The sequence below is a fragment of the Marinomonas sp. PE14-40 genome (assembly GCF_051623805.1).
Classification (GTDB): Bacteria; Pseudomonadota; Gammaproteobacteria; order Pseudomonadales; family Marinomonadaceae; genus Marinomonas.
In genome coordinates this window covers 1,381,926-1,439,596 of record NZ_CP130700.1, presented here as the reverse complement: position 1 = coordinate 1,439,596, position 57,671 = coordinate 1,381,926, and the positions used below count along the sequence as shown (strand labels likewise).

The 57,671-nt window shown below is 40.1% G+C and carries 41 protein-coding genes (2 of these 41 cut by a window edge); 29 read left to right on the top strand and 12 right to left on the bottom strand.

Annotated elements, in window-relative coordinates; all coding sequences use genetic code 11:
• The 4 genes from Q0A08_RS06540 to pgm all read left to right on the top strand — a co-directional run.
• A protein-coding gene (locus Q0A08_RS06540; RefSeq protein ID WP_438465668.1) for a (2,3-dihydroxybenzoyl)adenylate synthase crosses the window boundary here: on the top strand, positions 1–1,163 show its 3' portion. 457 nt of this gene lie to the left of the window's left edge; 1,163 of the gene's 1,620 nt are visible here — the last part of the coding sequence; its start codon lies beyond the left edge, outside the window; the stop codon is at positions 1,161–1,163.
• Positions 1,164–1,234: 71 nt separating this feature from the next.
• The gene (dhbA, locus tag Q0A08_RS06535) at positions 1,235–1,999 is read left to right on the top strand and encodes a 2,3-dihydro-2,3-dihydroxybenzoate dehydrogenase (protein ID WP_438465667.1); all 765 of its coding nucleotides are present in this window, start codon (positions 1,235–1,237) and stop codon (positions 1,997–1,999) included.
• An 8-nt stretch (positions 2,000–2,007) separates the two neighbouring features.
• The gene (locus Q0A08_RS06530; RefSeq protein WP_438467610.1) at positions 2,008–2,793 is read left to right on the top strand and encodes a 4'-phosphopantetheinyl transferase family protein; all 786 of its coding nucleotides are present in this window, start codon (positions 2,008–2,010) and stop codon (positions 2,791–2,793) included.
• A 79-nt stretch (positions 2,794–2,872) separates the two neighbouring features.
• Positions 2,873–4,510: a phosphoglucomutase (alpha-D-glucose-1,6-bisphosphate-dependent) gene (gene pgm, locus Q0A08_RS06525; protein WP_438465666.1), complete on the top strand. Its 1,638-nt coding sequence runs from the start codon at positions 2,873–2,875 to the stop codon at positions 4,508–4,510.
• A 43-nt stretch (positions 4,511–4,553) separates the two neighbouring features.
• Here the strand turns inward: pgm and Q0A08_RS06520 are convergent, their stop codons facing one another.
• The 3 genes from Q0A08_RS06520 to ydiJ all read right to left on the bottom strand — a co-directional run bounded on the left by Q0A08_RS06520 (position 4,554) and on the right by ydiJ (position 10,328).
• On the bottom strand, positions 4,554–6,167 hold the full coding sequence (locus Q0A08_RS06520; protein ID WP_438465665.1) for a methyl-accepting chemotaxis protein: 1,614 nt from the start codon (positions 6,165–6,167) through the stop codon (positions 4,554–4,556).
• A 270-nt stretch (positions 6,168–6,437) separates the two neighbouring features.
• Positions 6,438–7,178 carry a spermidine synthase gene (locus Q0A08_RS06515; protein WP_438465664.1) on the bottom strand — a complete coding sequence of 247 codons (741 nt, stop codon included), beginning with the start codon at positions 7,176–7,178 and terminating at the stop codon, positions 6,438–6,440.
• A 63-nt stretch (positions 7,179–7,241) separates the two neighbouring features.
• Positions 7,242–10,328 (bottom strand): D-2-hydroxyglutarate dehydrogenase YdiJ, encoded by a 3,087-nt coding sequence (gene ydiJ / locus Q0A08_RS06510; RefSeq protein WP_438465663.1) that lies wholly within the window; start codon positions 10,326–10,328, stop codon positions 7,242–7,244.
• A 235-nt stretch (positions 10,329–10,563) separates the two neighbouring features.
• Here ydiJ and Q0A08_RS06505 point away from each other — a divergent pair, with 235 nt between their 5' ends.
• From Q0A08_RS06505 to Q0A08_RS06435, 15 genes are all read left to right on the top strand, one after another.
• Complete coding sequence (locus Q0A08_RS06505; RefSeq protein WP_438465662.1) at positions 10,564–11,478, top strand: 1-aminocyclopropane-1-carboxylate deaminase/D-cysteine desulfhydrase; 915 nt, start codon at positions 10,564–10,566, stop codon at positions 11,476–11,478.
• 140 nt (positions 11,479–11,618) lie between these two features.
• Positions 11,619–12,500, top strand: coding sequence for an NAD(+) kinase (locus Q0A08_RS06500; RefSeq protein WP_438465661.1), 882 nt, complete (start codon positions 11,619–11,621; stop codon positions 12,498–12,500).
• A 49-nt stretch (positions 12,501–12,549) separates the two neighbouring features.
• The gene (locus tag Q0A08_RS06495; RefSeq protein WP_438465660.1) at positions 12,550–13,425 is read left to right on the top strand and encodes a rhomboid family intramembrane serine protease; all 876 of its coding nucleotides are present in this window, start codon (positions 12,550–12,552) and stop codon (positions 13,423–13,425) included.
• A 28-nt stretch (positions 13,426–13,453) separates the two neighbouring features.
• Entirely contained in the window at positions 13,454–13,747 is a 294-nt protein-coding gene (locus Q0A08_RS06490; protein WP_438465659.1) for a YeaC family protein, read from the top strand.
• Entirely contained in the window at positions 13,744–14,571 is an 828-nt protein-coding gene (locus Q0A08_RS06485; protein WP_438465658.1) for a DUF2797 domain-containing protein, read from the top strand. Before Q0A08_RS06490 ends, Q0A08_RS06485 begins: the two co-directional genes overlap by 4 nt.
• Before the next feature lie 25 nt (positions 14,572–14,596).
• Positions 14,597–17,230: an aminopeptidase N gene (gene pepN, locus Q0A08_RS06480; protein WP_438465657.1), complete on the top strand. Its 2,634-nt coding sequence runs from the start codon at positions 14,597–14,599 to the stop codon at positions 17,228–17,230.
• 581 nt (positions 17,231–17,811) lie between these two features.
• Positions 17,812–20,289, top strand: coding sequence for a putative bifunctional diguanylate cyclase/phosphodiesterase (locus Q0A08_RS06475; RefSeq protein WP_438465656.1), 2,478 nt, complete (start codon positions 17,812–17,814; stop codon positions 20,287–20,289).
• 118 nt (positions 20,290–20,407) lie between these two features.
• Positions 20,408–22,327, top strand: coding sequence for a hypothetical protein (locus Q0A08_RS06470; protein WP_438465655.1), 1,920 nt, complete (start codon positions 20,408–20,410; stop codon positions 22,325–22,327).
• A gap of 231 nt (positions 22,328–22,558) precedes the next feature.
• The gene (gene metH / locus Q0A08_RS06465; protein ID WP_438465654.1) at positions 22,559–26,296 is read left to right on the top strand and encodes a methionine synthase; all 3,738 of its coding nucleotides are present in this window, start codon (positions 22,559–22,561) and stop codon (positions 26,294–26,296) included.
• A 2-nt stretch (positions 26,297–26,298) separates the two neighbouring features.
• A complete protein-coding gene (locus tag Q0A08_RS06460; protein ID WP_438465653.1) occupies positions 26,299–26,781 on the top strand; it encodes an SRPBCC family protein in 483 nt (160 codons plus the stop codon).
• Positions 26,782–26,863: 82 nt separating this feature from the next.
• Entirely contained in the window at positions 26,864–27,472 is a 609-nt protein-coding gene (cobO, locus tag Q0A08_RS06455; protein WP_438465652.1) for a cob(I)yrinic acid a,c-diamide adenosyltransferase, read from the top strand.
• 301 nt (positions 27,473–27,773) lie between these two features.
• Positions 27,774–29,912 (top strand): type VI secretion system Vgr family protein, encoded by a 2,139-nt coding sequence (locus Q0A08_RS06450; RefSeq protein WP_438465651.1) that lies wholly within the window; start codon positions 27,774–27,776, stop codon positions 29,910–29,912.
• Positions 29,909–30,724 carry a DUF4123 domain-containing protein gene (locus Q0A08_RS06445; protein WP_438465650.1) on the top strand — a complete coding sequence of 272 codons (816 nt, stop codon included), beginning with the start codon at positions 29,909–29,911 and terminating at the stop codon, positions 30,722–30,724. Before Q0A08_RS06450 ends, Q0A08_RS06445 begins: the two co-directional genes overlap by 4 nt.
• Positions 30,721–34,350, top strand: coding sequence for a toxin VasX (locus tag Q0A08_RS06440; RefSeq protein ID WP_438465649.1), 3,630 nt, complete (start codon positions 30,721–30,723; stop codon positions 34,348–34,350). Before Q0A08_RS06445 ends, Q0A08_RS06440 begins: the two co-directional genes overlap by 4 nt.
• Positions 34,351–34,409: 59 nt before the next feature.
• A complete protein-coding gene (locus tag Q0A08_RS06435; RefSeq protein ID WP_438465648.1) occupies positions 34,410–35,411 on the top strand; it encodes a hypothetical protein in 1,002 nt (333 codons plus the stop codon).
• 153 nt (positions 35,412–35,564) lie between these two features.
• Here Q0A08_RS06435 and Q0A08_RS06430 read toward each other — a convergent pair whose 3' ends face one another.
• The 6 genes from Q0A08_RS06430 to Q0A08_RS06405 all read right to left on the bottom strand — a co-directional run bounded on the left by Q0A08_RS06430 (position 35,565) and on the right by Q0A08_RS06405 (position 41,904).
• Positions 35,565–36,794 carry a M24 family metallopeptidase gene (locus Q0A08_RS06430; RefSeq protein ID WP_438465647.1) on the bottom strand — a complete coding sequence of 410 codons (1,230 nt, stop codon included), beginning with the start codon at positions 36,792–36,794 and terminating at the stop codon, positions 35,565–35,567.
• Positions 36,795–36,844: 50 nt separating this feature from the next.
• Positions 36,845–38,191, bottom strand: a complete 1,347-nt coding sequence (locus tag Q0A08_RS06425) for a TRAP transporter large permease (RefSeq protein WP_438465646.1) — start codon at positions 38,189–38,191, stop codon at positions 36,845–36,847.
• A 56-nt stretch (positions 38,192–38,247) separates the two neighbouring features.
• Positions 38,248–38,763 (bottom strand): TRAP transporter small permease, encoded by a 516-nt coding sequence (locus Q0A08_RS06420; RefSeq protein WP_438465645.1) that lies wholly within the window; start codon positions 38,761–38,763, stop codon positions 38,248–38,250.
• An 89-nt stretch (positions 38,764–38,852) separates the two neighbouring features.
• Entirely contained in the window at positions 38,853–39,890 is a 1,038-nt protein-coding gene (locus tag Q0A08_RS06415; protein WP_438465644.1) for a TRAP transporter substrate-binding protein, read from the bottom strand.
• A 57-nt stretch (positions 39,891–39,947) separates the two neighbouring features.
• Positions 39,948–41,108 (bottom strand): M20 aminoacylase family protein, encoded by a 1,161-nt coding sequence (locus tag Q0A08_RS06410; RefSeq protein ID WP_438465643.1) that lies wholly within the window; start codon positions 41,106–41,108, stop codon positions 39,948–39,950.
• Between the two features lie 37 nt (positions 41,109–41,145).
• The gene (locus Q0A08_RS06405) at positions 41,146–41,904 is read right to left on the bottom strand and encodes a maleate cis-trans isomerase family protein (RefSeq protein WP_438465642.1); all 759 of its coding nucleotides are present in this window, start codon (positions 41,902–41,904) and stop codon (positions 41,146–41,148) included.
• Between the two features lie 275 nt (positions 41,905–42,179).
• Here Q0A08_RS06405 and Q0A08_RS06400 point away from each other — a divergent pair, with 275 nt between their 5' ends.
• The 9 genes from Q0A08_RS06400 to Q0A08_RS06360 all read left to right on the top strand — a co-directional run bounded on the left by Q0A08_RS06400 (position 42,180) and on the right by Q0A08_RS06360 (position 53,037).
• Complete coding sequence (locus Q0A08_RS06400) at positions 42,180–42,662, top strand: Lrp/AsnC family transcriptional regulator (RefSeq protein WP_438465641.1); 483 nt, start codon at positions 42,180–42,182, stop codon at positions 42,660–42,662.
• Between the two features lie 407 nt (positions 42,663–43,069).
• Entirely contained in the window at positions 43,070–44,167 is a 1,098-nt protein-coding gene (locus Q0A08_RS06395) for a malate dehydrogenase (RefSeq protein WP_046019723.1), read from the top strand.
• A gap of 264 nt (positions 44,168–44,431) precedes the next feature.
• The gene (locus tag Q0A08_RS06390) at positions 44,432–45,412 is read left to right on the top strand and encodes a malate dehydrogenase (protein WP_438465640.1); all 981 of its coding nucleotides are present in this window, start codon (positions 44,432–44,434) and stop codon (positions 45,410–45,412) included.
• Between the two features lie 325 nt (positions 45,413–45,737).
• Complete coding sequence (locus tag Q0A08_RS06385) at positions 45,738–47,771, top strand: type VI secretion system Vgr family protein (protein WP_438465639.1); 2,034 nt, start codon at positions 45,738–45,740, stop codon at positions 47,769–47,771.
• Positions 47,771–48,700 (top strand): DUF4123 domain-containing protein, encoded by a 930-nt coding sequence (locus Q0A08_RS06380; RefSeq protein WP_438465638.1) that lies wholly within the window; start codon positions 47,771–47,773, stop codon positions 48,698–48,700. Before Q0A08_RS06385 ends, Q0A08_RS06380 begins: the two co-directional genes overlap by 1 nt.
• Positions 48,688–50,664 (top strand): phospholipase effector Tle1 domain-containing protein, encoded by a 1,977-nt coding sequence (locus tag Q0A08_RS06375; protein ID WP_438465637.1) that lies wholly within the window; start codon positions 48,688–48,690, stop codon positions 50,662–50,664. The genes Q0A08_RS06380 and Q0A08_RS06375 overlap by 13 nt, the downstream gene beginning before the upstream one ends.
• Positions 50,661–51,338, top strand: a complete 678-nt coding sequence (locus Q0A08_RS06370; protein ID WP_438465636.1) for a DUF2931 family protein — start codon at positions 50,661–50,663, stop codon at positions 51,336–51,338. The genes Q0A08_RS06375 and Q0A08_RS06370 overlap by 4 nt, the downstream gene beginning before the upstream one ends.
• Before the next feature lie 126 nt (positions 51,339–51,464).
• A complete protein-coding gene (locus Q0A08_RS06365) occupies positions 51,465–52,376 on the top strand; it encodes a phosphatidate cytidylyltransferase (RefSeq protein ID WP_438465635.1) in 912 nt (303 codons plus the stop codon).
• Position 52,377: 1 nt separating this feature from the next.
• Complete coding sequence (locus Q0A08_RS06360) at positions 52,378–53,037, top strand: lysophospholipid acyltransferase family protein (RefSeq protein WP_438465634.1); 660 nt, start codon at positions 52,378–52,380, stop codon at positions 53,035–53,037.
• Between the two features lie 69 nt (positions 53,038–53,106).
• Here the strand turns inward: Q0A08_RS06360 and Q0A08_RS06355 are convergent, their stop codons facing one another.
• Genes Q0A08_RS06355 through Q0A08_RS06345 form a run of 3 tightly spaced genes read right to left on the bottom strand, consistent with a single transcriptional unit; the run spans position 53,107 to position 56,792 of the window.
• Complete coding sequence (locus Q0A08_RS06355; RefSeq protein ID WP_438465633.1) at positions 53,107–54,426, bottom strand: dual specificity protein phosphatase family protein; 1,320 nt, start codon at positions 54,424–54,426, stop codon at positions 53,107–53,109.
• Complete coding sequence (locus Q0A08_RS06350) at positions 54,420–56,141, bottom strand: bifunctional alpha/beta hydrolase/class I SAM-dependent methyltransferase (protein ID WP_438465632.1); 1,722 nt, start codon at positions 56,139–56,141, stop codon at positions 54,420–54,422. The genes Q0A08_RS06355 and Q0A08_RS06350 overlap by 7 nt, the downstream gene beginning before the upstream one ends.
• Before the next feature lie 54 nt (positions 56,142–56,195).
• Positions 56,196–56,792, bottom strand: a complete 597-nt coding sequence (locus Q0A08_RS06345; RefSeq protein WP_438465631.1) for a CDP-alcohol phosphatidyltransferase family protein — start codon at positions 56,790–56,792, stop codon at positions 56,196–56,198.
• Between the two features lie 676 nt (positions 56,793–57,468).
• Here Q0A08_RS06345 and Q0A08_RS06340 point away from each other — a divergent pair.
• Positions 57,469–57,671, top strand: partial view of a type VI secretion system Vgr family protein gene (locus Q0A08_RS06340; protein WP_438465630.1) — the 5' portion only. Its footprint extends 1,645 nt past the window's final position; 203 of the gene's 1,848 nt are visible here — the first part of the coding sequence; its start codon is at positions 57,469–57,471; the stop codon falls past the right edge of the window.

Genomic DNA, 57,671 nt, shown 5'->3' with positions numbered 1-57,671 from the left:
CTGTCTTGTCTTTGAAAGCCTGTGACTATGCCGTTTCTATACAAGATATTCTTTACACTAGAGACATGAAGGTAATTGATAACCCGAGTTTTGATCAGGCCTCTGGTGCTGATGAAGTGGCCTTTTTTCAGCTATCGAGTGGCAGTACAGGCATCTCAAAACTCATTCCCAGAACCCATAACGATTATCTTTATAGTGTTAGGAAAAGTGTTGAAGTATGTGGGCTAGACCAAAATACGCGCTATTTGTGTGCTTTGCCTATTCAACATAACTTTCCAATGAGTTCACCGGGTGCTTTAGGTGTATTTTATGCTGGTGCGACTTTGATTATCGCGCAATCTTCTGAGCCTCTGCATTGCTTTGAGCTAATCAGCAAGCATCAAGTGAATATGACTGCACTAGTGCCACCAGCGGTTGGTTTATGGCTGGATGCAGCGCCTGAGCATCAAGCTAAATTAAAAAGCTTAAAGCTCCTTCAAGTAGGTGGGGCAAGTTTTGCAGAAGCGCAAGCGAGATCGGTGCCGCAAGTTTTAGGTTGTCAATTACAACAGGTCTTTGGAATGGCAGAAGGTCTGGTGAATTATACGCGTTTGGATGAAGAGCTAAATTACACCACGCAAGGCAGACCTATGAGTGAAGCTGATGAGGTAAGGGTGGTCAACCAAGCTTGCCAAGAAGTGCCTATTGGCCAAACTGGCATGTTACTAACCCGTGGTCCATATACTTTTAGAGGGTATTTCAATAGTCCTGAATATAACCAAAGTTCCTTTGATGCTGAGGGCTTTTATTGCTCTGGTGATCTAGTGCAACAGGATGCACTAGGAAATATCAAAGTAGTGGGAAGAGTGAATGAGCAAATTAAAAGAGGCCATAAAACCCTTGCGATACATGAGGTAGAGAATCTTTTGTTGAGACATGAGGCTATCTCTCAGGCGGCATTAGTGGCTGTGCCTGATGCTGAATTAGGCGAAAAAAGCTGTGCTTTTCTCGTATTGAAAAATCCTGATATTCAGCCTTTGGTTTTTCGTAAACACCTTGTGTCTTTGGGGATAGGGAAAGAAAGTTTGCCTGATGAGATTCAGTTTCTTTCAAGTATGCCATTAACAGCGGTAGGCAAAATTGATAAGCAGGTGTTAAAAACTCAAGCACTAAAAGCGATTTAATTTATTGTTAGATTAAATGATATACAAGATTGAGCTGAGTCGAACAGGCTTAGTGTGAATAGAAGGCTGATATGAATTTTAAAGGTAAAACGGTTTGGGTAACGGGAGCTGCTCAAGGTGTTGGCTTATGCATTGCACAAATGCTGCATGAGCAAGGTGCTAAGGTTATTGCCTTGGATAAGGCTTTTCATGGTGTACGTAAAAGCGATTTTGATCAGGATTATGGATTTGTTATTCAAGCGTTAGATATCAGTGATGCTGAGGCGGTTAGTACAGTCGTTTCGTCCTTACTTAAAAACCATGATATTGATGTTTTAATTAATGCGGCGGGTATTTTACGTTTGGGTGAAACCAATGAAATCTCCCAGCAAGATTGGCAAGCCTGTTTTGATGTGAATGTGTCTGGTGTTTTTTATCTCATGCAGGCGTTAATGCCAGAATTTAAGGCACAAAAATCAGGCGCTATTGTCAATATTGCCTCAAATGCTGGCCATGTTCCTCGTAAAGGTATGCTGGCATACAGCGCTTCTAAAGCTGCGTTGATTAGTTTAAGCCATAATTTTGCGTTAGAACTGGCTCCTTATTCAGTGCGCTGTAACTGTGTCTCACCTGGCTCTACTGATACACCTATGTTGCAAGCCATGCTTAAAGGTAAAGCGGCATATGCTGCTACCATTTTAGGGCAAGCTGATCGTTTTAAACTTGGTATTCCTTTGAATAAAATAGCGCAAGTTGAAGAGGTGGCGAATACGGCACTTTTCTTGGCGTCTGATTTAGCGTCTCATATTACCATGCAAGATATCGTAGTGGATGGCGGCGCAACGTTAGGGGCTTAACGGTGGGAATGTTAACAAAGCGCTTGCCTGCTAAATTGTTTTGGCCAAAATTTGATAAAACTTGGCCTCTTAAGCGAGGTGAAGAGCCTAGGAAAAAAATTGCATTTGCAGCAACTAATTTTAGTGTCGAACGTTTTCAGAAAGCTTATCAAGGCAAGAATTCATTCTCTTATTTTGATATTCCTACAAGCTGCCTCAATCAACAAATGAACCAAAAACGACAGGCAGAATATATTGCAGGTCGTTTGTGTGCTCACCAATTGTTATTTGATTTTGCTGTGAATCATGCGCATTTAGAGAATGATGATAAGAAAATGCCTGTTTGGCCAAAAGGGATAATAGGCAGTGTTGCTCATTGTTATCCCTATGCGGTTGTCATGATTGCTAAAAGTAAAGACTATCAATCTATCGGTGTCAGTATCGTTTCAAGGACTGAATCAAGAACCGAATTTTCACTTAGTTCAAATGCGGCTTATGGTGTACTGACTCAGGCTGAGATATTAAGGTTTGCAACTCATCTTGATGAAATCACTTTGGCACTGATCTGTTCAATTAAAAAAAGCTTTATAAAAGCCACCTCACCTTTGATTTTAAGTTATTTATATTTTGATGATGTCAATGTAGTCGCAATTGATTGGATACAAGGGAATGCTGAGTTGGTAATAGAGAGGGATTTAGGCGGCCAATGGAGAAAAGGGCAGAGTTTCATGGCTCAGTTTGATTTTTATCATTCTAAAGTCATTTCTATGCTGGCATTGCCAAGGCAGTTGGGCTTTGAGCTTATGTTTCCTTAAATTAAGTTTTTTTTAAGTGATTGAATCTGAAATAAATATAAGCGACCATAAGTTTAGATTCTTCATTTTAGAGGTAAATATGGCAATTCACCCTCAAGCAGGACAGCTTGCACCCTTTGATCAACTCGTAAATATCCCCGCATTGATGACGGCATATTTCTGCAAAAAGCCTGATATTCAGTTAAATGCAGATGAAAAAGTCGTTTTTGGCACCTCAGGGCATCGAGGCTCAGCTTTTAATGCAAGCTTTAATGAAGACCATATTTTAACTATTTGCCAAGCCATTGCTGAACATAGACAAACTCAGAATATTACTGGTCCACTTTATTTAGGTAAAGATACACATGCCTTATCCGATGCAGCCTTTCAAACCGCATTAGAAGTGCTGACGGCCAATGGTGTCAGAGTGAGAGTGCAGTCAAATAGCTACACACCAACACCTGTTATCTCCCATGCAATCCTTACTCATAATCAGGCTCAGCAAGATGTTGCAGATGGTATTGTCATTACGCCTTCACATAACCCACCTGAAGATGGGGGCATTAAATATAATCCACCTAAAGGTGGTCCTGCTGATACGGATATTACGAATAAAATTGCTACACGAGCTAATGAGCTTTTAAGCCTTGGTTTAGAAGGAGTTAAACGCCTAAGAGGTAAGGCTTTAAGCCAGTCTGACCTAATCGAAGAGTTTGATTATATAGATCACTATGTTTCTGACCTTGATAAAGTGATTGATATGAAGGCGATTGCTCAAGCTGGCATACGTATTGGTGTCGATCCTATGGGTGGCTCAGGCATACAATTTTGGCAACCTATTGCAGATAGGTATGGTTTAAATATCGAAATCGTAAATCCAAATGTAGATGCCTGTTTTGGCTTTATGCCCTTAGATAAAGATGGGCGTATTCGTATGGATTGTTCGTCGCCTTATGCCATGAATAACTTACTCAATATGAAAGATGATTTTGACATTGCTGTGGGTAATGATCCTGATTTTGATCGTCACGGTATTGTGTGTGCTTCATCTGGCTTAATGAATCCGAATGCTTATCTTGCGGTAGCCATTGAATATCTTGCCAATAATAGACCTCATTGGCCAGCAGATACCTTGTTTGGTAAAACTTTGGTATCCAGTGGCATGATTGATCGTGTTGTTGAAGGGTTGGGTCGTACTTTGTGTGAAGTACCAGTTGGCTTTAAATGGTACGTTGATGGACTTTACTCCGGAGCTATGGGGTTTGGAGGAGAAGAGAGTGCGGGCGCCTCTTTCTTGCGTCATGATGGCAGTGTTTGGACGACGGATAAGGATGGATTCATTCTTGCGTTACTGGCTGCTGAGATGCTCGCTGTCACAGGTAAGGACCCTTACCAGCTAAGCCAAGAACAAGTTGCGAAATATGGAACGCCTTTTTATAAGCGTATTGATGTGCCTTGTTCTGGCCAGGCGAAAGCAATACTTGCTAACCTAAGTGCGGAATCCGTAAAGGGTGATACTTTGGCGGGTGATAATATCAGTCGTGTATTGACTAAAGCGCCAGGGAATCAAGCTGCCATTGGTGGACTAAAAGTTGAAACAGCTAATGGTTGGTTTGCAGCAAGACCATCTGGTACTGAAAATATTTATAAGATTTATTTAGAAAGTTTCGTTTCTGAGACTCACTTAAGTGAGTTAGAGGAAGGTGCTAAAAACTTGGTTGATGAAGCGTTAGCCTAGAATTTAAAAGGGAGCTAATAGCTCCCTTTTTTATTAAAGTAACTTAACGTTTAAACCAACCTGATAGATCGTTGAAGTCATCAACCACATGCATAATCTGATTGCTTGCCTGAGTGGCTTGAGTAACCTGTTCTGCATTGTCGGTTATCTTATGGTTAATTTCACCTATGAGCTGTTCAACTTGTTGAGATGACGCTTGTTGGGTTTGCATTGCTGAACTGACCAGGCTATTTAATTGGTTAATTTCGGCAATTGAGTCAACGGCAATGGTGAGCTTCTCACTGGCTTTGTTTACGGTCTCTTGAATGTGGTTACTTTGATCTTTACCACCTTGAATGGCTTTAACGGCTTCATTTGTTCCGGTAGTAACGTTTAAAAGTACTTTCTGGATTTCTTCTGTGGAGACATGGGTTTTCTGGGCTAAGTTTCTAACTTCATCCGCTACAACAGCAAAGCCTCTGCCTTGTTCTCCAGCACGTGCTGCTTCTATTGCTGCGTTCAAAGCAAGTAGATTGGTTTGTTCTGCAATACCTTGAATAACTTCTAAAACAGAGTTTACCTGTTCTGTTTGGCTTGCAAGAGATGCGATCGCAGAGGACGCTGAATCAATATCACCCACCAGTTTGTCAATACCACTTAGTGTTAGATGCATAGCATTTTTACTTTCAATGGCAATTTTTTGGCTATGGTCACTGGCTTGAGCTGTTTGTTCAACTTGTCTTACTGAATCGTCTGCTTGCGTGTTCATTTCTGAAATAGCGGTCTGAGCTTGATGGCTTTGCTGAGTTTGAGTGCCAGAGTTTTCTGTGAGGTTCTCTGCAACATTGTGCAGGTTTTGAGAGCTGTCAGTAAGGGAAACTGTTGAAGACTGCAACTTGTCTGATAGGGTAGATAAGAAGTCTTTTAAATTTTGAGTCGCTTTCCCTAGATCACCTAACTCATCTTTACGAGTCAGATTTAAATCTGCAATGATCTTACCTTGAGCTAACTCAGAAACATTATTAATCAACAATAAAAGAGGGTTAATAATTAATTTGTTAATCAAACTTGATGCCATGAAAGTAATCGCAATCAAGACAATAATTAAGGTGGCAAGTGACCACAAAATGTTGCTTTTCACATTACTAGAAACAGAGCCACGTTTAGATTTACTGATTTCTGCTAAGTTACTAGATAGAGACTCAACTTGTGCAGAAGGCTTCCTATCTATGCCTGAAACGGCTTTATCACCTGTTTTAATATCAAAGTTTGCTGCGATAAATGCATTATAACCTTGCTGGTATTTCTCGCCCATTTGAATGTGATTAGACTTAAAATCCTGAGCAATACTAAGTTGCTCTGGGTAGTTACCAAGGTAGGATATTAAATCAGATGAAATACTCTGAACTTTTTCTTCCTGAGCTTTGAATTTACCCCAATATTTCTTCAACTGCTTAGGGTCTTTGCCTCGAATTAAAACGTTTTTCCATTCTTGTACTTGTCGTTTGAACTCAATGTTTAAGGTGAGGGCTGTTCTTTCAGCATTTAACTCAGTGGTGAATATTTGATCGTAACTATTAAAACCACGATTTATATTGGCTATAGCAACAAGCGCAACTAGTAATGCAGCTGCAATAGCAATCGAAATGATACTAAGAAGCTTTTTGGATAATGACATGTGTGTTTCTCATAAGGATAAAAGGTATGTAATTAAGTCTTAGATGTTTCATAGTGATATATCCTTATTTTTCACAATATAAAATCTTACTTAATGCTACTTTACATGATATAAGTCTATGGAAATTTCATGTAAAAACAGTTAGGCAGATGTAATGATATGTAGTTTGGTGTAAGTGTTTTTCTTGAAATGCGCAGAAAGTATGTAGACCTCATTCTTAGAATGAGAATAAGGCCATATATATTAACAACTAACGATAAAAACTCATTTTCAAACTTCCGCTAATCTGTTTAACCATTTGCTTAGTTGGAAGTCTAAGTCTGAGGAAAGCTTTAAGGCGTCTTGTTTAAGTGCTTTGGCTGTCTGATAGTTTATTCGTTTCCCTGCCAGAATAACCCAGTTACCACTGCTAGTATTCATGCTTCTAATATCAATGAAATAGTTACGAAGTAGCTCAATTAAGTTGGTGTAGTCATGGTCTCCTTCCCAGCAGTTTATAACTAGCCAGCCTTCACTTTTTAACTGTTTGTCGCAGTTTTCAATAAAGTTCTCAGCAATCACAGCTTTGTCCATGCCTGTTTCTAAATAGAGATCAGTAAAGAGCAAATCAACTTTTTTGTCTTGTGTTTTAGCTATGTAGGAAGTTGCGTCTTGTTCAACTATTTGTAGCCGTTTAGAGCGAGGTAAATGAAAGTATTTTTCAGCAATTTTAATCACTTCTGGGCGCAATTCGACAGCGGTCAATTTGATGCCTGGCACTGTGTCTAATAAGGCTCTGATAAGACAGCCTCCACCTAAACCAAGTACAGTCGCACGTTTGGGTTTGCAGAATAATAAACTCAGCATCATGGCTTGAGTATATTCGTGTTGCAAAACATTGGGCTTGGAAAGGCTGATGCGACTTTGTTCATCGCCTTTAGCAAATGAAAGCAAACGATATTGGCCATCTTCATGAACGGTGATTTGACCAAGCTCATCTTGAGATTGATATATAACTTGAGAGTTATGCATGGATATTTGCTTCTAAGGAAAACACCCGCATGCTTTGCGGGTGTTTTGTTTTTGGGATAAAAGTTAAGCCTGAGCGGCTTCTTTTAAATGTTTAAGTAAGGCTTGTAATGGGTGGAGTACGGCTTTTTGATCAAAACGTTTCACCTGACTGCGACAAGAGTAACCTGTTGCTACAATACGGTCTTGCAAGGCTTCATCATTTACCTTGTCTTTCCAAGAAAGCTCATAAATGTCTTTTGAGGTTTGTAGGTTTGCTGTTTCATGACCATAAGTCCCAGCCATGCCACAACAGCCCACATTTTCAACCTTTAAACTAAGACCTACTAGTGAGAACACTTTAACCCAATCTTGGATAGAGCCTGCCGCATTAGTTTTTTCGGTACAATGAGCTAACAAATGATAGGTTTCATCTTCTAGGGCAAAGGGCTGGGTTGATAGGTGATCTTTTTTGCCAACTAACCATTCTTGCAATAGGTTAACGGTTGGAATCTCACGCTTATCACCAATCACTTTAGGGTATTCGGAGCGGAAGCTTAAGGTCATGGATGGATCAACCCCTACAAATGGAATCTTGTAAGCCGCTAACTCTTCTAACATGTCTAGGTTTTTATTCGCTGCTTTCTCAAATGCCTTAAAAAAACCATGTACATGCAAGGGTTTACCATTTGGTTTGTAAGGCGCTAAGAAGGCTTGAAAACCAAGGCGCGTCAATAACTCCATGGTGTCTAATACCAGCTGAGTTTCAAAATAACTCGTAAAAGCATCCTGTACTATGATGACGGCTTTATGTCTTTCATATGGGTTGATTGCATCAAGTGCCATAGGTGTCGCAAAGCGAATACCACGCTTGTTCATTTCTTTCTTGATGTTAAGTTTAGAAAGCGTTGGACTATCTGTGATGCCTAAATAGTTAGCGCTGAAGCGGTTGATCCAAGCTTGTTCCATCATCCAATTATAAGGCTGAGGGAATTTAGCTAAAGTCGGCATAATGTATTCCATTGAACCAACCACATAATCTTTTACGGGGCGCAAATAGCGTGAGTAATAGATCTCTAGGAATTTAGCTCTAAACTCAGGCACGTCGACTTTAATAGGGCATTGGCCTACACAAGACTTACAAGCAAGGCAGCCCATCATGGATTCATGCACTTCGTTGGAAAAGTCATAGTCACCACGACGCTTTTTCAAAGTGTTGTTCAGGCGCGGGAAGAAACTAGCGGCAAAACTGGTTTCTTTTATTTTGTCGCTGATTGCCTGAGTGTCGACACCTTGTTCGCTCATGCCACGTAGCCATTCACGCATCAAAGAGGCACGACCTTTTGGTGAGTGGATACGCTCACGCGTCCCTTTGTAAGAAGGGCACATGGCATCGTTTGGATCAAAGTTATAACAAGCACCATTACCATTACAGTACATGCCAGCTTGGAATTGATCACGGTTAACCAGAGGGATTTGACGATCGAACTGACCCCTCATTGGCACTTCATCAATTTTTAATAGTTCAACGCCAAGCTCGAATGGAGTTGCAATTTTGCCTGGGTTTAGCTGGTTGTGTGGGTCAAAAGCACCTTTTACCTGCTGAATCACAGGGTAAAGCTCACCAAAGAATTCGGTCGCGTATTCAGAACGAACCCCCTTACCGTGTTCACCCCATAACAGTCCGTCATATTTCTGCGTGAGGGCAACCACTTTATCTGTGATATCACGAATCAAGCTTTCGTTCTTTTCATCTTTCATGTCGATAGCAGGACGTACATGTAAAACTCCGGCATCAACATGGCCGAACATGCCGTAGCTGAGATCATGGGCGTCGAGTACCGCACGAAACTCCATAATGAAGTCAGCTAGGTTTTCAGGCGGTACCGCCGTATCTTCTACAAAGGGAATCGGACGACCTTCACCTTTGGCATTACCCAAAAGGCCAACTGACTTTTTACGCATTGCCCAGATTTTTTTCACATTTTCATGGCCTTGGGCCAAGGTGTAGCCCAGTATCTTGCAGTTAGGCTTAGCAAGTGCCGCATCTAATAAATCAGTCAGTACCTTAATGCGATTATCTACTTCTGTTTGGTCGTTGCCTGTGTACTCAACTAAGTTTACACCCTGAAGCTCTTTACCTGCATTATCCCCACTTTCATCAGGGAAGAATTCAGCAACCGAATGCCAAATGATGTCGTCTTTGGCAAGGCCAAGTACACGGGAGTCAACCGTTTCAATCGAGGTTGGGGCCGCGTTTAGCAGCTCTTTGGCGTGGCGTAACGAACCTTCAAAGCTGTCATAACGAATGTTGACTAAGGTCGCGAAGGTAGGAATCTTAAGTAGATTAACTTTAGCTTCTACAATAAAGCCTAAGGTACCTTCTGAGCCACAAAGCACAGAGTTTAGGTTGAAAGCTTTGTTTTCATCGCGTATGTGAGCTAAGTCGTAACCCGTAAGGCAACGGTTTAATTCAGGGAAAACTTCATCGATTATAGCTTGGTTGTGATTAAAGGCATCATCAACCACACGATGAATATGGCCCGCATAATCTTCACGCAGCTTTTCTTCAGCCAGCTTCTCATCAGAGATAGGACCAGAACTAAGAAGCGTGCCATCAAGTAACACGGTATCAAGCGATAAAACATGATCACGGGTTTTACCGTACATGACAGAGCCCTGACCGCTGGCATCCGTGTTTATCATGCCTCCTATGGTCGCGCGGTTACTGGTGGAGAGTTCTGGCGCAAAGAAAAGTCCATGATCTTTAATTGCCGCGTTTAGCTGATCTTTTACAACGCCGGTTTGGACTCTGGCCCAGCCTTCTTCAGCGTTAATTTCAAGCACCTGATTCATGTGCTTAGATAAATCCACAATCAAACCATCGGTCAGCGATTGGCCATTAGTGCCCGTGCCGCCGCCTCGTGGGCTTAATACAATGGATTGAAACTCTTCGAGGTGTGCAAGGCGGGTCAATAGTTGGATGTCAGCTACTGATTTTGGATAAATAACACCTTGAGGTAAGACTTGATAAATAGAGTTGTCCGTGGCGAGTACAACTCGGTTGGCGTAGTCAGGGTTAGTATCACCACTAAATCCATCGGCGTTTAAACGCTCGATAAAACTTAAATAGAGGGATTGGGTTGGGGTGATATCTGACAGCTTAGGGATCATGTTTTTTGTCTCTACTGGAATGGCGAGGAGATTTTAACAAATAAAGGGTCGTTTTGGGGAATATCTAAAATGAAAAAAAATATTGAACCTATCATTTTTATGCATGTCAGATATTTTAATGTTTGAGCTTGCTCAGATTTATAGATTCCTTAGTATGTTATTATTAGCCTCGTTTTTAACGAGGCTTTTTTTTGCCTCGATTTTGCTCAATGACCCCAAGTGACATGGAACCCGCATGATACACCCTTTAATCCTTACTCTTGAGAACACGCTTCTAAATGAGAAAAATATTCGAATTGCTATCTATCGAGGTGATTTAGAGCATGAAAAGGCCCCTGGTAATAAATGGCATAAGTTAAAGTTTAATCTAGAAGCGGCAAAAGTGCAGGGTGCGAAGCAGCTAATCAGTTTTGGTGGGCCTTATTCAAATCATCTTCATGCTTTAGGGAATATTGCTTTGTCGTTTGATATCACACCAATAGCAATTGTTCGAGGCGAATTACAACCTAAGCTGACACCAACATTAAGGGACTTTGTCAAAGCTGGTGGTGTTTTGTGGCCGAGTAAGCGTATTGACTATAAAGCGGGTATGGACTCTGAATTTGTTGCTAATCTTAAAAACTACTACCCAGATGCTTATTGGGTGCCAGAAGGTGGTTCTAACTCACTGGGTGTGCAAGGGTGTTGTGACTGGGCGCAGGAAATTGATGCTCAAACTAAAACGTTAGGTGAGTTTAATACTTGGGTTGTCAGTGCTGGAACGGGAGCAACCAGTGCAGGCTTTTTAGCCTACGAAAAAATAGAAAAAAATAATTCGCCTGACATATTGGTGTTTCCTGCTTTAAAAGGAGGAGAAGGGTTGTTAAATGATATTCGAAGATTTGCTTTAACCCAGAATCCTAATACTGATATTGAGCGCTTAAAAATCATCGGCGATTACCATCATGGTGGTTACGCTAAGCTACCACAGGGTTTGAAAGACTATATTGAAAAGCTGCACTCATTGAACCCAGGGCTTCAATTGGATCCGGTTTATACGGCTAAAGTGGTATACGGTCTTGAACAAGAAATAGTCAAAGGGAACTTAGATAATAAAAACTTGTTGCTTATTCATACAGGCGGCTTGCAAGGTTGGAGTGGATATCAATAATATCTGACAAAAATGGCTAAGCTTTTAGTGTTATTTTGTATGACGTGGTAAAGTTCGCAGCAAATTTATTGTCATCTGTTTAAAAAGAACAGTGATTTTATCCTTTTGTTTTTAGTATTGATTATCAAAGAGTGGCGTACATGAGTCAGTTTGCAAGGGTAGGCATTATTGCCAGACTGGATAACCCCAAAGTATTAGAAACGGTAAAGAAACTACTGGATTACTTAAGCAAGAAAGGTATACAGCCTGTTCTTGAAGAAAACCTAAGTGCTATGTTACCTGGTGTTAAGGTTGATATTGCACCCATTAAAGAGTTAGGCGATAACTGTGACCTAGCGATGGTAGTCGGTGGTGATGGTAGTTTTTTAGGTGCTGCACGCGCTATTTGCAACTATGATATTCCTGTCCTTGGTATCAACCGAGGTACTTTAGGTTTTTTAACTGACATTTCCCCGACGGCTTTAAAAGAAGAACTTGACCCTATTTTTGCGGGTGAGTACTTTGAAGAAAAGCGCTTCATGATAGATGCTAAAATTACCCGCAATAATAAGCCTAGCGGTGAAGGTAATGCTCTAAACGATATTGTTTTGCACCCAGGTAAATCAGCAAGAATGATACGTTTCGATATGTTTATTGATGATCAGTTTGTCATGAACCAAAAGTCAGATGGTCTTATTGTTGCAACACCAACGGGTTCAACGGCCTATGCTTTATCGGCAGGTGGCCCTATCATGTTGCCAAAATTGGATGCGATTGTATTAGTGCCTATGCACCCTCATACATTAAGTAATCGTCCGATTGTGATTGATGCCAACGCTAAGATAAGAATTGTTGTATGTGACTCAAACTTAACGTATCCAAGTGTGAGTTGTGACGGTCAGCTTCATATTACGGCGGCACCAGGAGATGAAATTCATATCGCTCGTAAAGAAGGTGGTATTAGATTGATACATCCTAAAAACCACGACTTTTACGATGTTTGTCGCAGCAAGTTAGGCTGGCAAACGGGTTATACTTCTTAATCAAGCAAGGACTCAGCGTTTTTATACTAGGTACGCACCGTTTTTTAACATGATTTTTGTTTATCAATTTACGTTAGAACAAGACCCAGCTGCTTTAAGTAAGACCTTATGGCAGCAGAGTATTCCTCATAGGATCATACATAAAGATGGTGCTGATCAGCTTTGGCTACTTGATGAACGTCATGTGCTTATGGTCCAGCAAATTCTTAATATGTACCTTGGTGAACCAGACAAATTAGCGCAAATTCCACCGGCACCTAAAAAAGCTTCGAGCTTCAATCTTGCGCAAGCGAGTAAATTAATTAGCCTTTACCCTGTTAACGCTGGACTGGTTTTGATCAGTATTCTCGTAGCTTTCTTAACTGGGTTAGGTAGTCAATATTCCGCATTGTCTTGGTTTAGTTTTTTGCCTATTCAGGTCAGTGGCAACTATCTCACCACAACGCACTTTTCTTATGTGATTGAAAACCATCAGTACTGGCGTCTTATTACTCCGATTTTTATCCATTTCTCCATGATTCATATTGCGTTTAATTTACTGTGGGTATGGGATATAGGCCGTAAAATTGAAAAAGTGATTGGCTCGGTATTTTATTTGTTATTGGTTTTGATTACGGCATTAGCAAGTAATTATTTACAATACCTAGATACTGAATCTCCTTTATTTGGTGGCATGTCTGGTGTGGTATACGCCATTATTGGTTTTGCATGGTTAGCACCAAAGTTAATACCCAATTGCCCTGATTTAATCTCAAAGCCTATTATGATCTTTTTATTGCTTTGGCTAGCGCTAGGTTATACCAGCTTTTTTGAACAAATAGGCATAGGAAAAATTGCAAATACAGCCCATTTAATTGGCTTAGTGTGCGGTCTTGTTTGTGCTTATCTATATCACCTTTATGCGATTCGCCAGAAAAGACGTTGATTCGCCGAGTTGAAACAAAGAGAAAACTATGAATTTTAAAGAAATGATCGACAACATGTCGCCAGAAGTTTACGAAAGCATCAAACTCGCGGTGGAGTTAGGCAAATGGCCTAATGGTGTTCGTTTAACTGATGAGCAAAAAGAACTTTGTTTACAGGCTGTTATTACTTATGACTACAGTAATAAAGGTGAAGACGAACGTGTTGGTTTTATTGACCGTAATGCGCATCTTGGGTGTTCTTCAAAGAAAGACACGTTAGAACATGAGACGGTGAAATGGGTTGATCAGCCATTTTCAGAAAAAGAGTCTAAAAAGTCATGATTTCAGGCAGCATTAGAAAAATGACAAGTCAGGTATCAAGTGATGGCAAGGTTAGTTATCAATTGAATCTTGCTGATACCAGCATCAATATGAATGACTTGCTGGGGCAAAAAGTTAGCTTAAACTTCGACGGCAGTATCCAGTGTGTTAATTGCTCCAGAACCACTAAAAAGTCATTTAGTCAGGGGTTTTGCTACCCATGTTTTAAAAAATTAGCAGCGTGCGATACTTGCATAATGAGCCCTGAGAAATGTCATTTTCATCTAGGTACTTGCCGTGAACCAGAATGGGCCGAAAAGTACTGTATGCAGAGTCATTATGTTTATCTAGCCAACTCATCAGGTTTAAAGGTTGGTATTACCCGTGGTGATCAATTGCCAACGCGTTGGATTGATCAGGGAGCAACGCAAGGGCGAGCAATCTTTAGTGTGCAAAACCGCCGACTGTCAGGCTTAGTTGAAACACTTTTTAAGCAAGAAGTTGCTGATAAAACTAACTGGCGTAACATGCTTAAAGGTAATGCTGACGATCTAGATCTAGAGTTCGAACAAGAGAGATTAATCTCCTTGCTAGGTGAGGGTTTAGATAGCCTACAGTACGAATTTGGCATACAGTCAATTACTGATTTATCAGAAGAAAACTTTACCCATAAGTTTGAATACCCTGTTTTAAGTTTTCCAACAAAAGTGGTGAGTATTAATGCTGAGAAAACCCCTTTAGTTGAAGGCACATTGTTAGGCATAAAAGGTCAATATTGGTTACTGGATACTGGGGTAATTAATATACGTAAATATACTGGCTATCAGGTTACATTTAGCCATTAGCATCAGCGCATAGGAAATAATAATTATGAAAGAAGCTCAGCCTGCGGCGATTCACTTAAAAGACTATAAAGTCCCTCCATTTCTCATTGATAAAACAGAGCTTATATTTGACCTTGATGACTCTGTCAGCATAGTAACGTCGCATTTACATATGCGTCGTAACCCAGCATCTAAAGAGGGCAATGCTCCTTTAATTCTAGATGGTGGTGAAGATGTGAAACTGGTTGCTATTGCGATTGATGATTATCAGTTACCCGAAGCTGAATACCGTTTAAAAGATAAACAGCTGATCATTACAGCAACACCTGATAAATTTATTTTAACCTGCGAAACCCTAATTGAGCCGCAAAACAATACACGTCTTGAAGGCTTGTATCGTTCTTCTTCAATGTTTTGCACCCAGTGTGAAGCAGAAGGTTTTAGACATATTACTTATTACCTTGATCGTCCAGATGTGATGTCTGTGTTTACAACGCGTATTGAAGCAGATGCTGATAAGTATCCGACAATGCTTGCCAATGGTAATCAGATTGAAGAAGGCGAGACAGAAGAAGGTAAACGATTTGTTGTTTGGCATGACCCTTTCCCAAAGCCTGCTTATTTGTTCGCCCTAGTTGCTGGTAATCTTGAAAAAATCCAAGACACTTTTACCACTATGACAGGTAAAGAAGTTGCTTTAGAGATCTTCACTGAAAGCCATAATATCGATAAAGTCGATTATGCAATGGACTCGCTAAAACGATCTATGAAGTGGGACGAAGAAGTTTACGGCCGTGAATACGATCTTGATATATTTATGGTTGTCGCTGTCGATGATTTCAACATGGGCGCAATGGAAAACAAAGGCCTAAATATTTTTAACTCATCTTGCTTGTTGGCTACGCCAGAAACGACGACAGATGATGGTTTTTTACGTGTAGAAGCCGTTGTTGCCCATGAGTACTTCCATAATTGGTCAGGCAACCGTGTTACTTGTCGTGACTGGTTCCAGTTAAGTCTGAAAGAAGGCTTTACGGTATTCCGTGATCAAATGTTCTCAGCAGATATGAACTCTCCAACGGTTAAACGTGTTGAAGATGTCTCTTTTTTACGTACTGCTCAGTTTGCAGAGGATGCGGGTCCAATGGCACATCCAGTGCGCCCAGCATCATTTATCGAGATATCAAATTTCTATACTCTGACAATTTATGAGAAAGGTGCTGAAATAGTTCGCATGATTCATACCTTGTTAGGAGAAGAGTCATTCCGTAAAGGCTCAGACCTTTATTTTGAGCGTCATGATGGGCAAGCGGTTACTTGTGATGACTTTGTTAAAGCAATGGAAGATGCCAGCGGTGTTGACCTTAAGCAGTTTAGTCGTTGGTATTCACAAGCAGGAACGCCGGTTCTCACTGTGACCTCAGAATATAATGAAGCAGAAACAAGTTTAACTTTACATGTTGAGCAAATGACCCCTGCAACACCTGGTCAACCGACAAAGCTTGCTTTGCACATGCCTATCAGAATGGGGCTTGTTGGAAAAGATGGTCAAGAGTTAACGACTCAGTTCCAGGGGGTTGCCGCTAAAGAGCATGTATTGCATTTAAATCAATTAAAACAGAGTTTTGAATTTAAAGGCGTTTCTCAAGCTGCTGTTCCTTCACTGCTAAGAGGCTTTTCTGCTCCGGTTAAATTAAAACAAGATCTAGAAGCGCAAGACTTGTTATTGCTGCTTTCAAGTGACACAGATGGATTTAATCGCTGGAGTGCTGCTCAACAATTGGCGGTAAATGAACTATCTACTTTGATTGAACAGGTAAAAGCAGGTGAAGACCTTGTGATTGAATCAAACTTGATTGAAGGCTTTGCCAGCATTTTGATGGATGAAAACCTAGATCCAGCCATGGTTGCCTTGATTCTGACTTTACCAAGTGCCTCTTACTTAGCAGAGCTTGCTGAAAGCATTGATCCTAAAGCTATTGCTAAAGCGCGTAAGTTCTTGAAGCAAATGATTGCCAGCAAACTGACCTCAGAATTGTCTGTGTGTTATGAGCGTAACAAGATTGTTGGTGCCTATTTGCCAAATTCTGAGCAAATGGCGAAACGTCAGCTTAAAAATGTAGTCTTGAGTTATTGGGCTGATAGTCAGGATAAGCAAGTTGTTCCAGTGATTGCTGAACAATGCTTATCTTCAGACAATATGACCGATGAGTTTGCAGCGCTTTCTATCTCTGTGAATAGTGAGCATCCTGATGCTCAAAGTTTATTGGCAGGATTCTATGAAAAGTGGTCAAGTGAGTCGTTAGTTGTTAATAAATGGCTGATGTTGAGTGCTTCTCAAGAAGGGGAAGGTAGCCTTGATAGAATCAAAGCACTAATGGAACATGACGCTTTTGACCTTAAAAACCCAAACAAAGTCAGATCTTTGTTGGGTGGTTTAACGCAAAATGTACCTTGTTTCCACAACGAAGATGGTAGTGGTTATGCTTTTTTAGCAAATTTAATTATTGAATTAGATAAGCGTAATCCACAGCTTGCATCAAGGCTTTGTACGCCGTTAACACGCTGGCGTAAAATGGAATCTGGCTTATCGGGTCTGATGAAATCTGAGTTAGAAAGAGTGCAAGCGCAAGAACTTTCTAAAGACGTTTATGAAGTTATTTCCAAATCTTTAGCTTGAACTTATTGTTTTGCTTAAGTTATTAAATCACTTTAACGAACTGATGTTTTAGATTATTTTTAAAAACCTAAGTGTGCTGACACTTAGGTTTTTTTTTACTTTTTATGGAGATAGCTTCATATTTTTGCAATATGACGCTTTTAACCTTGATTTAAATTTCGAGTCTGACATGCTGAAAGTTGAACTGAATGGGTTTATAAGGAAACTGCGAATAAGTCTTCCCGTTTTAGTGTGTGGGTAAAGGCATTTAGATTTATGGTGAAGTGCGCAACTTAATCGTTATTCTATTGATAAGTGCTTCAACATAAAGGTAGGGCTTTTAGGCTACTCCCTGCGGGTTTTGCAGGAAAAGTGTTAATCTGCGTTGTCCCTTCTAGAAAGGTGCCTACATTACTTCAAAGAGACGCCTTGATTAGCCTTTTTTTCTGATAAGACTGATTAGACTGAGAAGAGGTGGCTTGTTCGTAGCTTCCTAAGTCACTTGATGAATTTCGTTTAACTGGAGGTAATTAAACAAGTAACTATAATCTTATCTAAATACCTGCAACATATTCTCTTGATAAGTGCTTGTTTTTTATTTTATGAATAATAAATTTTTAACTGGTTTATCCTTTAAGTTGACTCGGTCAACGGTATCCATTGCCTTTATTCTTGGCTTATTAGTTAGTTTACTTCAGCTGTATAGTGATTTTGATAATCAAGCTAAGTTAATAGATGACAAGGTAGAAGAGATCTTCTCAATTACAGCGCCTGCGGCTCAGCGTGCTGTGCATCAACTTGACCCCGGTCTTGCCTCAGAGTTAGTGAATGGCTTGTCTCACTTCGATTTTTTGAATCAGGTTAAATTAGTTGATGATCGAAAAAACATACTGGCTTCTTTTGTACGCCAACCAGTGCAATCCAATACCTATTGGCTATCGAATTTATTTGGCTATTCCACAGAAACACACCTTTTTGATCTAATAAATGACTCTCAGGTAAGTGAAGGTGAGCTGATTCTTGAAGTGAATGGTGATGCTGCCATGGCGCCATTTTTCCAGCGTGCTTGGTATGTGCTTGTCTCAGGTGTGTTAAGAAACTTATTACTTGGCCTTATGTTGGCTGTTGTTTTTCAGAATATCTTAGCGATTCCTTTAATGAAGCTAAGAGATCAATTGATGAAGATAGACCCTAAGCAACCTGCTGGGTATCGTCTTGAGCATATGCGTCACCATGACAGTGGTGAGATATCTGATATTGTCGATACAACCAATTCATTATTGAATCAATTAGAGATAAACCAGAGCGCTTTAAGAGAGAACCGTGACCAATTAAAAGCGTTAATCGATGTTAACCCGAACATAGTGATGGCGTTGGATCGTGATTTAACTGTGTTGTTTGCTAACAATTCAGCAAACTTGTTTTACGGTGTCAAAACCGAACAAATCTTAGGCGCCAACTTTTTAGATCTACATCGTGGTGTTAACTCCCAAGAAGCGGATAGATTTGCTCATGAATTAATTCAAGTTATTCATAACCTCGAAGAGTCTTACGAAGTCGAGCGTGAACTCACAGATGGCATGGCACGTAAGCGTGTATTGCAAATTAGCTATACCGCCATAGTGTATGAAGGGCATGCCAGTCTCTTGCTAGTCGCAAGTGATATGACAGAAAAAATAACCCGAGAAAAACAACTGATTCAAGTCGCCTATCAGGATCAACTAACAGGTTTGCCTAATAGAGAGCTTTTCTTAGATCGCTTGGGAATGGCCATCACTTATACTGCAAGTCATAAGCAGTTTGGTGCACTCTTATATATAGATTTAGATGAATTTAGATTGATAAATGATTCTAAAGGTCACTCAGTGGGTGATTCCATTATATTGGCCTTATCAGATAGGTTGGCCTCAAAGATAAATAGCAGTAACACTTTAGCCCGTATTGGTGGCGATGAGTTTTGTATTATTTTAAGTGGTGTTGATGAGGACAAAGAAACGGCTATTAATAAGATAGTCAGCACTGCTGAGCTTATTCTGTGTGATATCAGGCAACCCTTAAATATTAAAGGGAATGAATTCCGTATTACGGCCAGTATAGGTGTCGTTATCTTCTCGGAAGAAGATTCAGATGCCGAAGAGCTGTTTAAGTTTGGTGATACTGCTATGTATAACGCCAAATCAGCCGGTCGAAATCGTATCTCTATGTTTAAGATGGAGATGACGCAAGAAGTCGCCAGTTATGTTCGTTTAGAGAACGACCTTAAGAGTGCCATTGAAAATAAAGAGTTTGAATTTTATTTACAGCCCATTGTATGTGTTGGATCTAACCAAGTACTCGGCGCAGAAGCCCTGATTCGTTGGAATCATCCTGAGAAAGGCCTAATTGGCCCGAATGAGTTTATCGACTTCTTGGAGTCCTCAGGACTTATTTGTGACATTAGCGATGGCTTGTTAAGAGATTTGTGTGCCTTTATTAATGAGAAAGATCTACTTTCAGTATTACCTGAGGGGTTCAGGATTTCTCTCAACGTGAGTGCGATAGAGCTTCATTCTAAGAATTTTATAGAGACTTTTAAAGCAACCTTGCGCGACTTCTCAATGCCCGCGGACTTGTTTGAATTAGAGATTACTGAATCTTCAGCGATACAAGATATTGAAGAGTCCGTTGCAAAAATGAAAAAGCTTGCACTGATTGGTGTAAATTTCTCTCTTGATGATTTTGGTACGGGTTACAGTTCATTAAGCTACTTGAAACGATTGCCAGTCAATAAAATTAAGATAGATCGCAGCTTTATCCAGGATTTGATTATTGACCATAATGATCAAGCTTTGGTAACTGCCATTATCTCTATTGGCCAGCATCTAGAACTAGACATAGTGGCTGAGGGCGTTGAGTGGCAAGCTCAGCTTGATTGGTTGAAACAGCACCAAATGATGTACCAAGGCTACTTATTTTCTAAGCCGATTAAGCAGCAGGACTTTTACCAGTTGTTAATGAGTAATCTAGCAGAAACATTAGAGCATCCTAGCTCTGTTTCATCGAGCTCTGACCAGAAAAATACGAACCCTAAGGTGCTTTGATCTAGAGGATAGCTAACTAATCAGGCTTAATTTTGCATTTAATCCTGATTTTGGCATATGATTACTTGTTCATATTTTATCTAGGTTATTGTTTTAACTGCTGTTGATGGAGTGAGAAATGAAATTGAAAAAGCAATATTGCTTGTTATTCTCGTTAGCGAGTATTCTTTCAGCTTGTAGTACAGCAACCCAAAACACAGATCAAAGTCAGGCTCCCGCAATAGTTGAAGTTTCTAAAGCAGAAGTTTTAGAGGTGGAGGCAGTGAATCAAATTCAACAAATCGATGAGAGTGAAAATCAAACGTTAGCTCAAAGTGTGGCAGTTAAAGATGAAGAAATTAATCGACTCGAACAAATTATCAGTGATAACCAATCTAAAATTACCGATCTAACCCGTCAGCTAGACCAGCAAGAAGCAAAAATCTCCAGTCTAGAAAGTATTCAAAATCCAACTAATACGGCACAGTTAGTTGAAATCGAATCTGAGAAACAAACCCTTAGTGAGTTAGAAGCTAGCTACATAAATTTAAAGCTTGAAAATGAAAAGCTGAATGAGGCTATTAGCTCGTTAAAAATACAAAACCGTTTGTATAAAGAGCAAATCATTGCCCACAATATTGAAGTAGAAAAAGATTTAGACAATCAGTCACGAGATACACTATCTGCCGAAGAGAGTGTGGCCGATGTTAAGCAGGACCTAAGCGTTATTGGCCTGCAAAGAGATTACGATTTACTCAATAGCACGCATCACACCTTATTATATAAATACAGTTTATTAGATGCTGATTACCAAGCGTTAGATAAAGAATATTTAGCTCAGAAGCAGAGTCTCACTCAGCTTAATAAAGATCATGATGCCTTAAAGAAATCAAATCAAATACTAGAGTCTGATTATGCTGCGATAAAGCAAAAGAATTTAGATTTGGGTGGTGCTATTTCTGATGCTAGAGCGCAACAACAAACTTTGTGGGATCAGATTCAGGTAAAAGATAAAGTCATCGCAAGTCTTGAGGCAGATAATAGTGCCTTAAGAGAAAAGTCTTCTAGTTTAGACAAACTGACCTCTGGTCAGTTAACAACGGCACTGCCTGTTGCTGATAACTCATTAGAGTTAGGTACTCTAAATGCTAAGATTTTAGTGTTAGAAAGTGAAATTTCCGCACAGCAAGAATTATTAAATGAATATCAAGATAAGCTAACTAATCTTGAGCAAAGTGATGATAAATCTGATCTCAAAAACATAGAAATTGCGCGTTTAGGTCAGACTTTATCAGATTTAAATGCAGATTATAAAGCGCTTAATTATCAGTTTGAACAATTAGAATTAGCGCAAGCTGTGAGTCGTGAACAACAAGCCTTATTAAGGCAAGAGCTTGCTGAAGCGCAATCGAGTGTTGCAGAGTTAACCCAGCAAAAGCAAGATTTATCGGGTGAACTTGCGTTGGCAAAAGAAGAGCTGATTAGTTTACATGCTAGGTATGAAGAAAGCTTGTTAGCACTTGAATCAGCTAAAGAAACGCGCCAAAGCCTTGAAGCGCAATTATCGGATTTGATTGAATTAGAAGCGATCAGTGCTGGTTTTAAAGATCATCTTGCCACTAATTTAAGTAATGTGCTTTGGCAGATTCCTAAACAAGTTGAGCTAGGGGCTTCCTTTGAAATTATTTTGACGGCTACTGTTAATGATTCAATTGCTGGTCAGGTTTTTATTGCAGAACTAATAGGGGATAGCTCGTTAGAGTTGGTAAGTTCTGTGTCTGCTGAAGCGCAAGCGTCAAATGGCCAAATACAATGGCGCTGGCGTGCAAAAGGGGTGAGCGAAAGCCAAGTTGCCCAAGTAAACTTGTTTATTCACCAGGATATTCAATACCAAGAAGACAGGATTTTAAAAGAAGTTTATCGTGATCAAAAAGTATTGAGCTTGGTGAATGATAATTTGTTTGAGAAGTATGGCTTCTGGATTATTGCAATCTTTGCCGGCTTAATGGGTGGTTTCTTAATTGGCAAATTGAACAAGTCTCAACCTGATAATGTTTAGACGGTGCTGCTTAGTATTTGCTTGATTGATTTGTCTGAAAAGAGATGGCTTAATCAACGTTTTTAAAGAGTTTTTATATAACTAAAGCAGAGATGTGAGTCTCTGCTTTTTTCATTTCCTAGTAGCTATTTTTTATTTCGATTTTTTCATTTAGCTATTATTAATTTTCACTAACAAGTTTCCTGCATTTGGGTATAGTAGCCTTGCATTTTGTTTTTTGAGGTAAGTTCTGTGGTTAAATCAAAGTCATATTCATTAGTCGAACAGCGTTTAGCACAAAATATCTTGGTATTAGATGGTGCCATGGGGACCATGATCCAAGCATATAAGCTCACTGAGAGTGATTTTCGTGGTGATCGTTTTGCTGATTGGCCTAGTGATGTTCAAGGTAATAATGACCTCTTATCTCTAACTCAACCTAAAATTATTAAAGATATCCATAAGGCTTATTTAGAGGCTGGCTCAGATATTGTTGAAACCAATACCTTTAACGCTAATGCTATTTCCATGCTCGACTATGGGATGCAGGCATTAAGCTACGAATTGAATTTCGAATCAGCAAGGCTAGCCCGAGAAGCCTGTGATGAGTTTACGAAACTAAACCCAGACAAACCTAGATTTGTTGCTGGTGCAGTAGGCCCAACAAGTCGCACCTGTTCTATTTCGCCCGATGTGAATGATCCAGGTTATCGAAATATCGAATTTGATGAGCTCGTAGTCGCTTACACTGAAGCCGTTGATGGTTTGGTAAAAGGTGGATCGGACCTTATTCTGATAGAAACGATTTTTGATACTCTGAACGCAAAAGCGGCCATTTATGCGGTACTAGAGTATTTTGAAACGACAGGTGTGCGTTACCCTGTCATGATCTCAGGTACCATTACTGATGCCTCTGGTCGTACGCTTTCAGGCCAAACAACAGAAGCTTTCTGGAACTCGGTGTCTCATGCAGACCCTATTTCTGTTGGACTTAACTGTGCGCTAGGGCCAAAAGATTTACGTCAATACGTTGAGGAAATTTCTCGAGTTGCTGATGTTAATGTTTCTGCTCACCCAAATGCGGGTTTACCAAACGCCTTTGGTGAATATGATGAAACTCCAGAAGAAATGTTAGAAGAGATGCAAGAGTGGGTGAACTCTGGCTTCCTTAACATTATTGGTGGTTGTTGTGGTACAGAGCCTGCTCACATAAAAGCTTTTGCTGATGCAGTTGAAAAAGCAAAACCAAGACAAATTCCTGTTATTCCTAAAGCCTGTCGTTTAGCAGGTTTAGAGCCTTTTAATATTGATGAAAACACCCTGTTTGTAAACGTGGGTGAGCGAACCAACGTGACAGGCTCAGCGATTTTCAAACGTCTAATTAAAGAAGGCGATTTTGACAGTGCCCTAACGGTTGCACGTCAACAAGTTGAAAACGGTGCTCAGATTATCGATATCAACATGGATGAAGGTATGTTGGATTCAGAAGCGGCCATGGTTCGCTTTTTGAAGCTAATTGCCTCAGAGCCAGATATCTCTCGTGTACCTATTATGTTGGACTCTTCTAAATGGGAAATTTTAGAAGCAGGCCTTAAATGTATTCAAGGTAAGGGTGTTGTTAACTCCATCAGTATGAAAGAAGGGGTTGAAAACTTTACCGAGCAAGCGCGTAAATTACGTAAATACGGCGCAGCAGTGATTGTTATGGCTTTCGATGAAGTGGGCCAAGCAGATACTCGTGAACGTAAAATCGAAATTTGTCGTCGCTCTTATAAGATCCTGACTGAAGATGTGGGCTTCCCGCCAGAAGACATTATCTTTGACCCTAATATCTTTGCGATTGCAACCGGTATAGAAGAGCACAACCGTTATGCTTTGGACTTCATTGAAGCAACAGGTGATATCAAACGTGAGTTACCGCATGCGTTAATTTCTGGTGGTGTCTCTAACGTTTCTTTCTCATTCAGGGGGAATAACCCTGTTCGTGAAGCCATTCATGCCGTCTTCTTATACCATGCAATTCAACAAGGCATGACAATGGGTATCGTGAATGCAGGCCAGCTAGCTCTGTATGATGATATTCCGGCTAAATTGCGTGATGCAGTTGAGGATGCGGTATTAAACCGAACTGATACTGCAACAGATGCCTTATTGGAAATTGCGACAGAATTCTTGGGTACGGCGTCTAACGACAATGAAGTGCAAGTTCAAGAGTGGCGCTCTTTGCCAGTCAATGAAAGGTTAAGTCATGCTCTGGTGAAGGGTATTACTGAATTTATTGATGAAGATACAGAGGAAGCTCGTCTTTCTCATACCCGTCCACTAGAGGTGATTGAAGGTCCTTTGATGGACGGTATGGGAATCGTTGGTGACTTGTTTGGTTCAGGTAAAATGTTCTTACCTCAGGTGGTGAAATCAGCTCGTGTTATGAAAAAAGCGGTAGCCTACCTCATGCCTTACATTGAAGAAGAAAAAGCCCGTAATAAAGATATGGCATCTTCAAGTAACGGTAAAATTGTCATGGCGACAGTGAAAGGTGATGTACATGATATCGGTAAAAACATCGTAGGTGTTGTGCTCCAGTGTAACAACTATGAAGTGATCGACCTTGGTGTCATGGTGCCTGCTGAGAAAATTTTACGTACAGCTCGTGAAGTGAATGCAGACCTTATTGGCTTGTCAGGATTGATTACCCCATCACTTGATGAAATGGTGCATGTAGCCAAAGAAATGGAGCGTCAGGAGTTTGATATTCCTGTTCTGATTGGCGGCGCGACAACGTCTAAAGCGCATACTTCAGTGAAGATTGAGCAAGGCTATAAGCGTAGTCAAGTGGTCCATGTTACCAACGCATCCCGAAGTGTGGGTGTTGCGTCTAGCTTATTAAGTAAAGATACTGAAAAGCGCCAAGCTTTTATTGATGACATTAAGTTAGATTACGAGAAAACTCGTAAGCGTTATAAAGAGCGTAGTAAAGCCGGGCGTCGAGTTTCACTTGATAAAGCACGACAAAACAAAGCGCCAATTGATTGGACTTTGCCAATTCCTACTCCTAAAAAGTTAGGCGTTACTGTCTTCACTGAAAAAGACATCGATTTGGCTGAGCTTAAAAACTACATCGATTGGACTCCTTTCTTTATGACATGGGAGCTTGCTGGAGCTTTCCCCCGCATACTGACAGACGAAGTGGTTGGTGTAGAAGCTACCAAGCTTTATAACGATGCTTTGGTCATGTTAGATAAAGTCATTGATGAGAAACTGCTTGATGCGAGAGCAATCGTAGGTGTTTTCCCTGCTAACCAAGTCAATCATGATGATATTGAAATCTATACAGATGAAACCCGTACAGAAGTAAAAGAGACCTTGTCTTTCTTACGTTTGCAAAACGAACTAACTGCACCTGGCAAATACAATAACTGCTTAGCAGACTTTGTAGCGCCTAAAGAAACGGGTGTGGCGGACTATATGGGAGCCTTTGCCTGCGCAACAGGTTTTGGAATTGATCCGTTAGTTGCAGCTTACGAAGCCGATCACGATGACTATAACAGCATCATGATTAAAGCGATGGCTGATCGTCTAGCCGAAGCGTGTGCTGAATACCTACATGAAAAAGTACGTAAGGAGATTTGGGCCTATGTACCAAATGAGTCCTTAACGAATGAAGAGCTTATTAAAGAGAAGTACCAAGGTATGCGTCCTGCACCTGGTTATCCTGCTTGTCCTGATCACACGGAAAAAGATAAGTTATGGGCTTTGATGGATATAGAAGAAAACACGGGGATCACAATTACAGAGAACTATGCCATGTTGCCAACGGCTGCCGTTAGTGGCTGGTATTTTGCTAACCCTGAATGTGGCTACTTTGGTGTAGGTAAGATTGGCCCTGATCAAGTTGAAGACTATGCAGAACGTAAAGGCATGTCTAAAGATGATGCAGAACGCTGGTTAGCACCTAACTTAGGTTATGATCCTGAAGACGATAAGGTATAACCTTGTTTACCTGTTCTCTTGATATTGAAATTGCAGCTGACATTGATGAGGTGTGGCTGCAATTAGTTAATATCGAACTCTATGGCCTTTGGTCTCCCTCAGTTATGCATGTAGAAGTACCAGCCAGTGCTTCTACATTATTATCTAGCCCAGTTAAATTTACCCTCAATACCTTAAGTGGCCGTCAAGTTCGAAAGGGCTTTGTCAGTCAGTTGTCTTCACCAAATTTATTGGCGATTCATTTTCAGCGTGCTTATGCTTGGTGGTTAGAAGAGAGATGGACGACTCACTTATCTTTAAATGATAAGGGGCATACTTATTTGGAAATGACGCTGGAATATAAAGGTTGGATGAAAACGAGTGCTTATAATAATGAGCATTTATTGACTAAAGCCTTGTTAGAAGCTCATCTTCTGGCATTAAAGGAAAAGCTCGAAACCCTTGCGAATGATGACGATACCTTAGACGATTTTGATAACGTCTAACTATCTAATCGAGTTAAAAGTATCTAGATAAAAGCAAAAGTATTAACTCTCCATTTAAGCTTTTAAATACCGGTGTTTGACCATGTCTAAAGTAATAAAAGATCCTGAACAACATGCTAAACGTATGCAAAAAATCAAAATGCATGTGGACAAGCGTATTGCTAATGCTCAACAGGATAAAGGAACCTTTGTCTTACTAACGGGTAATGGCAAAGGTAAATCTAGTTCTGCGTTAGGTATGGTAGCAAGAGCGTTAGGCCATGGTATGAAGGTAGGTGTTGTACAGTTTTTAAAAGGAGATTGGGATACTGGTGAAATCAGTTTTTTCAAAGCCCAACCAAATGTAGACTGGTTTATTATGGACTCAGGTTTTACCTGGGAAACCCAAAATAGAGAACAAGATATCGCTTCGTCAAAAGCGGCTTGGGCCTCAGCAAAAACCTTGTTAGAAGATGACAGCTATGATCTTGTCGTGCTGGATGAGCTGACTTATCTCTTGCATTACGATTATCTAGAAGAGGATCAAGTGTTGGATGCAATAATGCAGCGACCTGATACCCAGCATCTTGTGATTACAGGTCGTGGTGCATCTGACTCTCTAATTGAGATTGCAGATACTGTCAGTGAAATTAAAGAAGTAAAACATGCTTTTAAGCGCGGGATCAAAGCGCAAAAAGGCTTGGAGTTCTAAGCCTGAATTGATTTTTAAATTCTTTTTAAAAAGCCGATAACGAAAACTCGTTATCGGCTTTTTTGTTTTCTGGGCAATTAATTACTCGAAAATTAGCAACAACTTGCCTAGATATAGGGCCTTTGAAGCCTAATTAGCACTGATTCCTGCTTTATTCTTCCTTGGTATAAATTTTGCTCCTTTAGTGGCTGCTTTTGCTCTCATTGTGAGGTCAACTCCATGATGAAAGAGAATGAGCAACTTTTGTTAGGCGTATGGATTGGGCGCTTTTTACTTTTTTGATTTATATGGACATTACCCCATGGCACTAAATAGTGGACTGCAATTTACCCTCACGGTAGAGGGCCTACCTGAGACGGCATTTGTCGTTACTCAATTTAAAGGACAAGAGTCCCTTTCTCGTTTATTTCAGTTTGATGTGTCGCTGGCGAGCCGTGATGAAAGAATCACACCAGAGCAGGTTTTAGATAAGAATATTAGCTTAAAAGTTTGGCAGAATGGATTAATCACACAATCATGGCAAGGTATAGCGCAAACCTTTGAAAGAGGAGATACCGGCCTACATCACAGTTTTTATCGTCTCGAAATGGTACCAGCATTTAAGCGGTCAAGCTTGAGACATAATAGCCGTATTTTTCAGCTGCTATCAGCGCCTGAAATTATGGCTTCTTTGCTCGAAGAAATGGGAATCACAGATTATGCTTTTTCCACTGCTAGGGTATGTGAGCAAAGAGAATATTGCGTACAGTACCGTGAAACTGACTTGGATTTCATCAATCGCTTAGCGGCAGAAGAGGGTCTGACTTATTACTTTAGTCACCTAGAAGAGAAACATACTTTAGTCTTCTGTGACGATACCCAAAATGCGCCAAGTTTAGCCTTGCCAGCTGTTTATAATACCTTAGGTGGGAGTTTGGCAGATCACCCTTATGTGCGTACTTTTAAACGTTATACCGAAACAGATGTGTCCAGTGTTCAGCTTAAAGATTATAGCTTTAAGCGCCCTGAATACAGCTTTTTACATGAAACGATTGCAACAGACCTCGACTCTCAGCAAGTTACTTATGAACACTATGATTACCCTGGGCGCTATAAGTCAGATGACAGTGGTAAAGCGTTTTCACAGTACCGTCTGGATGCCATAAGAAAAGAAGCTATTACTGCTAAAGGTGAGAGTAACCTTGATAGTTTAATGTCTGGCCATAAAGTTAGTTTACTTGAGCATCCGCAAGAGGAATGTAATCAAGATTGGTTAATCGTTAGTGTTGAACACACAGGTACTCAGCCTCAAGCACTAGAGGAAATGGGCGGAGAGGGTGCAACCACCTATAACAACCAGTTTGACGTCATTCCCGCAACTCGCCAATGGCGTCCTGATGTTAATAGCAAGCCCTGTGTTGATGGCCCGCAAATAGCGACGGTCGTTGGTCCTGCTGGAGAAGAAATCTATTGTGATGAATTTGGCCGAGTAAAGGTGCAATTTAGTTGGGATAGATTAGGGTTAGCAGATGAGTTTTCCAGCTGCTGGATGCGTGTTTCCCAAGGTTGGGCTGGTGGCCAATATGGTATGCAAGCGCTGCCTAGAGTCGGCCATGAAGTGATTGTTAGTTTCTTAGAAGGAGACCCTGATCAACCGATAGTGACAGGGCGCACTTACAACGCGAACAACCAGCCTCCTTATGCTTTGCCTGAGCATAAAAGTAAGACAGTCATACGCACCCAATCTCACCAGGGGGAAGGCTTTAACGAATTAAGTTTTGAAGACCAAGCAGAGCAAGAAGAGATCTATCTTCATGCGCAAAAGGATTTAAACCTTAAAGTACAAAATGATAGAAGCGAAACCATTCAACATGATCTGACTCAAACCATCGGCAATAACAGGTTCGAGCAAGTTGGCTTGAACGACAACCTGACGGTAGAAGGGAACCAAACTGAGACCATCACGGGTGATCATAGCCAGCAAACAGATGATTCACTCCATATCAAAATTACAGACAAGCACACTATCCAAACGGGGACCGATGTCACCCTAAAAGCTGGCACTAAAGTCGTTATCGAAGCGGGTGCTGAAATGTTATTAAGCGCGGGCGGCAGTACAGTCAAAATTGATGCCGCTGGAGTGAGCATGTCAGGTGCGGCCATTAACCTTAACTCAGGCGGTGGCGCTGGTAGCGGTGTTGCTTATGTCGGCCAGCTAGCTGAACTCCCCAAATTCTTAGAACAAGCTGAAGTCATCGATCCGACTATGATAGCGCTGGAAAAAGGCGCAGCCTTAGCAGGAGAAGCCAATGTACAAGACGTGGTGTTTGAAGCGGTAGAGGTTGAGTATCCGGTTTTTGCCCATAAGGTAATTTCTGATCTGGCCAATGAAGTACCCATTTCTGAAATATGCTCTTCTCACAGCGGCGGTGTGTGTCCTGTTTGTGGGGGAACATCATGATTCCTGAATTTGATGAATACACAAATGAAGGGCTTGCCCTTAAATGGTATGCCTTGATACCTGCTTTTAAAGACATGAAGAAAATTGTCTATCAAAATCTAAAGTCTGAAAATGCGACAGATCTTTATGTTGGTACACCTTTAGCAGCATTAACTGAACAGACACCCTTGTTGATCGAGCTTGATGAGAATTCACAGTTTCATAGATCTTTAACAGATACACAGGCGATGTTCTTTTCGGCTACATCAGACCAAACCTTTCAAGATGTTTTGCAACATCTTCAAGCGCGTCTGTATGTCATATTTAATGGCACAGCCAAAGGGATTTTTCACTTTTATACACCGTCTGTTGCATCGTACTTTTTTACTGAGTCAGACATAGAGGATACTGCTGAGTGGTTATCTCCATTACATTCAGTTTGGCTATACCAAACAAAGGCGTGGGGTGATGCTCGTTGGCAGCAAGTGATTAATCAAAATAAAAGTATTCATGAGGATGATTGGGTGCTGAGGCCATCACAAGAAGCAGCATTAGCGCTTAAATATGATGATGCTTTTATCCAAGTTTTTTTAACAGATAAAAGTTACGATCACGACTCAGATAGCTATTTAAAATTGCGTGAAGTTCATAAGCATATCGAGTATTGGAAAATATCAGAGCTTGAACAGCAATACGCTGTATTGGATTTAGCTCTATCAAGTACACAAGCGTTAGACAGAATTGCACAGGCAATGCCTAATTTTGAACATTTTTCAGTGGACGAAAAACTAGTCGCCTTAAAAGAAAGCGTTGAAGGAGCAACCCAGCTATGAGTAATAAATTAACATCTGGCTCAGCCTGTGAAGGTGATAAGTTTCTTATCGAAGTAACAGGAATTGGTCATAGTGAAGAACAAGGCTTCGACTTTTTTGATTTATCCGACATGGAACATCAAGAAGCATTAGGCAATAAAAAAGCAATCGATCCAGAGCTTGAAGAAAGTACTATTTATAGCTGGGATTGGGAAGAAGAGACCGAGAAACGAAATGTCTGGTTAAAAGTCTCAGCTGGCAGTGGTGTGATTGAATTGCCCCTTTTTGAAGGGGTAGATAAAGTCAGCCGTAAAGAAAAAAGACAAGACTATCAATTATACGCAACGATTCCTCTTACTATTCTGCCCTCTTTTAATAAAGATATCTCTGAAAAAGAAAGGCTTGCACCTTTACGCGATGGCTATCTTTATGTGTTTTATAATGATCTAGCATGGCGAGAAATCAAAGTATCTGTACTAGAAGAAGAAATGACATTTAATGATGTTGATCTTTATCAATACCGTGAATCAAAAGATACGGCGTTTACCTCAGATGATCGAATTCCAACGGGTGATAACCTAAAAGACATCTGGCTACCTTCACGCAATAAAAACTCCAATACTAATATTAGAATCGCATTTTCTGACGTGCAGTGGAGTGCCGAGCGTTTAAACTTTTTAGAAGCAAACATTAGTGAAATGCGAAAACGTTGTGTGTCTCTGCATAGTCTAAAAATAGACAGAGAAGAGGGCCTTTTAGCAGCAGATACCTTGGCTGAAATGCGATTAAGAGAGCTGCAAGTCGAAATGATTTGCGCGGAGCCTAGGTGCATAAATCAGGATTTATCGGGTAACTATATCCAGGATTTATATAAGACGGTTAAAAGCGACATAGATAATGCCAGAAAAAATGGTGATAAAGCAGAAGCCATTTATTATCCACAAGACAGACCTTATCAATTCGATTTTTCACTGCAAATGTCAGCGCTATCGTCTTTACTAGGCTCTGAAAATCTAGAAGAAGATACCTGGCAAGCGTTAGGTTCAAGTCAAGATTATTTAGCGGATGCTAAAACCAGAAAGCTAACCTGTTTTGCGTTAGACGATAAAATTTTTGATTTAAAGCATAACGCTTTATTGGTCACAAGTGGCGCAGGCTATTTTCAACAAATACTAATAGATATAGGCCAGCAAGAGCACTTTAAATCAGCAGAGCTGGTGCAACGTTTTGTTATGCCTGAAGAGTTTGCGGGTAAGAAAAATCCTTTCTATGAGCATATAGAGAAAGATCTGACAAAAGATTATTCAAAAGCGAGAGTAGCAAACAGAGGGATTGATCCATCTAAGGTCATTGAAGTAGAAAAGTCAGTTTCTGACTTATCTAAAACTTATTATGATAAGGCTGCTCCTTTTCAACGTACCATTCGTACCATTGAAAGGTTGCAATGTCGTAAAGATGTTAGAATCTTACAGCTAGCGTTAGAAAAGCAGATGAATGATAAATCTCTCGCCTTAGTTTTGAAGGATGCGGTTTCTTTAAATGGGTTAGACTCGATTGTAGCTTATCAGTGGACTAGTTTGGGTTTATGCAGTTTAAACATTAATTTAGATAAACAAGATAGCCTTTGTATTGAGAAAAAAGAGGATAACCCTTGTTTTAATACTGCAAGAAGAGTTCTGTCATCTAAGTCGCATCCACTAAATCCTGTTATTATCTTGCCCGAAAGCGAAGCCTTACTTGAAAAAAGTTATGATAAAAAAACACCCTTTAATGATGGATCGGGTTTAACCAATGAAGAAAAATTGGCTCAATGGGCAGATAAAGATCTAACGATTGAGGATGATAAACTCCAATCAGTTGATCTAGCCTTTATGACTAAATCAAATTCAAATGAAGAGGGTATTTTTGGAACAGTAAGACGATCTGCCCATGTCATTTCAGGTGTTTTTCAAGGTTTTTTTGAAACGGCAGTCGAATTAAATGACCTCATGGCTAAGATAGCAAAAGAGGCCATTAGTATTGAGTTTAATACGGCTTATGCATCAGCGTTAGCCCTAGCGAGAGCCGCTGACCCTAAAACGTTAGGGGAGATGATATACACCTCCTTTGATGGTAAAAGGGAAATGAAAGGTGTTCTTGTTGGAGTAGAGGGTCATGGGTTAAAACATGGTTTGTTAGAGAGTGAAAAACAGCATGTTGAAAAGCAAAGTAAAAACAATAAGGCTAAAGGGTCTCTATTTAATAAAGAAGGTAATCTAGTTGCTGCAACCAATAAGAAAAAAGCGGTCAAGGGAAATGTAACCTCTGTAAAATCATACCTGAAAGGCGTGTTCTTACCTGAAAAAAGCAAGTTATTAGAGGCATACGATAAAATAGCGACAAAGCGTGCACTTACAGATATGCATAAAGACACAAAATTTGGAGTCACGGCAAGTAATGCCTATAGCAAATTACGAATACCATATTTTATTACCATTGTAGAAATTCTTAATCTAAAAACAAATTTGATTCATCTTTCAAATTATATGGATGGTAAGGATAAAGCTTATTCACTAGCTTATATTTTTAGTGCATTAGTTGATTTAGGTGTTGCATTAACTCATGCATCAAATATGGCTACTCAGGATGCTGGGAGAATTGCACAATACTCAAATAAAACGGCGCTAAATATACCAAAAGGTGCAAGAAATTTAGCAGCTAAAGTAATTACTTCTGCAAAAATGGAATCAAGTCTAAGTTATATTAAATTTGCAGGTATAGCAGCTGGAATTATTACTGCTGCTATCGCTGTATGGGATACCATTCGATTATTGGATGCTGGTGATAATGATGCGGGTATGGCAATGGCCATCGTTGCACTCGGGACAGGTATGTCATCTTTGGCAGGCTTATTTACTGCCGCATCCCCTATATTAGGTTTTGGTCCCATTGCTTGGCTGGGCTTTGCCTTAGCAATAGGTGGAGGGTTACTTTATTTGTATCTTAAGGATTCTGCTGTTGAAATTTGGCTTAAAAATGGTCCTTTTGGGCCTGAAGAATCTGACGAATATCGTCATTTAAAAGACCCTGAAATAGCTGTGAGTAAGTTTATTAACTTAATCATGAATGTATCTATTCAGGTTTATAATGTCAAAAAGGAGAACCCCTTATCTAATGAGCAAAAACAAATAGTAAAAACATGGGATGCCAGTCATGTGCTTTTTGTAAAAAGTAACCTTGCTCAATTTTTGGATGCTACTAGCTTAGAAACTAAGCTTCATATAAGGCAAGCTATCATCAAGGTGGCTGATAAAATATCTCCAAAAAGTGGAATGAAAACACGAGAAGTGGTGACTATCGATAAAACAGATAAAAAGGATGCTAATATCTTGTTCGAGGAACACACCAATGAAGGAGTTTATTATTATCTAAAAAACAATTTTAATATGCCTAAAAATGGTTTTGAAAGTGCTGGCTTCTTTGCTGCGAGTAGCGATTATGTTCGATACTATCCAAGCTTTGATTCACGATTACAGTTTAAAGATGGCGATATGGTTTTTCCAAATGGTGATATAAAAGAAGATGAATTGTCTGAAACTGTTGATACTGCCCTTTTTAATGATAAGGACAAAAATTGGTATAAAAATAATATAGAACACTCTTTTTAAAGCAAAAAAATCCTTTTAAAAGAAAATTGTAGATTGAAAGTTTTGATAGGGATAGTGAGATGTACCAAGATACAGCTTATAACACAGAAAATTTAATTAAACAAAAAGAAGGTGAAGCTTTAGGCTACTGGCAAAAGAAATTAAACTCTGGTCGCAAGTTTAGTCATATAAAAGCAAATTCTGATATTCCTATTAACTCCTTTAAAGGAGATTTACCTTCGGATGAAGTTTTTAAATTAAGGGATAAGTCTATTGAGGATGGAGGTGATAATGCTAAAGAAATGTTCTGGACCGAAGAAGTTTTAAGTCAACAAACATTTAGCCCTTTCACTCAAATTTATTTGATATTAATTTCTTTTTCAAAGTTTTTTAGTTGGCTTCTTTTTCCTGTTTATATAGTCATGACTATATTGCAAATTTTAAATACTAATGAAGGAGACAGGTTTGATCAGTTTATCGATTCTTTAAGTATTTTTTATTACTTTATACTTCCTTGTCTTTTTGTTTATGGATATCACATATTAACCTGTAAAGATGGATTTGAATGGTTAATGCCACCATTTATGAAAATTAATGAGTTATATTCCCTTAATCGTCAAACAGGTATGGTAACCTTATATAAAAAAGGTAGGAAGATTCGATTTTCTCATCCTTTTGCTGAATTTGATTGTTATTTTACTTCATCACCCACAGCTCAGGGTCATAGTAATACTTCTCTATTTCTTGTACATAGATATAATGATTATAAATATGCTATTCCTTTACACCTGCTTTTAGGCGCTAGTCAAAATGTACAAGATTATAATGTTCTCTGGAATATGATTCAGCGCTATATGGATGTGAGCCAGCCTTTACCTGACTGTATTATTTTAGAAGAATCTAGAGAACGAGATCCTGTTACGGCCGCTCATGACAAAGTGACTGGACGTAATCCAAGATACTGGCGTGATATGACAGATGAAGAATATCTAACTGCTTTAGATAAATTGGATAAATCACAAAAAGAAGACAATAAGCCTTTACCTTTAATAGATATTATTAAAGGGGAAGTTATAAGTTAAGAATAGTAATAATTTAACCAAGGAAGGTGTTAATGAAAAATAAATAATTTAATTACATATTTATCAATTCAATAGTCATTTGAAGCACTTGCAGATAAACGAGTATTAGTAATAACCCGTTTATCTATTTTTGTTTTCTTTATCGAGTTTGAATTATCTATTTATCACAGGCAGTTTTGGCCAAGCACGTTTGTGTAGGAGCTCGCAGCCTGTTTCAGTGATGAGAATGTTTTCTTCATGTACCATCATTTTTCCTGGTGCGAAGGTCATCCCAGGCTCAAGTGTTAGTATCATGCCAGCTTCTAAAGTCACGTCACCATTTTCGACATTAGAAGGCCACTCAGTGAGCTGCATACCTAATCCGTGACCCATACGGCCCACATCGTTACCGAGTGCGCCGGCATTTTCGAGTACATTCCACATGGCCTGCCAGATATCTCCTGTGGTTTTTCCTGCACTTGCCGTTTCTAGTCCTGCTTCTGTGGAAGCGTAAACAGCCTCGTAAGCATAATGGGTCTGTTTGTCGACTTGGCCAAAGGCATAGTTGCGGTCAAAGTCACTAAAGTAGCCATCAAAATTCGCACCTGTATCTATGATCAATACATCTCCTTGGGTGAGAATGCGATCCGTTGGCCCCATGATGATATTGTCGTAACCATCTTTGCCGGATGCAGAGATAAGGTAAGGGCAAGTATCAGCACCAAGACGAAGCATTTCTAACTGCATCGCTTTACAAGCCTGTCTTTCTGTCATGCCAGCTTTTAGGTTTTCAAATAGATAATCAAAGCCTGCTGCCGTAACTTCACAAGCAAAGCGGGTTTTGGCAACTTCAGCAGGGGATTTAACACTGCGAACTTGCCTTATCAAGCCACTAATATCTTGTATTTGGTGGCGTCCAACACTTTGATTTAATGCACGCTTTAAAGACTGGTAGTTATCAGCAGGCATACGTAAATGTGTTTCTGGACCAAGCATGGCACCAATTTTAAAACTGGTTGTTGATACCTCTATCAAGGTATCTCTCAATAAACTAATACCGTCATCTTCTGGTCTAGGAGATGGCCAGCACCTGACATCTTCTATCCAAGTTTCATCAAAGCCTGCTTTACCTATTTCTGGCACAACCGCAATCGGTTTACCGATAATAGGAATCACTAAAAACCAAGGCCTTGTTGGGCTTTCCCAAAATTGGGATTTAAAACCGCTGAAGTAACGAAACTCTGGTTCAGTTGTTAAAAATAGGGCGTCAATGTTCTGATTGGCCATTAAGGTTTGGAGTCTTTCGGTTCTTTGCTCAAATTCAATTTGATCAAAACCCCGTGATGGTGCAATTAATTCTGTATTCATGGTTTTTTTATTCTCTGTTTCAAATGTACTAAGCATGATCATAAGATCATGCTTAGTAAGTTTTAGTTAAATGGCTTAAATAAGTGTCAGTCAGAAAATGCCAGATCGCGAAGTAATAGGGCAATGTCTGGGAAAAAGATCAATAACGCTGACATGGTAAATAAGATAAGAATGAAGGGGAGTGTCCCTCTAATGACTTCCATATAAGGTTTATTGAAAATAGCGATTGCCGTGAAAATATCACAACCAAAGGGAGGCGTGGCGGACCCAATGGCCATTTGCAGTGTGATCATGACACCAACAAGCACTGGGTCTAAGCCAGCGGCATCCACGATAGGGACAAAAATAGGTGTGAGAATCACGAGTACGACAAGTGAATCTACAAACATGCAGCCAACAAAAAAGCTTAAGGCAATCACAAAGAGAATGTACTCTTTAGAAGCATCTTCAAGGTTAAGTGGTGCCAGTAGATCCTGTGGAATTTGCTCGAATGAAATGTACCAAGAGAACGCTTGGCCCATCCCCACAAGAATGAAAACAACGGCAGTAATCAAACCTGTGCTTAAGGCTGCATCTATTACATCTTTTAAACCAAGCTGACGATAAACAAAACACTCAACTATGATGGCATAAAGCACCGAAAATGACGCCGCTTCGGTTGGTGTTACCGCACCAGAATAGATACCACCAACAATCAAGGCTGGGAAGCCCAATGGAATCAATGCTTTTTTAAAGGCGGTGACTCTCTCTTTAAATGAGGCTTTTTCTACTAAGGTAATGCTGTCGCCTTGTAATACGCTATAAAAGTAGCAGTAAGCTGAGAACATGATAGCCAGCAGAATGCCGGGTCCAATCCCAGCAATAAAGAGCTCACCCACACTGGTGTTAGCCAATGTGCCATAAAGAATTAAACCTATGCTAGGAGGTATTAAGAAGGCAATGTCACTGGCATTGATAATTAGCGCCATGACAAAACTGTCTTTATAACCTGCCTGTAATAATCGTGGGCGCATGATTTGCCCAACTGAAACCACAGTCGCCTGTGTCGAACCTGAAACAGAGCCAAACAAAGTACAACTAATGCAGGCTGTAATAGGCAAACCACCGCGTAAATGTCCTATAAAGGCTTGGATTAATCCTAATAAATTATTAGCTGTATGACCGCGCGTCATGATGTCGGCCGCCAAAATAAACATAGGTACAGCAATTAAGGCATTAGGCGAAATACCTGTAATCATTTGTTGAATGACAACACCTGTGTCTATGCCTGAAAAGTGAATTAAGCCAATCAAAGCGCCAACAGCTAATGGCACTACCATAGGGAAACTTAAAAATAATAAAATGACCATGCTTGCCACAAGCGTGAAAGTGATAACATAAATGTCTAATTCACCGGCAATAATGTCTGAAAAAAACTCGATAAATGAACTCATAAAAGGGTACTCATTAAACCTTAAAGAAGCTGATAACTTGATGCTGATTTACATTGTTAGATATCAACTGCGTCGTGAGATAAGTAAATCTCCTTATGGGTAAGGTTCATAAAGAAAGCAATAATGTACTGGAGTCCTGCCATCGCTAAGCCAATAGGGATGATTGAGAAAACCAAATAAACAGGGAACTGTAATGCGGGGCTTAAACGGTTTAGGTCTTTTACTTCCATGACATAGATATAGGCTTTATAAGAAAGATAAAACATCAAAAGACCTGTGGTGATGGCGATTAATGTGGCAATGAACTTTCTTGCCGGAAAATTAAGCGAATCATAAAGCGCTGTCATTCGAATATTACGGCCTTTTCTGACCGCGTAAGCAAAACCGATAAAGGTAACCGCAACGATTAAAAACTGGTTGAGTTCTTCCGAAAAGAAGAGGCTTTTTCCAAATGCATAACGACCTATGGCGTTTGCAGTGGAATTGGCCATCATCAGCAAAATAGACGAAAAAACAATGGTTTTTTCGATCGTTTCAGTAATACGGCTGATGTGAAAGAGGATTTTTTTCATAAGAACACACCTTAATAAAGCAGACTAAAACAAATGCTTAGACCTAACTTTTGTCCTTGCGTAAAGGGTTAGGTCTAAGTCTTGAGGTATTACATAGAGGCGTCGTTAACTTCTTTGATTAAGCTTTGAAGAATTTTCTTCGCACCGGCACGAGCTTCTGCTTTATCGCTACCTTGATAAGCATTTTCAACTACATTGTAGTAGGTCTCGTGTAGATTTGTGCTTAGTGCTTTGAAGCGGGCACGTTCATCTGCATTTAGAGTTACAACTTTCATATCAGGGCGTTCAGCCATGATTTTCTTCATGTTTTCAGCATTGATTTTTAACTGGTAATCATGCGCTGCTTGCTCAGCTACCTTGATAGCTTTACGAACCATAGCTTGTTTTTCACTTGAAAGGCCGTTGAACCATTTGCTGTTAGTTGACACTGTGCCTACGTAAGGTTGCTGGCCAGGTAGCATTAGGTAATCTTGCACTTCATGCCATTTTGCGTTGTACACGAAGTAGATAGGGTTAACCATGCCATCAACGGTTTTAAGTTGTAGTGCGCCATACACTTCACCCCAAGATAAAGGCGTTGGGGTTGCACCAAAAGCTTTATAGGTTTCAACTGGGATAGTTGAGGTAAAAGTACGGATCTTCTGACCAGCAAAGTCTTCTGGGCTACGGATCGGCTTGTTAGCCCCCCATACCATTTCACCTTCTGAGATCATGGTAAGTAGCTTCAAGTTTACGCGCTCAAACTTATCAGCAAGGTCTTCATAAATGGTTTTACTGCCCGTTAATACTTCACGAACAACGTCTGTTTCAGTTCCCATTACGTAAGGTACGCTAAGAGCTTGTACTTCAGGTACATAAGAACCTAGATGTCCAGTACCCACAGATACAAATTGCACTGTGCCTTTCGCAGTTAGCTCGACAATGTCATTCTCTGTGCCAAGTTGGCCGTAGTAATAAACTTTGACTCGAATATCACCATCAGATTCTTTTTTGATCGTTTTAGCAAAGGTTTGTGCAAAGATATCTTGCACATCTTTTTTATCTTCTTCTGAGGCAAACTTCCAAGTTTCTGCGCTAGCACCCATGCTAATGCCCATTGCGAGTAGTGTGGTTAATAGTTTTTTCATGTGAGTATCCTTAGATTTTATTTTTAGAGTTAAGGTTTTGCTTGGTTGATTGCCTGGTTAGGTCAATTGATCAGTGACTAGTTGCACCCAGTATTGAGCGCCATAGCCAAGAATATTGTCGTTAAAGTCATAATTAGGGTTGTGAAGTGCGCAGCCACCAACGGATTCCACGCCATTGCCAATAAGGGCGTAACAGCCTGGTTTAACCCTTAGCATGCTGGAGAAGTCTTCCGAAATCGTAAGTGGTAAACAATCTGGGTCAACGTTGTCTTTGCCAAATACTTTGTTTGCTGCAGCAATGGCATGTTCAGTTTGAACTGGGTTGTTCACAGTTGGGTAAAACGCATTGGTAAATGTGAATTCATATTCCGCACCCGCTGCATGGCAAATACCAGAGATAATGCGTTCCATGCTCTCTTCAATTTTTGCAAGGCTTGCCTCACTAAAGCAGCGACAGTCACCTTTAATGGTGACTTGTGAAGGAATAACGTTCACTGTGCCATTGGTTAGAAACTCTGTGGCAGAAACAACCGCGGTTTCTTCTATGGCATTGAGGTTACGAGAGACAATGGTTTGTAGCCCTAGAATGATTTGAGAACCGACGACAATTGGGTCAACGCCTTTATGTGGCATCGCCGCATGTCCACCAATGCCATTTACGACAATTTCAAAACTGGTTTCGCTGGCCATTAGAGAGCCGGGTCTCACAATATATTTGCCTTCAGCGAGCCCCGGCATATTGTGTAGCCCGTAAACCGCATCAATATTAAAGCGTTCAAATAGGCCATCATCTATCATGGCTTGTGCACCTTCGCCATGCTCTTCATCTGGTTGAAAGATAAAGTAAACCGTACCGTTAAAGTCTTTGTTTTGAGCAAGATAACTCGCTGCGCCTAAAAGCATGGCAGAGTGACCATCATGGCCACAGGCGTGCATTTGTCCTTGGTGCTGTGAGCAATGGGAAAAGGTATTTTCTTCATTGATAAAAAGTGCGTCCATATCGGCACGAAGGCCAATACTTTTTTGGCCATCACCGCTTCTTAACACGGCCACTATGCCTTGTTTGCCAATATTACGAATGACTTCAAGGCCAAAACTTTCTAACTTTTCCGCAATAAAGTCTGCTGTTAGTGGTAGGTCGAAACCGCACTCAGGAAAGCTATGCATATGACGACGCCATTGGGTCATTTGTTTTATCAATTGTGGATCTAATGACATATCTAAACTTCTCTTTTATGAATGGTGTGAAGGCTGCTTAAAGGTGTTTTTGTGAAAGTAAGCTACCAAATCCAGTGACTTGCTTAGGGTATTGAAGCAATTGCAAGCTGTGCCAAGCCAAGGCCTGATTGCTGCTAATCACTGGGATTTTTAGTTTTGCTTCCAAAGTGTCTAGCACTAAAGAAGCGCGTAATGCGGTACAGGAAATAAACATGAGGTCTGCTTTCTCATCGCAAGTAGCAAGAGCGGCATCTTGGATATCTTGAGGTGTGATGTAAGTCATAGCTGTATCATCTTCAAAACCAAATCCTGCAATACTGAGAACTTCGTATCCTTGATTGCTGAAGAAATCGGCAACTTCTTGGTTAACAGTTTCTGTATAAGGGGTAAGAATCGAGATCTTTTTGGCTTTGAAATGATTAAATGCTGTTAAAGCTGAAGTAACAGGGTTTGTCACTGGTACACCGGGTTGAGCTTGCTGAATTAACTCAGTGATACGCTCTAAACCAATGGCAATTGTGCCTGAGGTGCATGCATACATGACGGCATCAAGTTGGGTACCTGGTAAAAGAGTTGCTGCCGTATCTGTGATACCTGGCGCCATGGTGCGTAGGTTCTCAATCGTCAAAGGGTTTACGTTTTTGACTCGGCTGGTAAAAAACTGCACATCATCTGGGTACATACGCGACAAATCCGTTTCTATATTGAAATCTGTCGCTAAAGAAATAACACCAATACGTCCTGCTGGAGCGAGACGTTCTAAAGGTTGCTGATGTTGTACGTTTATTATTTTCATCATGCTCTCTTATCTGAGTAGGACTGTTTAACTTGTCCTGTGTTCAAACTAGGTATGTCTTAGTTTTGCTACGTGGCTAAGTCATGTATCCATGCTACGCCTTTGAAATGCGGAAATTCATGCAATAACAAGGGCAGGATGAAGAACCGCCGCAAAATTTAAGTAAATATGCGTAAAAACTCACGTAAGAATTCTTCACTATGAAAGCAGTCTTTAAATTTTAAAATACGCGCTTTTGTTTATTAGCTCGTACAAAGTAAGTAGGTAAGCCTTCTATGAGTGATCTCCAATCCAGTAACTACGATAATTTCGATGCGAAAATTCTCGATATTATTCAACAGTCTAACCGCGCTACATCAGAGCAAATTGCCGAGCAAATCGGGTTATCTGCTGCTGCCGTTCAAAGGCGTATGAAACGTATGCGTGAGCAAAATATTATTAGTGCAGATATTGCTGTGGTAAATCCTAAAGCAGTCGATCGTAACGTTACCTTGATAGTGCAAGTGACGTTAGAAAGAGAGAGATTGGATCTATTGGACACCTTCAAAAAAGAGATGAAGCGCCATTTGTCAGTGCAGCAATGTTATTACGTGACTGGTAGTTCAGATTTCATCTTAGTGGTCACAGCGAAAGACATGTCTGACTATGAAGCTTTCACGCGACAAGTCTTTTTTGAGAATTTAAATATCCGTCATTTCGAGACAAATGTGGTGATGGATCCCGTAAAGGTTGGTCTGTCTGTACCATTAATGTTTTAACTTGATAGTGATTTAAACTTGTAATTATTTGGTTTTAAAGTGTTTTTATCTTTAAAAATACCATTATATAGTTTAATTATGTTGAATATTTTTTGTATTTATTTTACTCAATAAAATGGGATCAAAATTCATTTTAGTTGCCCTTACAAATGGGTTAATTTTGCTAGTAGACAAAGAGCATAAGACAATTTTAAGACGTTATAAAAACGCTTGGTTTAATGAAGTGAGTGTTTCCATCTAAGCGCTATTGATTAATTAAAAGGTTGATAAAGCTTGTTTGGGGTCGCCTTAAGATAAAAGTGTTTTATGACGAATGTTTTAATGGTTTTAAGTGTAATCGTTCACATAAGTGATGCGATATAAATCATCATCTATAGGCAATTTAAACTCTTAAAAAGGGCAAAATAATGAAAAAACCCGTACGTATTGCTGTTACTGGTGCTGCTGGTGCAATAAGTAGTTCTTTACTGTTTCGTGTCGCTGCTGGAGAAATGTTTGGCACGGACCAACCAGTTATTTTACAACTAATTGAAGTGCCACAAGCAATGGAGCAATTGCGTGGTTTAGCTATGGAGTTGGAAGACTGTGCATTACCTTTATTGCACACAATTCGTATTTTTGACAACCCAGAAGCAGGCTTTGAAAATGCCCATTATGCGATTTTAATTGGCGCTCGCCCGCGTTCTGCTGGTATGGAGCGTAACGATCTTTTAACTGCGAACGCTGAGATTTTTGAGCGTCAAGGTCGTGCTTTGAATGAAACGGCTGCTCGTGATGTTAAGGTGCTCGTTGTAGGTAACCCTGCAAACACGAATGCCTTAATTGCCAGCCGTAATGCGCCGGATTTAAGCCCAACACAGTTTACCGCCATGACTCGTTTGGATCACAACAGAACTAAGGGAATGGTTGCTAACTCTTTAGGTGTAAACGCGGAAGAGATACATAAGGTAATTATTTGGGGTAACCACTCTTCAACTCAATACCCTGATCTGAACCACGCTAAAATATTTGGCGATAAGGTGATTGGGCAGTTAGATGAAACCTATTATAAGAATGAATTAATCCCACGTATCCAGCAAAGGGGCGGTGAGATTATTAAGGCGAGAGGCCACTCTTCTGCTGCGTCAGCCGCTCAAGCGATTATCGATCATATGAGAGATTGGGCTTTGGGTACGGCTGAAGATGAGCTTGTGAGCATGGCGATTGTAAGTGATGGTAGTTATGGTATCGAAAAAGGGATTTTCTACTCTTTCCCTGTTCGTTGCCGTTATGGCCGTTATCAAATTGTGACAGGCCTTGAACTGTCTGATTTCAGTCAAGAGCGAATGAAATTAACAGAAGCTGAGCTATTAGAAGAAAAAGCATCGGTTAATCATCTACTGCCTAAAGAAACGGAAGAGTCTCATTCCAATCTGACAATCTGTCTTCGCTCAGGCAAAACCTTGGTTGGTGATGGCTTATTGAAGTCTGGATCAGCGGTGTTAGAGACAAATCGTCTGCTATAAGCTTTTTAAGCTAAATTAGGTTAATTAGAAAACCTGCCATAGTTTATGTGGCAGGTTTTTTTATAGGTAAAACTGTCAGTTAATAGTCGATTTGATGGATTAATTCGATAAAACTAGTTTATTTTTGCGAATTAAATTTCTTTAATTCATATTGTGAAACATATGTTTCATAAGGTGGTTTTTTCCTGTAATCTCATTTTATTGAATGGGGGAGGGTAACCTCTCATTGATTTAGCTATAAGAGATTTGATTAGGGGAAGTATGATGAAAAAGCCCGTATGTATTGCTATAACTGGTGCGTCTGGAGGTATTAGTAGTTCGCTATTATTTCGCTTGGCAGCAGGTGAAATGCTGGGGTTAGATCAGCCTGTCATACTGCAACTGGTCGAAGTGCCTCAGGCAATGACGTCTCTATCTGGATTAGCACTTGAATTAGAAGATTGTGCCTTGCCGCTTTTACAGGATATTCGTATTTTTGATAATCCTGAGGAAGGTTTTGCCGGAGCTGATTACGCGATATTAATTGGTGCAAGGCCTAGAAGTGCAGGTATGGAGCGTAATGATCTCTTAACGGCTAATGCACAAATATTTGAGCGCCAAGGTAAAGCGTTAAATGATTATGCTAGCTCTGAAGTAAAAGTGCTGGTGGTGGGTAACCCTGCTAATACCAATGCCTTGATTGCCTCTCGTAATGCGCCTGATTTGGATCCAAAACAATTTAGTGCTTTGACTCGCCTTGATCATAACCGCGCGAAAGGCTTAGTGGCTAAGCACCTTGGTGTGAATGCAGAAGCCGTTGAGAATGTTATTATTTGGGGGAACCACTCATCGACTCAGTACCCAGATTTAACTCAGGCGCAAGTTGAAGGTGAAGCTGTACTCAAACAAATAGACGAAACTTACTATCATAATGAGTTAATTCCACGTATTCAGCAGCGTGGTAGTGAGATTATTAAAGCGCGAGGGCATTCGTCAGCGGCATCCGCTGCACAGGCTATTTTGGACCATATGCATGATTGGGCCTTAGGCACAGAAAATGATGATATCGTCAGTATGGCAACCTTTAGTGATGGTAGTTATGGTATTGAAAAAGGTTTGTTTTACTCTTTTCCCATGCGTTGTCAAAACGGTGTGTGTGAGATTGAACAAGGGCTAGCTTTAACCGATTTTAGTAAAGCACGTATGTTAGCAACACAAAATGAATTGATGGAAGAGAGAGCCTCAGTTAATCATCTACTGCCTTAATTCAGTAACCACCTTTTTTAATGCAAGCCAACTAAACCATGTTTAGTTGGCTTTTTGTTTATTAAGTCACTGTTTAAAAACTATTTTTTGCCAATCAGGCAACTTCTTACTCAGGTTTTAGCAATACTTTGCCTGTTTTCATGCTAGATCATCAAAAAACTAATCATTTCAAGCTTTTAGCCTTGCTGGCCTAATAATTGCTCTTCACGCCTGCTTAGCCCTCTTTTTAATGGGGCTTCATCAAATAACTGAGTAAAGACTCAATAAATAATAAGCCTCAGGAAGATAGGCTTATCATCTATGACAGAATTAATGGACTAACCTCATGGCACAGCTAACTGGATTACAATTTACCCTTACTGTTGAAGGCTTGGCTCAAAGCGCTTTTGTTGTAACAGAATTTAGCGGTGAAGAATCTTTATCTCATCCTTTTTATTTTAATGTCACGCTGGCAAGCCGAGTAGAAAACCTTATGCCGCAGCAAATAGTGGATAAGCCTGTTTGCTTAAGCGTTTATCAAGATGGACTGCCTCAGCAAGTTTGGCATGGCATAGTAAAGGGATTTGAGCAGGGTGACACAGGGCATCATCATACTTTTTATCGCCTGGTAATGGTGCCAGCATTGAGTCGTTTATCTCTAAGGCATAATAGTCGAATCTTTCAGTTACAAAGTGTGCCAGAGATTATCTCTATTCTACTTACGGAAATGGGCATTAATGATTACGCCTTTTCTTTGAGCCGTGAGTGCCTCCAACGAGAATACTGTGTTCAGTATCGTGAGACTGATTTTGACTTTGTCTCTAGACTTGCCGCAGAAGAGGGGTTGTTTTATTTCTTCACCCATTTAGATGGTAAGCACACCTTAGTGTTTAGTGATGACACCCAAGCTGTACCCAATGTAGCTAAAGCTATGATGTATAACCCATTGTCTGGCGGGCAAGCTAGCCTACCTTTTGCGCAACATTTTGTTCGACATACACAAATAAAGCCTGCGAGTGTACAACTTAAAGACTATAGCTTTAAGCAGCCTTCCTATAGCTTTTTACAGGATGCGGTTGGTACTGAGTTGGAGTCTCAACAAGAGACTTACGATCACTTTGATTATCCAGGGCGTTATAAAGACGATGAGAGCGGCAAGGCATTTGCTCAGTATCGCATTCAAGCATTACGTAATGATGCTATTTACGCACAAGGCGAAAGTAATTTTGCAGCCTTAACGACGGGTTATAAGGTGACCTTGATGGATCACCCGCAAGAGGTTTGTAATCAAGCTTGGTTGTTGGTGAAAATTAAGCATAAAGGCTCACAACCTCAAGCGTTAGAGGAAATGGGTGGTGAAGGGGCTACTCGTTATTCAAATGAATTTGAAGTGATACCCGCACATCGGCAGTGGCGCCCTAATTTGGGTGCTAGGCCGAGAGTGACTGGGCCACAAATCGCCATCGTAGTCGGACCGGAAGGGGAAGAGGTCTACTGCGATGAGTTTGGGCGGGTAAAAATTCAGTTTCCTTGGGACAGATATAGCCAAGGGGATGAGTTTTCCAGTGCATGGGTGCGGGTATCTCAGGCGTGGGCAGGGGCACAATATGGAATGGTGACCCTGCCGCGTATTGGACATGAAGTGATTGTAAGCTTTTTAGAGGGTGACCCTGATCAGCCAATCATTACAGGTCGAACTTATCATATAGCGAATCAAGCCCCTTATGCGTTACCAGAGCATAAGACTAAAACGGTATTACGTACCGAATCCCATCAAGGGGATGGTCATAATGAATTAAGGTTTGAAGACCAAGCGGAGCAAGAAGAAATTTATCTGCATGCGCAAAAGGATTTAAGTCTTTTAGTTCAAAATGATCGTACTGATGATATTCAAAATGACCAGCATATTAAGGTCAGTAATAATCGATTTAGCCATGTGAAGCTGGATGACACCTTAACTGTGGAAGGTGAAAAGCGTGAGTATGTTACCGCCAGCCAAAGCCTAGTGATTGAAGGCTCTCTCACCTTAAAACAAGGCAAAGCTCTGGTTAATGAAGCGGGTAACGAGATACATCTGAAAAGCGGTTCCAAAGTCGCGATTAATGCAAGCAGTGCTATCACAGTCAAAGCGGGTGGCAGCTTTATGCAAATCGATGGTGGTGGTGTTCATCTTGTCGGTGGGGGCATTAACCTCAATGCCGGTGGAGCCGCAGGCAAAGGCTCTGGCTACCAAGGCATCATGGCCGAGTTGCCAAACTCTTTGGAAGAGCCTGAGCCATTAGCGGAAGCAAGGCGTATCTCACTAGCAGGGTTTCTAAAGGCAGAAGAGGCGAATGTTGTCGCTGTTAAACTTTGCCCTTTAGCTGAAGGGGGTTCATGATGCGCGATACTTGGCTTGCAAAGTATGACCAGCAAACTTGTTATTGGTTACTTGATCATGGCACTTGTGAAAAGGCTAAAGATTACTTTTTAGAGCAGGCTGTACAGGGCTTTATGACCTCTGCAGAACCTCTATTTATAGATCCACCATTTGATACTTTAAAAGCGCAAACTCCTTGGCTGATTCCAGTATCAGATATTGTTTTATCTTTGCCTGAGTCAATTTTATCTCAAGGGATTTTGTTGCATTCTCATGCTGAGAAGGCGCTTGTTGCAAGGCACTTACGTAGCTTATTAAATGCTGAATTGGCTGAAGAGCAAGTCCTGTTTCGGTTTTACGATACCAAGGTGCTAACACAGATGTTACCCATGATGAGCTTGGTTGAACAGTCAGAGTTTATGGGGAATATTGACGCTATTCTAATTCAGTCTGATTTTGAAGAAAGCCTAGAAGGCAATGCAGAAGAGGGTTCTGAAGAACGTCTTGCGGATAATGGAGCAGCCATAGAAAAAAGTGCTGAGAAAAAGACGGCTGATGAAGAAGGCGCTGAGATAGGCTTTATTGTGCTTGAAAACGATAAAGCAGCACAATATCAAGTACGCACTGAGCCTTGGTGGATTATTGCCCCAGAGCACCTAGCAGGCTTATACAATATTAAGCACCATGCTTACGCAGTGTCTCGTCGGTTATGGGAAATGTTACCTAGCCTCATGAGTAAGCTTAAGGAGCCACTGACTAAGTTAGAAGCAGGCTTTGAAAAAGCAAAAGAGCAAAAATTGTCAAAAGACGACGCTGAACTCTGGGTGCTAGCCCATATAGCCCATGCAACACAAACGGAATTGGATGAACTTGTATCTAGTTTGAAATTGGATACTAAGCAACAAGAATATGTACAAGAATGGATGGAGAATAGTGCATGGCAGCTTTAGCGGGTGATGGTACCTGTATTGAATGTGAGGCTTTGACTCATTGGGTCGAGCTTCAAATTATTGATGAGCACAATAAAGGCTTTGCTGGCATTAAAGGCCTGTTAACCGATGGCGCTGGTACTGAACATGAAATCACCCTAAAAGATGGCCCCATACTAGTTAAGAAATTAGCAGCAGGGCCTGTTACCTTAGTGCTTGATAATGAAACTTGGCTAGCAGAAGCACAAACCCGCAAACCAGATGACGCCAGTGATCCAGAAATTGCTAAAAGTTTGGATGAAAACCTAACAAAGCCAGGTAATAAAGCCAGTGTTAAAGAGCTCCAGTCAGTCACCACAGGGGATTTAATTGTCCTTGAAGGCGAACAAAAATTGCCTGAAAAGCATGTCGCAACCGGCTGCCTGAGCCTTATCGCTGATAATAGTTATGTGATTAAAGTGGCTGGTTTTAACTATTTAACATTGCGATTAGGTGTGTTTTTTGATGGTACAGGAAACAATACAGAGAATGCCTTAAATGGACAGCAAGAAATTGAAGAATGGTTAACGCAGGTTTGTAATGATCCTACTGAACTTGAAGAAAATTTAGAGCTTTGTCGCGAGGGCCAATTACCAGTAGAAGGAAGCTATGCTAATGATAAAACGAATGTTGAGAAACTTTATGCTTTGTATCTTAAGGAATTTCAAACTGATACAAACACTTTAATTAGTGGTGTATATGTTGAGGGTATAGGTACAACAGAGGGTGAAAGCGACAATATCATGGGCTCTGCTTTTAGTTTAGGTGGCACTTCAATTAAGGCTAGAGTTGAGCAAGTATGTGAAACATTAATTAAGGAAGAACTTGATGATCTTCATGATTATGCAGCTTATGATGGTGTTTCAAAAATTGTATTTGATGCCTTTGGGTTTAGTCGAGGAGCCGCTGCTGCACGTCACTTTGTAAATACTATTGATACTAAAGGTGATCATGGCTTAGTTGAATCACTACCAACTATTAGTGGTCTTGGTTTTAAGATTGGTTATGATTGGACAAAACGCGAAGATAGTCGCATTGGTTTTGTCGGGATTCTCGATACAGTAGAGTCTGCGGTACAGGATACCTTGCTTGGCTTATCTGATGATTGTGCAGAAAGGGTTGTGCATTTATGTGCTGGTGATGAATATAGAAAAAACTTTCCATTAACTCGCATCACTTCTGATATTGAAGGAAGAAAAATTTCACCGCACTTTACAGAAGTAATGCTGCCAGGTGCTCATTCTGATGTAGGTGGTGGTTATAGGAGCCGACATACATATTCTGCCAATGCAGATGCTGCCATGATCGAAGGGAGTCGATTGCGCTATTTTGTGTGTTCAGAGCGGGAAGAGAGAGGTAAGCTGCATACAGATAACCGAGCTTATCAAAATGCCTTGAAATACGCTCAACTAAAGTTATCTGAAGGTTGGGGGGACAAAATTGTTACTAAAGTTAAAGGTGAAAAAAACTATGATGACGATTTTGCTTTCGGAGAGATAGGCTTGAAAGTGAAATATCGATTTAGAAAGCATGGTAGCTCTACTCGTAAATTTATTCATGTTGATGTCATATTAAAGAGAATGGTTGAAGGTGAACTCTCTCGTATTCCTTTGCATATGATGTTTGAGGCTGGTTGCCATGCTGGAGTGCCATTTGAAGAATGGAAAGAGTCACATTCAGATTTGAAGATAAGTTTAAAAGATAGGTCTTTACCTATAGATTTAAAAGATATTGATAGTCAGCTTTTTAAGCAAGCTTGTAAAAATGGAGCTTTAGATTTAAGGCACGCAATAGATGATAAAAAATATAAATTAATTAGACGATATTATTGTCATCATAGTTCTAAAAATAATGGCTTTGTTGATGGTATAGTAAATAGCGCAAATATCGTAAATGATTTACCTGTAAGGGAATATTTTGCAAATACTCCAGGAGAGGAATCTTGAAAAAAGCCATATTGATATTACTTGGATTAGTGCTTGTAGCTTGTTCTAATTCACCGAAAGAGTGGCGCTACCGAATCGGCCCAACTACTGACAGAATATATAATTCTGGTTTAGGTTTTTTTTTCAAAGACAAAAAACTAATACAGGGTTATGAGGTGGGTTCTGTATCCGACTTTCAAGAAAAATCAATTTTAAATGGTGAATTTAAATTTCATCATATCGGTAAGAAAAGTGTTAAAAATGGAGTGCCAGTTGGTGCATTTGTGGAGTGGGTAAGTTATATCTCGAAAAAGCGCTATGGCATCGTAGTTGATTTGCCAGAAGAATTGCCTGAAATGATGATGGATAAAACTTCAGCTTCTAATTGTCAGGATTTGTTTACGCCTAAAAGACTTGTGTTTGGTCTTGCACCAAATGGTTATGTAGAAGTGTATTTATTCAATGGTTGTAGGGATGAAAGTGTTTTAGTCAGTCGGGCTTTTGCTAAAGAAGTGGAAACAGAATATGACAAATCTTATGCTCTTGAAGACCAGTATGGGATTAATGAATTTCATAATAAGAACAAAGGTTTTCTTGAGAAAAATGAAATACCTTACTGGCGCTTTCAGCTTGATCAAGTTCCAATTTCAACTAGCTATGGTGTGATTAGCCTACCACCTGAAAATGCTGAATAATTTAATTTATAAACCGGAAAAGCCGCTTTCATAGCGGCTTTTTTATTGTCAAAATACAGGTGTTTATTTGAACCATATATAGGGAGAGTGGTTATTTTTAGTTTTACAGGAAGTGTGGCGTATACCATGGGTATCGTTTTATCTATTTTGATTCTTGCCACTTTAGCGTGTGGTTTTATGAAGAGCAAAATGGAGCAAGATGGTTACGAGGAGCTAAAGCAAAGGATTAAGTCTTGGTGGGTGATTATCGGACTTTTATTTGCTGTGCTGTTAAGTGGTACGACTATATCAATTATCTTTTTTGCGTTTTTAAGCTTCTTGGCGTTAAAAGAGTTTCTTTCTATCGTGCCTATGCGGCCTGTTGATCGTAAGGTGATTTTCTGGGCGTATTTATCTATTCCACTGCAATACTACTGGGTGTCCATCGAATGGTACGGCATGTTTATTGTGTTTATTCCTGTGTATGTCTTTTTATTTTTGCCCATGCGTATGGTGCTAACAGGTGATACAAAGGGGTTTATTCGCTCGGCTGGTGTTGTGCATTGGGCTTGTATGCTGACCGTTTTCAGCATTAGCCATATTGCTTATCTGTTAGTTTTGCCCGGATCTACTAATGAGACTAGTCATGAATATGAGGCATTAGGATTAGTTCTGTTTTTGCTCTTTATGACCCAGTTTAATGATGTAGGCCAATATGTCTGGGGCAAGTTGTTTGGTCGTCATAAGATTATTCCTAAGGTGAGTCCAAATAAAACCTGGGAAGGCTTTATTGGTGGTGTTGCAACGGTGACTTTGTGTTCTGCTATCATTGGACCTTTATTAACCCCTTTAAATTTTTACCAAGGTGCATTTGCTGGTTTACTGGTTGCTACCAGTGGCTTTGTGGGTGATGTGGTTATTTCATCAGTGAAGCGAGATTTGCAAATTAAGGATAGCGGTAGCTTGATTCCAGGGCATGGGGGAATTCTAGATAGAATGGATAGTTTAACTTATACCTCGCCTTTGTTTTTTCATTTTATTTATTATGTGAGTTATTAGCATGGGGCGTATTTTTAAAGTGATTTTCTTCGCTCTTTTAGTTAAACCTGTGGTTTTAGTTATCCTTGGTTTGAATTTAAGAGGCCGTAAGAGCTTGCCCATTAAGGGGCCAGCGGTCATTGTTGCCAATCATAATAGTCATCTCGATGCTCTGGTGTTAATGAGCTTATACCCTTTATCTATGATTCATAAAGTCAGGCCTGTTGCCGCAGTGGATTATTTTTTAAGTAAAAAAGGCTTTTTGTCTTGGCTTTCTCTTAACTGCATTAGCATAGTGCCGATGAAGCGAAAAGGGGAGGGTGATAAGGCAGACTTATTCTCAGCCTGCCATCAAGCGTTAGATCAAGAAGATATTCTGATTCTCTTTCCAGAAGGAAGTCGAGGTAAGCCCGAACAATTAAGCCAGCTTAAAAAAGGGGTTTATTACTTATTGAGTGAAAGAAATGATACTCAAGTAACGCCAGTTATGATCCATGGATTAGGGCGCTCTTTACCTAAAGGTGAAGCAATTTTGGTGCCCTTTAATTGTGATGTGATTATTGATGAGCCTATGGAGCCGGTAGATAACGCGACTGAGTTTATTAGCCAGTTAGATTCTTGTTTCGAACGCTTGGCTGAGCAATGTATTACTAAGCAGTTAATAGAGGAGGAGCAAGAGTAAAGAGAACCAACCTTTAAATACTTGGCTCTCTTTTACTATTAACGTCTTGAGGACTTATTCGCAGGTTCCTTAAGTTAATTGGCTGTTTAAGTATTTTTGATACAGGGATATATTCACTTCCATGTACTTAGATTTGACATAATCCGGACGAATTTCGTTTAGATGTTCTGTTATCTCTTCATTGGTTTTCCCGTTAAATAACATCCAAGCCCATATCACAATCACTGATCGAGATAGGCCTAAAGCACAATGTACATATATGCCGTCTGACTTATGCTTTTCTATCAAGACAACGGCTTTGTGAATGGCTTTAGGGCACTGAATGGTCTGATCCAAGAAATTAAACCTGTGTTGTATCAAGGCGGTTTTGTTAAGCGGAAGTTCGGTTGCTAAATTAATGACACGTTTTACCCCTAATGCATTGATTTTAGAATATTCGCCAATGCTAGGGTGTCTGCCTAGGTAAACCCCGCTGTCGACCTTAGAAACAAGAGGAAGTGACTTTTTATAACGCATCCAAGAAAGTTTACACCCTAAGTAATAGGGGAAGAGGATAAACCAGCGTATTAACCTTGCCTTTTTATAACTGATATCTAGTAAATGATTTAGACCAAAAGCATAAATGATACTGACACTAAAGCAGCAAAGGAAAAAGTAGAGAAAGATAGGGCTGAGGGCAAAACTCATGACCATCAAACCTATGCTTAATGCTAGGAAGTAAGAGGCCATTTTAAGGTGTCTTGGTGTCATAAACTTGGTGATTAATACCTTGTTTTGGTTCTCCCGAATGAATAAAACAGCAAGAATGCCGACCAATGCTCCCGTTGGTAAATCAATAAAGTGATGCTGATAAACTAACAAGGTTGAAGCGATTACAAGCAGTAGCCAAGAGAGCAGTATTGCCTTGATGAGGTGGTTGTTGATGGTCTCTTTCATGCTAAACCAAAAAACGATGGCAAAGCTTACATGTAAGGAAGGGAGCTGATTAAAGGGTTTATCTGCTTCGAGTAATTTAAAGAGAAAAGCGTAACTTTCGGTTGAGGGTTTAGTAAATGAAAACTCTAAAGGAAAGGCAATAAATATCATCACAGAAATAAGCACAATAAAGAGTACTCTTAGTGCTAATACCCTAAGTTCAAGGCGTGTTTGAGGGAGCAAAAAGGCAATAACGAATATGAGATCTGATGACATATAAGGCACAATGAATGCTGGAATAAAGTCTACCTGCTTCTCCCATTCAAAATAAAATGAGAAGTGTGGTGCTGTCAGGCTAGCAAACTCATTGGCTGCGCCATAAAGTAAAAAGAACACAGTGCCCAGATAGAGTAGCCAGATGATACGTTCTTTCAGCTTTGCTTGAGCATGCATTTCGGCTTGAAACGTTAGCATTGCTCCCCCTTAAACAAAGCAGAGGACACGGTGAATATCCCCCAATTGTCGATATGCATTTTATCTTTTTCAAACCCATGCTGAGCAAATAGATTGTCTAACTCATATTGGCTACGACGACGCATTACCCAGCGACTTTGTTGGTGGTTACCTAATACATGGGCAATCTGTTTAAGTTGAGGGTGCCAAGGTTGTCCTGTGTAAATAAGAAAGCCTTCATCTTCTATGATTGATGTCACCCCTTGGATGGCATTTTTTATCAGATTATTATCTGGAAAGAGTTCAAATACGCCTGAGATAATCACAATGTTTGGCTTAAATTCATCATTTAAGTAGGAGTCAGGACTAAAGGCATCGCTTTGTTGATAATGGATGTTAGTCAGGTTTCTTTCTTTGGCTAAGGTCTGCCCTTGTTCAATGTTTTGAGTTTGATAATCCCTAACTTGTATTGTGACATCTTTATATTCTGCAGCGATTTCAACCAGATATCTGGCAGGGCCGCCTGCGATGTCTAGGATTCTAACTGGTTTGTTTTGCGCTTTTAGTTGTTCGATCTTGTCTTTAATTGCTTGGATACTATGTACTTTTCTCTGTCTTATGCCTTTCCAACCAATGCTATTGAGATAGCCTTTATCAACAAATTTACCGGCTAATGTTTTGCCCTCTGGCTGATTTTTATAAACATGGTCTAAAGTCACGCCAGAATCAAAACCGTATTTCAAGCCAATCCTCATCCCTTTACTGATAAAGCCAAGGTATTTCATTGCAATACGCTGTAATGCGAAGTTAACTCTGGTGAGTTTTGGCATAGAACCATAGCTTATTTTATCGCACTCTTGCTCTGTGATATTGATGAGTTTTTGGCTTAAATCTGTAGCTTTGTTGGCGTAGGCTTGTTTGGCAAACGCTGCGATTTCATCAATGGCTATTTCGGCATTATCTTCATAGAGTACGCCGTGATAAAAGTTTTCCAGAGCAACAAACTTTTTCAAAGGAGATGAAAGGTTGGCATAAAAGTCACCTTGAACTTTAGAGTCCACTACATAGTCTTTACCTGCTGAAAGCACTAATGTCGGGGTTGTGATCATGGCTGCATCAGCAACAATTCGTTCGCCTGTATCTAAGAGGCTGGTGAGCTGACTTGCTGGGATGTTTGGCGTAATAAGCCCATCATTATCATATTTTATTTGCTCTGCTTTATTGTGAGTCAAAAACTTAGATTTTACATATGAGGTGATATTAAGTTCTGGCTTAAATTGAATGGCGAGCTTTAAGGCTGGTTTGGCAAAAGGCGCGTATAGCTTGATCTTAAATGCAGGGGCAATAAGTGCCATGCCAGCAATTTTTGGCGCGTAGTCATGTACCCAAGTAGCGCTTACAACACCTGCTACCGAGTTTGCTATTACAAAAATATCTTCTTCGTTTATGTTTTCTTGATCACAAACAAAAGAGACAAAAGCATTTAAATCTCTGACAAGGTGCATAAATTCAAAGGTGGCTTTTACTGCTGTATTGCCATGGCCTCTGTTGTCAAAAGAGTAGATGGTGTAATCAGAAAAGGCTTTGTTCTCGGCAATTTCTTGAAGGCGAGCTGAGTGCTCGTGCCCTCTGTGAAGCAACAAGAGTACTTTTGATTTCGTTTCAGTCTGTTGCCACTTTCTGTAAAAGAGGGATTGCCCATCAAAGCTGGCAAATGTACCTGTTTGCATATCCATATTTATCGTCCTGATATTCGTTTCGTCCAATGAGTGTTTAGCTTGTTTCTTGTTTTATTGAGTGCCTTTTTTCATACGGTTATAAAGGGTCACGATGCTGAGTAAAATAGCTAAAAGTAAATAATATAAAAGCCATTCTTTATTTATTAACTCGAATGCGATTAATACACCTGCAAGGCCAATAGCAAATGCTCTGTCGCTTTTACCCATAGGGCCATCATATCGTCTGTCATTGTTTATCGCTTGGCCCACAATGCCAGCCATTTCAGTGAAAATACTGATAATAACAAACAGCACGATAAGGCTAGGCTCAACTAAAGGAATACTGACAAACGCAAGATAGATAAAGCTATCAGCAATTACATCTGTCATCTCATTTAGCATTGCGCCTTCTTTGGTTTGCATGTCATGTTCACGGGCCAGCATACCATCGATGGCATTAAGCCCCATTCGTATGAAAAGGCCAACGGGCAATAAAAGCAAAGACCATGCCGCTCCATTACTGAAGTAGATAAAAGCACCCAAAAGACCTGATAAAAAAAGTGCAAACCAAGTTACTTGATTTGGCCTTATGTGCTTGTCAGCCAGCCATTGCACAATAGGTCTGAGTAAGTTTTGAAACTTAGGTTTTAAGTCATAGATGGTGAGCATATAAAATCCATTTTATTTAAGTGATTGAATCTGGACGAAGTTTAACAGGCCGCATTTAAAATTTGCTTGTTATTAAAGTGCCTGCCTTGTTTGCTTTTCGCCACAAAGATGATTTTTTATAAAAAATCTAATAGAAGCAATAAGTTAAGGAGCCTTCGAATAAGTCCTCCCGCCTCAGCGTGAGGATAAAAGCCGCTAGATTTATGGCGAGGAGCGCAACTTAATAGTTATTCTATTGATAAGGTTCTCAACATAAAAGTAGGGCTTTTAGACCACGCCCTTCGGGTCTTTTAAGAGTACCTAAACGGCATTTCAGAAAAAGTAACACCCTGTGTTGTTACTTCTCGAAGGGTACCTACATTACATCAAAGTAACGCCTTGCGTGATACGTTTTCTGAAAAGACTGAGAAGAGGTGACTTAATCGCAGGTTACTTAAATTAATAAGTATGAATTTAATTTAAACCTTGTTCGCAGGTTTTCTAGGTAAAAAGCTGCTTAGGGAGGTTTGGAATCAGGTTTTGGGCAATAACTTGCTCAATTTGAGCAAGTTATTGCGTGGCTTGGCGAAATTTAAAGAAAAACACTGTTAAAACATAGCTTTGTGATCTTGGCTGGTTATTTGCTTAAAGGCAGTCGGATATTCGTGTTATCAGTGTTTTAAGATGGAATAGGTAAATGGAATTACAAACTGGATTGCGTTTTAGCTTAGTCATTGAAGGCTTTGAAGAGAAAGATTTCGTGGTTACACGATTTAAAGGGATAGAAGCAATCTCTAGCACTTATGAATTTTCGGTTGATTTGGCGAGTAGAGTTGAAAACCATACACCTGAAGCGATTCTAGATAAGAATGTGAGCCTGTGTGTGAGCTTAGATGAGGT

Excerpts from the sequence above, each read along its gene's own strand:
- Q0A08_RS06430 (WP_438465647.1), bottom strand. The coding sequence starts at position 36,794 with ATGCTTAGTACATTTGAAACAGAGAATAAAAAAACCATGAATACAGAA.
- Q0A08_RS06425 (WP_438465646.1), bottom strand. The coding sequence starts at position 38,191 with ATGAGTTCATTTATCGAGTTTTTTTCAGACATTATTGCCGGTGAATTA.
- Q0A08_RS06355 (WP_438465633.1), bottom strand. The coding sequence starts at position 54,426 with ATGCTAACGTTTCAAGCCGAAATGCATGCTCAAGCAAAGCTGAAAGAA.
- Q0A08_RS06520 (WP_438465665.1), bottom strand. The coding sequence starts at position 6,167 with ATGTCATTATCCAAAAAGCTTCTTAGTATCATTTCGATTGCTATTGCA.
- Q0A08_RS06470 (WP_438465655.1), top strand. The coding sequence starts at position 20,408 with ATGAAATTGAAAAAGCAATATTGCTTGTTATTCTCGTTAGCGAGTATT.
- Q0A08_RS06500 (WP_438465661.1), top strand. The coding sequence starts at position 11,619 with ATGAGTCAGTTTGCAAGGGTAGGCATTATTGCCAGACTGGATAACCCC.
- Q0A08_RS06505 (WP_438465662.1), top strand. The coding sequence starts at position 10,564 with ATGATACACCCTTTAATCCTTACTCTTGAGAACACGCTTCTAAATGAG.
- Q0A08_RS06515 (WP_438465664.1), bottom strand. The coding sequence starts at position 7,178 with ATGCATAACTCTCAAGTTATATATCAATCTCAAGATGAGCTTGGTCAA.
- Q0A08_RS06485 (WP_438465658.1), top strand. The coding sequence starts at position 13,744 with ATGATTTCAGGCAGCATTAGAAAAATGACAAGTCAGGTATCAAGTGAT.
- Q0A08_RS06385 (WP_438465639.1), top strand. The coding sequence starts at position 45,738 with ATGGCACAGCTAACTGGATTACAATTTACCCTTACTGTTGAAGGCTTG.
- Q0A08_RS06350 (WP_438465632.1), bottom strand. The coding sequence starts at position 56,141 with ATGGATATGCAAACAGGTACATTTGCCAGCTTTGATGGGCAATCCCTC.
- Q0A08_RS06375 (WP_438465637.1), top strand. The coding sequence starts at position 48,688 with ATGGCAGCTTTAGCGGGTGATGGTACCTGTATTGAATGTGAGGCTTTG.
- dhbA (WP_438465667.1), top strand. The coding sequence starts at position 1,235 with ATGAATTTTAAAGGTAAAACGGTTTGGGTAACGGGAGCTGCTCAAGGT.
- Q0A08_RS06420 (WP_438465645.1), bottom strand. The coding sequence starts at position 38,763 with ATGAAAAAAATCCTCTTTCACATCAGCCGTATTACTGAAACGATCGAA.
- Q0A08_RS06410 (WP_438465643.1), bottom strand. The coding sequence starts at position 41,108 with ATGTCATTAGATCCACAATTGATAAAACAAATGACCCAATGGCGTCGT.
- Q0A08_RS06530 (WP_438467610.1), top strand. The coding sequence starts at position 2,008 with ATGTTAACAAAGCGCTTGCCTGCTAAATTGTTTTGGCCAAAATTTGAT.
- Q0A08_RS06475 (WP_438465656.1), top strand. The coding sequence starts at position 17,812 with ATGAATAATAAATTTTTAACTGGTTTATCCTTTAAGTTGACTCGGTCA.
- Q0A08_RS06395 (WP_046019723.1), top strand. The coding sequence starts at position 43,070 with ATGAAAAAACCCGTACGTATTGCTGTTACTGGTGCTGCTGGTGCAATA.
- cobO (WP_438465652.1), top strand. The coding sequence starts at position 26,864 with ATGTCTAAAGTAATAAAAGATCCTGAACAACATGCTAAACGTATGCAA.
- Q0A08_RS06405 (WP_438465642.1), bottom strand. The coding sequence starts at position 41,904 with ATGAAAATAATAAACGTACAACATCAGCAACCTTTAGAACGTCTCGCT.
- ydiJ (WP_438465663.1), bottom strand. The coding sequence starts at position 10,328 with ATGATCCCTAAGCTGTCAGATATCACCCCAACCCAATCCCTCTATTTA.
- Q0A08_RS06450 (WP_438465651.1), top strand. The coding sequence starts at position 27,774 with ATGGCACTAAATAGTGGACTGCAATTTACCCTCACGGTAGAGGGCCTA.
- Q0A08_RS06400 (WP_438465641.1), top strand. The coding sequence starts at position 42,180 with ATGAGTGATCTCCAATCCAGTAACTACGATAATTTCGATGCGAAAATT.
- Q0A08_RS06490 (WP_438465659.1), top strand. The coding sequence starts at position 13,454 with ATGAATTTTAAAGAAATGATCGACAACATGTCGCCAGAAGTTTACGAA.
- Q0A08_RS06495 (WP_438465660.1), top strand. The coding sequence starts at position 12,550 with ATGATTTTTGTTTATCAATTTACGTTAGAACAAGACCCAGCTGCTTTA.
- Q0A08_RS06435 (WP_438465648.1), top strand. The coding sequence starts at position 34,410 with ATGTACCAAGATACAGCTTATAACACAGAAAATTTAATTAAACAAAAA.
- Q0A08_RS06415 (WP_438465644.1), bottom strand. The coding sequence starts at position 39,890 with ATGAAAAAACTATTAACCACACTACTCGCAATGGGCATTAGCATGGGT.
- Q0A08_RS06380 (WP_438465638.1), top strand. The coding sequence starts at position 47,771 with ATGCGCGATACTTGGCTTGCAAAGTATGACCAGCAAACTTGTTATTGG.
- pepN (WP_438465657.1), top strand. The coding sequence starts at position 14,597 with ATGAAAGAAGCTCAGCCTGCGGCGATTCACTTAAAAGACTATAAAGTC.
- Q0A08_RS06365 (WP_438465635.1), top strand. The coding sequence starts at position 51,465 with ATGGGTATCGTTTTATCTATTTTGATTCTTGCCACTTTAGCGTGTGGT.
- Q0A08_RS06345 (WP_438465631.1), bottom strand. The coding sequence starts at position 56,792 with ATGCTCACCATCTATGACTTAAAACCTAAGTTTCAAAACTTACTCAGA.
- Q0A08_RS06445 (WP_438465650.1), top strand. The coding sequence starts at position 29,909 with ATGATTCCTGAATTTGATGAATACACAAATGAAGGGCTTGCCCTTAAA.
- pgm (WP_438465666.1), top strand. The coding sequence starts at position 2,873 with ATGGCAATTCACCCTCAAGCAGGACAGCTTGCACCCTTTGATCAACTC.
- Q0A08_RS06440 (WP_438465649.1), top strand. The coding sequence starts at position 30,721 with ATGAGTAATAAATTAACATCTGGCTCAGCCTGTGAAGGTGATAAGTTT.
- Q0A08_RS06390 (WP_438465640.1), top strand. The coding sequence starts at position 44,432 with ATGAAAAAGCCCGTATGTATTGCTATAACTGGTGCGTCTGGAGGTATT.
- Q0A08_RS06360 (WP_438465634.1), top strand. The coding sequence starts at position 52,378 with ATGGGGCGTATTTTTAAAGTGATTTTCTTCGCTCTTTTAGTTAAACCT.